This is a genomic window from Candidatus Poriferisocius sp., assembly GCF_965219775.1.
Classification (GTDB): domain Bacteria; phylum Actinomycetota; class Acidimicrobiia; order Acidimicrobiales; family Bin134; genus Poriferisocius.
The window spans coordinates 403,701-461,371 of record NZ_OZ244793.1 but is presented as its reverse complement, the minus strand read 5'-3'; the positions used below and the strand labels follow the sequence as shown (position 1 = coordinate 461,371).

The window sequence follows — 57,671 nt, the reverse complement described above, 5'->3', positions numbered from 1 at the left end:
TACACGGTGGCGTCCGACTCCCCCGCCAACGTGAGCGTGGCCGTGGCCCAGAGCCCGACCGCGGTGGCCATCACCGGGGTCACCACCGGCAAGGCCAACATCACCGTCACCGCCACCGACAACGAGGGCCTGTCACGCTCCGATGAGTTCGAGGTGTTGACGGCGCCGCAGTCGGAGTTCCCCACGGTGACCAACGCCATCGCCGACCAGGAGGTGGCCACCACCTTCAGTCTGAGCATTCCCCTGGAGGAATCCGGCAAGGCCGTGTTCAACGAGCCCAGCAACGGGGCGCTCACCTACACGCTGGACTTGTCCACCTCGACCCCGGCGTCGGTGACCATCGACACCGCCACCAAGGCCATTGCCATCACCGGGCTCATCCAGGGCAAGGTCGACATCACGGTGCGGGCCACCAACGCCTCCGGCTACTGGGTGGAAGACCAGTTCGCGCTCGACGTGACCCTGAAGGACTACGACACCGACGACGACGGCCTGCTGGAGATCGACGATCTGGTGCGGCTCGACGCCATCCGCTTCGACCTCGACGGCGACGGCGTGTCCACCGATCCGCTGTACGCCCAGGCCTTCCGGGCCGCCGAGCCCGGGCTGGGTTGCCCGTCGTTCGGCTGCAGCGGCTACGAGCTCATCGCCGATCTGGACTTCGACTCCGACGGCGACGGCGACGTGGACGCCAACGACCACGACGGCGACTACTGGAACGCCGGCCAGGGCTGGAAGCCGATCAGCGGCGGGTTCTCGGGCACCCTCAAGGGCAACGGCCACGTGATCCGCAACCTGTTCATCAGCGACGACAACAGCGCCGAGACGGCGTTGAAGAACACCACCGGCTACTACGGCCTGTTCTCGGAGATCGGCGGCGCCGGTTCGGTGGAGACGCTGGGCCTCGAGAACGCCTCGGTGACGGTCAAGAGCAGCACCGACGTGGGCGCCAACCGCATCTCCTCGGCGGTGGCCGGCACCCTCGCCGGTTGGAACAAGGGCACCGTGAACTCGGTGTACTCGTCGGGCAACGTGTCGGCCGGGGGTGATTCCGACATGGCCGGCGGCCTGGTGGGCTACAACACCGGCAACCTCGAGATCACCTACAGCACCGGCACGGTGTACGGCGAGGCCGAGGCCGGCGGTCTGGCCGGGCGCACCCGGACAAAGAAGATCACCAACAGCTACACCACCGCTACGGTGAACGGGGCCGGGGTGTACGGCGGCCTCACCGGTTGGCTGATCGACGCCGACCTCGAGGACACCTACGCCGCCGGGACGATCCTCGGCTCGGTGCAGAACAACGGGCTGATCTACGACCGGGACGCGGCCCGCCAGGCCACCGTCACCGACAGCTACTGGGACAAGGACGTCACCGGCCGCATCTACTCCACCAGCGTGAACGCCTCCAAGGCCAAGACCACCGCCGAGCTGCAGTCGCCCACGTCGGCCACCGGCATCTACGGCAACTGGGACGACCGGGTGTGGCACTTCGCGCCCGACGACCGCTACCCCGTGCTGGTCACCGACTTCAACGCCGACGGCACCGCCACCTGGTGGGAGTTCGGCGACCAGCGGGTGAACCGGGCGCCGGTCCGTCCACGCGGCGTGGGTCACATCGAACTGGGGTTCAACTCCTCCTGGCAGCGTGATTTCGACGAGGCGGGCAACGAGATCTTCATCGAGCCCGACGACGAGGCCCTCACCTACACGCTGGAGAACTCCGATCCGTCGGTGGCCACCGTCACCCTGTCGCAGTCCGACCTGGTGGTGCAGGCCAACACCCACGCCAAGCCGGGAACCACCTGGGTGACCGTCATCGTCACCGACGTGCAGGGCGCCCAGGCCGAGGTGGAGTTCACCGTGTCGTCGGGTACCGACTACGACACCGACAACGATCACTTGATCGAGGTGTCGAACCTGGCGCAGCTCAACGCCATCCGCTGGGATGTCAATGGCGACGGCTATGTGGCCGACGCCGATCAGGCCGCCTACTCCTCGGCGTTCCCCCAGCACTACCCGGCCATGGGCTGCAAGGACCGCAAGTGCCGGGGCTACGAGTTGACGGCGGACCTGGACTTCGACACCAACAGCAACGGTCGGGCCGATGCCGGCGACGCCTACTGGAACAACGGCCGGGGCTGGGATCCGATTCCCGGCGAGTTCTGGGCGACCTTCCGGGGCAACGACCACACCATCTCCAACCTGTACATCCGCGACGACCAGTCCCACTTGACCGCAGCCGGCAACACCACCAGCCGTTACGGCTTGTTCGAGAAGGTGATCGGCAAGTACCGCAATCCCAAGGACAGTCGCACGTGGGTGCAGGGGAAGGTCGAGCGACTGGGCGTGATCAACGCCGACATCCAGGTGGCCAGCAGCCGGGACAACGGCTCCGGGGCGGTGTCGCGCAGCTACGTCGGGATCATCGCCGGCGAGAACTACGCGGCGTACATCGACAATACCTGGGTGAGCGGGCGGGTGGCCGCCGACGGCGACTCCGACAGCGTCGGGGGCATCGTCGGGTACAACAACACCAGCGGCACGATCCACGGCAGCTTCGCCGAGGTGGTGGTCTCGGCCCAGGGGGCGGATTCCTACGCCGGTGGCATCACCGGTCGCCAAAACGGAGGCCTGCAACGCGTGTACGTGCGCGGCGTGGTCGATGGCGCCGGTGCCGCCGTCGGAGGGATCGCCGGCAGCAACCACAAGCCAATGGATTCGGGTATGTCGACGGCCCGGGTGATCGGCGGGGCCGACACCGCCGCCGGCGGCCTGTTCGGCACCAACTCCTACAACACCCGCTACGTGAGGGGTGTGTGGGACACCGAGACCAGCGGACAGCCCACCAGCGCCGCAGGCTCCGGCCACACCACCGCCGAGTTGCAGCAGCCGACCAACGCCAACAACAACCTGTACTCCGCTGTGAACTTCGAGACCTACATCTGGGACTTCGGCTCCAGCAACGAGTACCCGGTGTTCCGTGCCACCAAGTGGTTCACGCACCCGGTCGACACCGACGATCAGATCAGCCGGTCGCTGGTGTACGACACCGACAGCAACGGCCTGATCGAGATCTCCAGCTTGGCCCAGCTCAATGCCCTGCGTTGGGACCGGGACGGCAACGGCACGCCCGACGATCCTGACTGGGCCGACGAGTACGCCGCCGCTTACCCCGACGCCATGATCAACATGGGATGCCCGGCCTCGGGCTGCGTGGGCTACGAGCTGACCACCGACCTGGACTTCGACACCAACAACAACAACCAGGCCGATGACGGCGACCAGTACTGGAACAACGGTGGTGGGTGGGCCCCGATTTCCTCGTACCGGGGCGTGCTCGACGGGAAGGGTCACTCCATCTCGAACCTGTACATCCGCAGCGGTTCCCACACCAACGGCGACCGGGCCGGGTTGTTCCGCCGTCTCACCGACGGCGGGCACATCACCAACCTGGCCCTGCTCGACGTGGACATCTGGGCCCGAGCCACCGTGGGCTCCTTCGCCGGGCTCGTCACCCGGGCGACGATCAGCAACTCGTACGCCACCGGTGTGGTGGAACTCGACGGCTCCGGCGACGCCGCCGGCGGCCTCGTCGGCGAGGCCAGCGGCCACCCCAATGGCCGGGACACCCTCATCAACACCTACTCCCGGGTGACCGTGCGGGGGTTGACCTCATCGAGCAAGGTCGGCGGCCTCGTGGGCAGCCTGCACGTCAACCAGAGCCGCTACTCCCGAGTGACCAACAGCTACGCCGCCGGTCTGGTGCAATCCACCGGTGACTCCCCCGTGGGGGGCCTGGCCGCTCGGAACGGACACGGGCGAACGAGAATCAGCGACAGCTACTGGGACGTCAACGCCACCAACCAGTCGACCAGCGCCAACGACAACGACGGCCACGACGACGACGGCAAGGGCAAGTCCACGTCCGAACTGAAGTCCCCCACCGGCGCCAACGGGATCTACGCCAATTGGGACGCCAACGTGTGGGACTTCGGGTCGTCGGGTGAGTACCCGGTGCTCAAGTACGACACCGACAACAACGGCACCGCCACTTGGCAAGAGTTCGGGTCACAGTCCCGAAGCTGATCTCTCACTGACAGCCGGGCTGCCTCCAGCGCCACCACCGGAGGCAGCCCGGCCACCAGTGGTGGCGTGGCGAGAGCGGCGCCGCCACCGTGTGACCGGGGACGAACCCCCGGCACTCCGGCACTCGCCGGCCCACTATTGGTAGGGTTCCTTCACAAGCTGCTTGAAGCAGTTTGAAGCTGATTGAAGGGGTCGAACCATGTGGCTGCTTTCCGCTCACACCGCCGGTGATGAACCATCCGGAATCGGATCCAAAACCCGACGCCGCCCCCGGGCGGTCCGGGGCCTGGCCCACGGGGCGGCCATCACCCTGTTGGCCACCCTTTTGGCCGTGACCGCGCCCACCCCGTTGGGCGCGCAGGATCCGCTGGTCGATTACGACAGCGACAACGACGGGCTGATCGAGATCGACAACTTGGCCCAGCTCAACGCCGTGCGCTGGGACCTCAATGCCGACGGCACCCCCGACAATTCCAGTCACACCGCCAGCTACGCCGCCGCCTATCCCAACGCGGCCGACGACATGGGGTGTCCGAGTGACGGCTGCGACGGCTACGAGCTGGATGCCGACCTCGACTTCGACAGCGACAGCGACGGTGACGTGGACGCCGCCGATCACTCCGGCGCCTACTGGAACGCGGGCCGGGGCTGGGATCCCATCCACCTCGACGGCTTCACGTACCGCCGGAAGTTCCAGGGCAACGGCCACACCATCTCCAACCTGTACATCGACGAGCCCGACGGCGGGGACGACTCCTTCGGCCTGTTCGGCGAGCTCGCCGCCAACGCCCTGGTGAGCGGGCTGGTACTGGCCGACGTGGACATCACCGTGGTGGGCGACAAGCCCGACGTGGGCGCCCTGGTGGGCACCTCCCGGGCGCCGGTCGTGCGTGTGGGGGTGACCGGCACGGTGACGGGCACCGGCGACCAGGGCACCACCGGCGGCATCATTGGTACCTACAAGGGATCGGGCGATCACTTCATAGAGAACTACTCCGCGGCCTCGGTGACCGGAAACAACGACGTGGGCGGCCTGGTGGGGCGGGCCAAGAACCTCGATGTCAGCCGCAGCTACTCCACCGGGCCGGTGGCCAACCTCAACAACGACGCGCCCGGCCACCGGGTGGGCGGCCTGATCGGCTACGCCGAGGCGTCCACCGTGGAGTACTCGTACTCCACGTCGCCGGTGACCGCGCCGTGGCAGCCCAGCACCGACGTGGGCGGGCTGATCGGATCGATGAACGGGGGCACCATCAGTGAGAGCTACGCCACCGGCACCATCAAGTACGCCACCTTCACCGACTTCCAGGGCAACCTCGGCGGGCTGGTGGGCGCGGCCACCAACAGCGCCGTGGTGGACGCCGACGTCTACTGGGACGGGGTGAGCACCGGCGCCTCTTCCAGTTCCGGGGGCGGCACGCTCAAGACCACCTCGCAGATGCAGTCCGACACCGAGGCCGTCGTGAAGGCCTCCGGCTACACCGGCATCTACAGCACGTGGACGGACTCGCTGTGGCACTTCGGCAACGAGATCGAGTATCCCGCCCTGGTGGTGGACTTCAACATCGACCAGAGCTCCACGTGGACCGAGTTCGGAACCCAGCGCGACACCAGCGCGCCGTCGGCGGCCAATCCCATCGCCGACCAGACCATCGGGGTGACCGGCAAGGTGGTGATCGACGTCGAGCCCACCGGTGCGGAGGTGTTCGACGTGGGCACCCAGGGTGCGTTGACGTACACGGTGTCCACGTCGAATGCGACGGTGGCCACGGCGGCGTTGGACTCGACGGGCAAGGTGGTGACCGTGACCGGGGTGGCCGTCGGCACGGCCGATGTGAGCGTGGTGGCCACCGACTACTACGGCGACACCGGTACCGAGACGTTTACCGTGACCGTGCTGACAGCCCTGGACTACGACGCCGACGACGACGGGCTGATCGAGGTGCGCAGCCTGGCCCAGTTGAACGCCCTGCGCTGGGATCTGGACGGCGACGGCACGGTGGCCGACGACGATCACGCCGGGTACGCCGCCGCCTTCCCCACCGCGGCGTCGCACATGGGGTGCAACGACGACGAGACCGCCACCGAGGATCAGGTGTGTGGGGGGTACGAGCTGACCGCCGACCTGGACTTCGACTCCGACGGTGACGGCGACGTGGACGCCGACGATCATGGCGGTGCGTGGTGGAACGCCGGGAAGGGCTGGGCCCCGATCGGCACCCGGTACCGGGCGGTGTTCGACGGTGGCGGTCGCACCATCGCCAACCTGTTCATCAGCGAATCCGCCGGTGGTGACGCCTCCTACGGCTTGTTCGCCCAGACGTCTTCGTCGGCCAGCTTGCGCAATCTGGTGCTGTCCGAAGTGAGCATCTCCGTGACCGGCAACAAGGCCGACGTGGGTGCGCTGGTGGGCACCTCGCGGTCGCCCATCAGCCGGGTCGGGGTGTCCGGCACCGTGGTGGGCAACGCCCCGTCGGGGACCACCGGCGGCGTGGCGGGCACGTTCAAGGATTCCCAGGTGGAGATGTCCAACAGCTACTCGGAAGCAGCGGTGACCGGCACCAACGACGTGGGCGGCCTCATCGGGCGGGCCCTGAACGCCAAGGTGACCCGTTCGTACGCCGAGTCGACGGTGACGGTGAACGCCCCGTCGGGGACGGCCCATCTCGGGGGCGGGCTGATCGGGTTGGCCGAGAACACCACCGTGGAGTTCGCCTACGCCAACGGGTCGGTCACCGGCCCCGGCGGCAGCGGCTCCAGCGTGGGCGGGCTGATCGGGCGCATGAGCGGCGGCACCGTGCACGAGGGGTACGCCGCCGGACCGGTGTCGTCGGCGGTCAGTGTGGGCGGCCTGGTGGGTACCGCCGAGAACTCGGCCGCAGTCGACACCGACGCCTACTGGGACGCCACCAGCACCGATGCGGCTACCAGTGCGGGCGGGGGCACCAGCCAGACCACCTCGGGGTTGCAGTCCGACAGCGAATCCGTCGTGAGCGGCGCCTCCTACACCGGGATTTACTCGACGTGGAGCAACGCGGACTGGCACTTCGGCAACAACAAGGAGTACCCGGCGTTGGTGGTGGACTTCGACGGCAACGAGAACGCCTCGTGGCAGGAGTTCGGGCCGCAGCGGTCCAACGACTACGACATCGACGACGACGGGCTGATCGAGGTGTCCACCCCGGCCCAGCTCAACGCCATGCGCTGGGACCCCACCGGGAAGGCCAGCCCCGGCGCGGCCAACAGCGCCAAGTACTACGACGCCTTCGTCGGCGGGCAGTACGACGCCATGGGCTGCCCCGACGCCGGCTGTTCGGGGTACGAGCTGGTGGACGACGTGGACTTGGACACCAACGGCAACTTCCTCGCCGATCCCGGTGACCTGTTCTGGAACGGCGGCGACGGCTGGGATCCCATCCACCACTTCCAGGCCCACGTGGAGGGCAACGACCACGCGGTGCTCAATCTGTACATCGACCGGGACGAGGACTTCGTGGGCCTGTTCGGCGAACTCGGCTACCACGCGGCGGTGAACCGGTTGCACCTGGAGAACGTGGACGTCACCGGCGGCGACTACAACGTCGGCGCCCTGGTCGGGCTGAGCTACGGCGAGGTGTCGCATTCCTCGTCCTCCGGCCAGGTGAGCGGCGGCGGCTGGGTCGGAGGTCTGATCGGCGAGACCACCGCCAAGGTGAGCTACAGCTACAGCACCGCGGATGTCACCTCGACCGGGCGGGTCGCCGGCGGTCTGATCGGCTACACCAACAGCGCCGTCACCCACAGCTACGCCACCGGCCACATCGCCGGTGCCCGCCGGGTGGGCGGCCTCGTCGGACAGAACGGTGGCGGGCTGATCTCCGACAGCTACGCCGCCGGGCGGGTGACCGGCAAGAACCGGGTCGGCGGCCTCGTCGGGGTCAACGCCAGCCACGGCATCCACCACAGTTACTCGACGGCCACCGTCATCGGCAACAAGAACACCGGCGGGCTGGTCGGCATTGCCGACTCCAGTTCCGACACCATCTACAGCTACTGGGACGAGACCATCACTGGTATCACCACCAGCGCGGGCGGCGAGGCCAAGACCACCGCGGCCCTCACCGCCCCCACCAGTCGCACCGGGATCTACGCCCACTGGGACGATGCCTGGGACTTCGGCGCCAACACCGAGTACCCGCTCCTCAAAGCCGACACCGACGGCGACGGCACCGCCACCGTCGAAGAATTCGGCGAGCAGCGCCCCGGCACCTGACCCCCATCCCCCACGCCCCACCGGGGGCGATCCGAGAATTGACCGGGCGTTCACCGGTTTCCCCGCGCGCGCCTGGCCACTGATGGTAGGGTGCGAATGCGTCAAGTCTGAGGGGGTCAGACTATGTGGCTGCTTACCGGTTCCTACGCCGTTGACCAACGGGCGAGGGTTCTCCTCTTGCCCCGTCGTCGCTCCTGGGGGGTGCGAAGCGTTGGGAGGGTGGCGGCCCTGGCCCTGTTGGCGGCCCTGCTCGGCGTTGTCGCGCCCGCACCGTTGAGCGCTCAGACGCTGCTCACCGACTACGACACCGACGACGACGGCCTGATCGAGATTGCCAATCTGGCCCAACTCGACGCCCTGCGTTGGGATCTGGACGGCGACGGCACGGTGGCGGCCGCCGACCAATCCGCTTACGCCGCCGCCTTCCCCAACGCGGCGCTGACCATGGGGTGTGCCTCGACGTCCGTGACCCCGGCGTGTACCGGGTACGAGCTGAACGCCGATTTGGACTTTGACTCCGACAACGACGGCGACGTGGACGCCGCCGACCACGGCGGTGCCTACTGGAACAACGGCGCGGGGTGGTCACCCATCGGCGGCGAGTACACCGCCGTCTTGGAGGGGAATGGTCGCACCATTGCCAACTTGTTCATCCATGCTGCCGCCACGGCGCCCCAGAAGGAGATCGGCTTGTTCGCCAAGGTCGGCGCAGGTGGCGAGGTACGCCATCTCGGTCTGCCGGACGCTTCGGTCACCGCGAACGGAGCCAAAGTGTCGGTGGGAGCGCTGGCCGGGCACAACCGCGGCACGCTGCGCGCCGTCTCCTCCTCGGGGTCGGTGCAGGTGGACAACCCGGCGTCTCCATCCGGCAACAAGGTGTACGTGGGTGGTCTGGTGGGGTATCAAACGACCCCTGACGCCGCCACCACCGCGCTGACCGTCGACAGCTACTCCACCGCGTCGGTGACCGCCCACGTTTCCCAGGGATCCGTCTCCGCGGGCGGCCTCATGGGCGCATTGCGGAAGGCCGACGTGAAACGCAGTTACGCCAGCGGCACGGTGACCGAGTCCAACTGCCAGTCCTGTCGGGTGGGGGGTCTCGTCGGCGACGTGTACTTCAACGCCAAGGTGGGCCAGTCGTACGCCGCCGGGTCGATTTCGGTCACCCAGAGCAGCCATGGGCACGTGGGGGGCCTGGTGGGGCTGCTGACCGTTTCGGACATCGACGAGTCGTTCGCCATCGGCGAGGTGTCGGTCTGGCCAACCGGTGATGTCGGGGGCCTGCTCGGGCTGAAGGCCGACAACACCAGTGTGGTGAGCGCAGACTCCTATTGGGATTCCACGTCGACCGGTCAGTCCACCAGCGACGGGGGTACGGCCAAGACCACCTCCGAGTTGCAGGCCGATACCAACGCCACCGTGGCCGGTACCGGGTACACCGGGATCTACCGCACCTGGACGACCGCCGACTGGGACTTCGGTACCTCGTGCGTGTACCCCGCTCTGGTGGCCGATTTCAACAATGACGGCACCGCCACGTGGGCCGAGTTCGGCCAGCAACGCGCCGACACGCACGTCCGCAAGAACCGGGACGTCGGCGGTCAAGAGGTGTCGCTGGGCAGCACCACGTCGGTGGCCCTGGAGGGCAGCAATCCGGTGTTCGGCTACTGCACGGGCGACAAGCCCTCCTATACCGCCACGTCTTCCGACACGTCGGTGGCCACCGTGGCGGTGAACAGCTCCACCGACACCCTCACCGTCACCGGGGTGGCCAAGGGCACCGCCACCATTCGGGTGACGGCCACCGACTCGCACGGGAACGCCACGTCGGTGGAGTTCCCGGTGGCTTCGGGTCATCGCTTCCCGACGGTGGCTAACGCGGTGGCCACGCTGAACCTGCCGCGGTACGGGCAGGGTTCGATCCCCCTGGAGACCACCGGCAGTGAGGTGTTCTCCGATCCCGAAGGCACCGCGCTCACCTACTCGGTGGCGACGATGCACGAGTCGTATCATTCGGCGAGCGTTGACGCGGCCACGGCGACCGTGAAGGTGGTGGCTCATGCTTCGGGTGATCGTCCGCTGGTGATCACCGCCACCGACGCCGACGGGGCCGGCGTGAGCACCACGGTGACCGTGTCGGTGAGCACCAACGCCGACTACGACGGCGACGACGACGGTCTGCTCGAAATCCACAACCTGGCGCAATTGAACGCGGTGCGCTGGGATCTCGACGGCAACGGCACCGCGGATCAATCCGGCGATGCTGCTTCGTACCGGGCGGCGTTTGTGAGTCCGATTTCCGCCATGGGGTGCCCGAGTGATGGTTGCGACGGCTACGAGCTGGTGGCCGATTTGGACTTCGACGGCGACGGTGACGGTGACGTGGACGCCGCCGATCACGGCGGGGCCTACTGGAACAGCGGCAAGGGCTGGGATCCGATCGGCGACGACACCGACTCCTTTGACGTGGCGTTCCGGGGCAACGGCCACACCGTCGCCAACCTGTACATCGACGAGCCCGAGGGGGGTGACGACTCGTTCGGTTTGTTCGAGCACATCGCCGTTGGTGGCTCGGTGAGCGGGTTGGTGCTGGCCGACGTGGACATTGCCGTGGTCGGCACCAAGCCCGACGTGGGGGCCCTGGCCGGCACCGCCCGGGCGTCGATCAACCGGGTGGGGGTGACCGGCACGGTGTCGGGCATCGGCAACCAGGGCACCACCGGCGGCATCGTGGGATCGCTGAGGGGGCTCTCGGTGACCCTGGTGGACAGTTACTCGGCCGCCGCGGTGACCGGGGGCAACGATGTCGGTGGTTTGGTGGGGCGGGCGACCAGCGTGACCGTGACCCGCGGCTATTCCGCCGGGCCGGTGTCCAACACCAACGCCGGTACGGGCGGGCACCGGGTGGGCGGTCTGGTGGGGTACGCCAACGGGGCAACCGTGGAGTACGGGTACGCCACCTCGTCGGTGGACGCGCCGTCGAATTCCTCGACCGATGTGGGGGGATTGGTCGGATTGTTGGATGGCGGCCGGGTTCGTGAGGGCTTCGCCGCCGGTGCGATCAAGTACGGCACCGACCAGAGTTTTGCCGGCGACCTCGGGGGGCTGGTGGGCGCGGTCACCGGCGGGGCCTCCGTGGACTCCGACGCCTACTGGGATTCGGTGGCCACCACCGCGTCGTCCAGTGCCGGGGGCGGCACGGCCAAGACCACCTCGCAGTTGCAGGCCGACACCGACACCGTCGTGAGGGGCTCCGGCTACACCGGCATCTACAGCACCTGGGGGGATTCCTCGTGGCACTTCGGCAACGAGATCGAGTACCCGGCGCTGGTGGCCGACTTCGACGGGGACGGCACGTCCACGTGGGGTGAGTTCGGGTCCCAGCGCGACACCAGTGCGCCCTCGGTGGTCACCCCGATCGCCGATCAGACCATCGGGGTGACCGGGAAGTACGTGGTGGGTGTGGAACCGGCCGGTGCGGCGGTGTTCGACGTGGGTGTCCAGGGTGCCTTGACCTACTCGGTGTCCTCCTCGGATTCGACGGTGGCCACGGCGGTGTTGGACTCGACGGGCAAGGTGGTGACCGTGACCGGGGTGGCCGCCGGGACGGCCGACGTGAGCGTGGTGGCCACCGACTTCTACGGCGACACCGGCACCGACACATTCCGGGTGACGGTGGTCACGCTCTTGGATTACGACGTCGACGACGACGGGTTGATCGAGGTGGGCAGCCTGGCCCAGTTGAACGCCCTGCGCTGGGATCTGGACGGCGACGGCGCGGTGGCCGACGCCGACTACCCGGCGTATGCCGCCGCCTTCCCCACCGCGGCGTCGCACATGGGGTGCAACGACGACGAGACCGCCACCGAGGATCAGGTGTGTGTCGGCTACGAGTTGACCGCCGATCTGGACTTCGACTCCGACGGTGACGGTGACGTGGATGCCGCCGATCATGGCGGTGCGTGGTGGAACTCGGGTAAGGGCTGGGCCCCGATCGGCACCCGGTACCGGGCCGTGTTCGACGGTGGTGGCCACACCATCGCCAACCTGTTCATCAGCGAATCCGCCGGCGGGGACGCCTCCTACGGCTTGTTCGCCCAGACGTCGGGGTCGGCGCGGCTGCGCAATGTGGTGTTGGCCGACGTGAGCATTTCCGTGACCGGCAACAAGGCCGACGTGGGTGCGTTGGTGGGCACCGGGCGTTCTCCGATCAGCCGGGTGGGGGTGACCGGGAGCGTGGTGGGCAACGCCCCGTCGGGGACCACCGGCGGCGTGGCGGGCACGTTCAAGGATGCCCAGGTGGAGATGTCCGAGAGCTACTCCCATGCCTCGGTGACCGGGACCAACGACGTGGGCGGTCTCATCGGGCGGGCCCTGAACGCCAAGGTGACCCGTTCGTACACGGAGCCGACGGTGACGGTGAACGCCCCGTCGGGGACGGCCCATCTCGGGGGCGGGCTGATCGGGCTGGCCGAGAACACCACGGTGGAGTTCGCTTACGCCAGTGGGTCGGTGACCGGCCCCGGTGGCAGCGGGTCCAGCGTGGGCGGGCTGATCGGGCGGATGAGCGGCGGAACGGTCCACGAGGGGTACGCCGCCGGACCGGTGTCGTCGGCGGCCAGTGTGGGCGGCTTGGTGGGCACCGCCGAGGACTCGGCCGTGGTGGACACCGACGCCTACTGGGACGCCACCACCACTGGTGCGGCTACCAGTGCGGGCGGGGGCACCAGCCAGACCACCTCGGGGTTGCAGTCCGACAGCGAGTCCGCCGTCGGGGCGGCTGCTTACACCGGGATTTACGCCACCTGGAGCGACCCGGACTGGCACTTCGGCAACGCCAAGGAGTACCCGGTGTTGGTGGTGGACTTCAACGGTGACGGCAACGCCTCGTGGTTGGAGTTCGGGTCGCCGCGGCGCAACGACTACGACATGGACGACGACGGCCTGATCGAGATCGTCACCCCGGCCCAGCTCAACGCCCTGCGTTGGGATCCCACCGGCAAGGCCAAGCCGGGCGCGGCCAACAGCGCCAAGTACTACGACGCCTTCGTGGGCGGGCAGTACGACGCCATGGGCTGTCCCGACGCCGGCTGTTCGGGGTACGAGCTGGTGGCCAACGTGGATTTGGACACCAACGGCAACGGTTTCGCCGACTCGGGCGATCTGTTCTGGAACGGCGGCGACGGCTGGGATCCCATCCACCACTTCCAGGCCCGGGTGGAGGGCAACGGGCACGCGGTGCTCAATTTGTACATCGACCGGGACGAGGACTTCGTGGGCCTGTTCGGTGAACTCGGCTACCACGCGGCGGTGAACCGGTTGCACTTGGAGAACGTGGACGTCACCGGCGGCGACTACAACGTCGGGGCCCTGGTGGGGCTGAGTTATGCCGAGGTGTCGCATTCCTCGTCCTCTGGCCAGGTGAGCGGCGGCGGCTGGGTCGGAGGTCTGATCGGCGAGACCACCGCCAAGGTGTCCTACAGCTACAGCACCGCCGATGTCACGTCCACCGGGCGGGTGGCCGGCGGCCTGATCGGCTACACCAACGACACCGTCACCCACAGCTTCGCTACCGGCCACATCGCCGGTGCCCGCCGCGTGGGCGGCCTCGTCGGACAGAACAACGGCGGGCTGATCGCCGACAGCTACGCCGCCGGCCGGGTGACCGGGCAGAACCGGGTGGGCGGCCTCGTCGGGGTCAACAACAGCTACGGGATCAGCCACAGCTACTCCCGGGCGACCGTGATCGGCAACAAGAACACCGGCGGGCTCGTCGGCATCGCCAATTCCAGTTCCGATGCCATCTACAGCTACTGGGACGAGACCGTCACCGGCCTCACCACCAGCGCGGGCGGCCAGGCCAAGACCACCGCGGAACTCACCGCCCCCACCGGTCGCAGCGGCATCTACGCCCACTGGGGCCACGCCTGGGACTTCGGCACCGACACCGAGTACCCGGCCCTCAAGGCCGACACCAACGGCGACGGCCAAGCCACCGTCGAAGAATTCGGCGAACAACGCCCCGACAACTAACCCCCATCCCCCACCCTCGTGTTCAGCGTCCCACACGCCTAGGATTTCGAGGGTGAGAAGCAGTTCGAACACCGCCGGCTCCATCTACTCGGTCGGCTACGAGGGCCGTTCGATCGACGAGTTCGTTGACGCTCTCGTGGCCAACGGCGTCGAGCTGGTGGTCGACGTGCGCCTGAACGCGATCTCTCGCAAGAAGGGCTTCTCCAAGACCGCCCTGACCACCGCTCTCGCCGACGCCTCGATCGGCTACCACCACGAGCGCAGCCTCGGGAACCCCAAGGACAATCGAGACGACTTCCGCAGCGGGCTTCCCGCGGCCCGAGCCCGCTACCAGCGCCACCTGCGCAACGGGGCTTCCGACTGCCTACGAGCAGTCACTGAGTTGGCTCGAAGGCACACAGTCGCCCTCCTCTGCTTTGAACACGATCACTCCACCTGCCACCGCTCCTGCATCACCGACCACATGCAGGAATCATGGCCACACCTCAACGTCCTCCGAATCTGAACCATGGAACCCTCAACCAAGCGGGTGATGATCCTCGTGAAGGCCGCACCGGTCTTGACCTCCCAGCTTGAGGAGTCCATGTGTGTTGCCGCCGTCACCCTTGGCCAGGATCCCGAGTGGATTCGGCTTCATCCCGTCCCCTTCCGAGATCTCGCCGACGACACTCGCTTCCGCAAGTACCAAGAGGTCACGGTCGATGTAGTCCGACCTCGCAGCGACCGACGCCCTGAGTCGTGGATTCCACTGGAGGGAACACTGATACCCGGAGAAACGATCGGAACCGATCACTCATGGTCCACACGTCGGCAGCGCTTGGCCGGTCTCCCCCGTCCGACGATGTGCGAGCTGGTAAAACTGAACCGCGCCGGGTCCGGCCCATCGACACCCTCACTCGCAGTGATCAAGACCCTAGAGCCGCCCGAGTTCGAGGTCACGATGCGCGACCCTGAACAGCTCGCCAAGTGGCGACATCGTGCCGATGCTATCGCAGCCTGGCCGAGCCTCTTTGACGATCCCGACACCAAGAAGCCTGACTTTGAGGTTGTACCGTGGCGCTTCCGGTACAAGTACCGATGCCTTGCGCCCGGTTGCAACAGCCATTCCCAGACCATCATCGACTGGGAAGCGGTTGCCCTCTGGAGAAACGTGCGACATCGGAACGACTGGCAGGAACAGATGCGTTACAAGTTCGTTGACAAGCTATGGGCCGTCGACCGTGAGACCGAACTGTTCGTCGGCAACCAAGAACAGCATCCACATTCGTTTCTGGTACTCGGCGTTTTCTGGCCTCCGAAGGCCTCCCTCCAACAGTCACTCCAGTAGCTGTAGGTGTTCCCTGTCAGCGGCCAGAGGGAAGCCGCAACGTCACGACCCAGAGCTCGGTGAGCCCTCCACGCCTCGGTTTGCGATTCAACTCGTCAATCCATCGCCAAGGTCTGTCTTTCGAGGCGATCATAAGCAGGCAAGACACTGAGCACGGCTCGGGCCGCCGCCTGGCGGGCAACAGCGATGGCCTTGTCATCAAGCGGTTTGCCTTCCTTCTCAGCCTTACGGGTTTCCTGATCGAGCAGGAGGAGAGCAACGCCAGCCCCCACTGCATAACGATCTCGGGCTCTGTAAACGCTGTCATCGGTGCTGAGTTCGGCAGCACGGGCATGAACATATGACTTGAGCCGAGTGTATGTCCGGTTGAGAACAATTGTGGGGATCTCCGAGTCCACTTCAGCTAGGTTGGAGTATTCGGGACATACTTTAGCCAATTCCCTTCCTACAACCATCTCAATTTCCCCAACCGTTGCGGCAGTCCAATTGTCCGTGCCAGGATCGGACTCGCTCTTCCAGATGAGCGCAACGAGCCCACCACTGTCGGTTCCAGACTTTCCCTTGTCCGAACCTGGACTCCGACCGGAGGATTTCGGCTCTCTTTCCTCGACGACCTCCACTTTGGTCGTCCATTCGAAAGAGGGTCCAAGGCCACCTGACGTCTTGACCCACGGAAGGATCTCGACCGATAGCTTGCAGATACCGAGATCAGCATTCTCCGGTACTGCGACGGACACACGCACGCGCCCTGATTGGAGTTCACCGACAGTGATTTCGGAAACCCCAATGTCAGGGTGATCGCAGACAACTTCGAGTTCAGCGCGCTTGCTGATAAATCCGTCGACAGCATTGAGTTGGAAATGTATGCTTTTGACCTTGCCGAGCTGAGCTTCAACCGATTCTGGACCCTCAAAGTGATTGGGATCATCGTAAAGGTCATCCGGTGGAAGTGGATTGGGGGACTTCGAGCGACTGCCACCCCCACCCCCAGAACCCTCGCCCCCAAAGGAGTAGCCCTTAGCCTTGACAGCCCGGGCGATCTGCTCGGCGACTTTGACGGTTGGGCGGTCACTATTGTCGCCAGAGACCGCTTCTAAGATGAGTGCATTGTTGGCATGCTGTAGTGCCACCCACTCATCAAGAAAGGCAGCAATCTCTTTCTCCAAGCGGATGGCAAAGGAACTGCGGATAAGTTGGGACCGGTCAGCCGTGAACAACTCTGTTCGGTCTTCAATGGGAAGAGCATCGCTTTCGACGACGACTAGGACCCGGTTGTAAAGTTTGTTGAGCTTGGTGTACTGCTTGAACTCTTGCGGGGTCCAGTGGGAGTGGACTTGGCCGTTGGAAGTGAGGAGCAGGGCGTGACCATGGGCAATGAAATTGCGCCGTTCACCTGGATCTCCTGGCTTCGCAAACAATCGGTAACTGATTGGGAGCCGGTAGGTAGTATCCTTATAGTTGAACGGCAGTGTGTCTTGGCCTTCCGTGCCACTGACTCCCGGGTTGCCCTCGAGACGCTGATGGAGGCCGCGGAGGGTCTCGTCCCGATTGCTACGAGTGATGTTGTTGCGATACTTGATGGGCAGCACCGGACGATAGAGGCGAGTATCGAAGATGGAAGCGAATGATCTCTCATCACTAGAAATGCGTCCGAGCCCTGCGGTGTCGTACGCAATGAGCGCCAAGTGGGTCCCCGCGTCGAAGTCCGGGAAGTCGCTGGCCAGCACCGAGAAAGGAGTCGCACGCACCCACTCTGCAGGAACATCCTCATTCCAGGGGTGGGTCACCAGGTAGAAGGCATTCTTGGTGGTGCGTTCCCGTTCCCACTGGACGACGGCAATGGTGATCTTGTCCACCTCCTCACTCTTGAGGAGATCGGGATGGCGGCGGGTGACGAGCACCACTGCCTTTGCGTTCCGGAGGGGTGTGGCACCACCGAGTCCGAATGTTCCTTGCTGCCAGTCGACGCCATCTTTGTGCCCGTCTCCGATGAGAAAGATTCCCCGAGGCACCTCTTCGTCGGTGATCCCACATCCCCGATCACGCATCACGAGCGTGATACGCTTCTTGTTCCTACCGGGCTCTGCCCTATCAATCGTGACGGTGGCAAATTCCGCCTGTTGTTTCGGACCGAGCCCGGCAAGCAAATTAGCCGCGGCAGCATGAGGGGTAGGGAACTTCGCTTCATCACGGCTACCAAGCTTCTGGAGGACAAGAAGCTCGAGGACAGCGTCTTGCATATTTGTCACCGTCTCGAGGACCTTGTGGTCGTAGCTTGAACCGCTGCCGGTCAGAAACCCCTGGTTGTTCCACCTGTCGCCGAGCGGCCGCTTATGGGTGGCTCCAATCGTGTCAGCGATCAGCTTCTGTACTGCCTCAGCTTCCTCGACAGTACGAGCCGCTAGGGCTTGCTCGACGATCATTTTGTTCATGCTTCTCATGACATGCCTCCTGTTGCATATTCGTGTCCAAACGGGGTCAGGTTGTATTGGCCTTTGAACTGCTTGGGTTCGACGAGACCCCACTCACGGGCGCGGGCGATGTAGCCCGCCGAGTTCGTGGAGACCTCGTTACTGGTCCATTGAGGCCACGACTCCGTGAAGTGGTCGAGGACATCTTGGCGGGAGGCCCCTTCGGGGCCGATGGAAGCCACAACCTGCCTGAAGCCCTTCTCGTCAGAGGGGGCATGGTCGGCGAGGTGTGCCAGGAACTTGGCCGCCACTGGCTTGGGATGGGGATGCTCGACAGGGAGTCCAGTCACTGACTGGAGAACATCCCACCCAAGCTGGGTCACCCCGATGAGCGGCCCGGACTCTCCTCCTTCCACAAGCCCAGCGAGCCGCCATTCGAAGAGCGGCCCGCTTGTACGCCAGATGTCGTCGGTGAACCGGAAATCCCCGATGGCGAAGGAGCGGAACCGTGTCTCGGCGGACTTTCGCTTGTCCATGTTGGTGGGGAACAGAGCGGTGCACTTGATTCCGAGGTGCTTCTCGACGGCGACAAGCAGTGTCCCAAACCTCCACGCCTCGCGCAGAGCCTCGTCGTAGAAGGCCTCGGCTGGCATAGGGTCCTTCTCCGTGAGACTTGCAAGTTGTGCAAGAGCCCACAGCGACGGGTAGTCGCGGTTGTGCAGGCCAAAGAGAGGCAGTCCCTCCGGGCAGCTCAAGTCCGACTTGCAGTCGACTGTGGCACCCGATGAAGGAGCTTCGAGGGCAGTCTCGGACAATTTGACCATCTCCCCAGGCGCCGGAGCTGCCTCGTGCAGCCCGCGGGCCATGTCATCGGCGGTAGGCAGGAGGCCTTGTGGGGCCCCGGCGTCCTCCACCACATCGAACGAGAGTTCAAGTATCCGCTCCTGGATGGCATCGACGATGAACTCGGCGCGGGTCGTGTACCCGCCGAGGCCCTCCATGATGACTGCGTCCATTTCCCTGATCAGAGGGATGGGAATGGGAATGCGCATGATGCGCTGCTCCTTCGGACTCATCGGCTCACCTCCTAATAAGGGTACCTTAGCAGCCCTCAAGCCATTTGGCACTGAATAAGTGTAGCATAACACACCGACAAAACACATTACTCTTATCTAATGAGATCTTATCCCCGCCTCAGCCCGACATCTCAGGCCGGCGGCCCGCCGTCGGCGACAAGGCCTGTCGCCACTGTGGTATCATGGTATCTCGGTGCAGGACTCGCGTAGTGTGGGTCAATATCTCATCAAGCCCCAGGAGAACACTCATGACTGATGCCCAAAGAGCAATGACCTTGCGATTGCCAGCCGAACAAGCCGAGGCTCTCGAGTTCCTCGCCGAGGTTGACGGAGTCAGCGTGTCACAGGCCATCCGCGACGCAGTCGAGAGCCACATCGAGGCACGACGCGCCGACCATGACTTTCAGGAGCGACTCGCCGCGTCAGTGGAACGTCACAAGAGAATCCTCGATCGGCTGGCTGGCCACCAAGCGTGACCTACCTCAGGCTCGATGACATGGCCACAATCCCTGGGGGGCGTCAGCGAAATCCAGCCAGAGCTATCCCAATCGTAACCCGCTCTCCACAAGGGTCAGCCAGAGATGACTCGCTGTAAGGCGCTCTCGTTGATTCCAAATGAAGTGACCACGCTGGTACAACCTGAAATCAAGGGACTTCGCTGGAGGTGGTCATGGCCGACATTGTAATCCGAGATGTTCCCATCGAGGTTCTCGCTGTGATCGACGCCAAGGCAAGGCGGGTCGGGCTCTCCCGTTCCGAGTATCTCCGCCGGGTACTGAAGCGCGAAAGTCTCATTGGCATCTACCCGGTCAGCCTCGAACGACTCAGGCAGTTTGCTCAGCTCACTCAGGACCTGGATGACCCCGAGGTCATGTCCGATGCCTGGTCTTGACCACTTTGTGACGCGTGGTTTGCCATAGTATTCCTGAAATTTGCAAATGTTCCGGTAAATCAGGGGGGTAGTTGTCACCCTGGTTGGTACAATGAAAGGTATGGAGTTCAGCTCTACTACAAGTACATCTGAAGGGACTTCTGCCAAGGCTACTGCCTACGGAGTTAGCCCCACGTGTGATGCCACCAGGGAAATGGTGGCCGATTTCGAGTTGAAGGACTACTCGAAGTTGGGTACGTCGGATGTGATCAAGTTGGCTTTGCAGGCCGACACGGTCCGCCGCAAGGTGGAAGGGTACCTGGCCGGGCTGTTGGGCCGTTTGGGTGAATTGGAGGGCGAGGACGCCATGGTGGCGGTGTGCCAACAGTTCGGCCTCAAGGCTCGCAAGGCCCGCCGTCAAGCCAAGGTGGCGTCGGGACTGCGAGCCCTACCTGATGTGTTGGGGGCGGTTGAAGGCGGGTACATCACGATGGACCATGCCGAGATGATCACCGCCTCCCACGCCCGAGCACCCCTTGGCGACGGGGAACAACTGGACCTAGTGATCGAGGCCATGCGCCAGGACTGCGACCAGTTCAAGCGCACCTTGGCCACCCGGGAGGACCAACGGGCCTCGGTCGACGGGTTGTCCCGCACCGAACGCCAACGAGCCCGGCGCACCGCCAGCGTGTTCGACGGGGACGACGACATGGTCATCCTGCACGCCGAACTCGACGCCATCGCCGGTCAACGCGTCAAGACAGCTCTTTCGGCCATGAACACCCGCCTCCTGCACTATGACACCAAGGCCGGCGAAGAACGCACCTACCACCAACGCAACGCCGATGCCCTTGTGGCTCTGATGACCCAACAGCCCGCAGGCCAGGCTGGCGAAACGGATGGGTCAGCCAACGGATTGTCCCTGCCACCGGGTGCCGACGAATCAGACTCCGGCCCTGCCGGCCGACCCGCAGGTGGAGCCGATTGCGGGCCGGCCCCGCAGAAGACGGTGCTGGTGGTGACTGCCGAGTACGACCCCATCTACGGGGTGCTCCAGGATGCCGAACTGATCGACGGGACCCCCATCAAAATCGAAGAACTCCGCCGCCTGGCCTGTGACGCCGACATCATCCCGGCCATCTTCGGCTCAGACGGCCAGCCCCTCTATCTGGGTCGCACCCAACGAGCCCCGAACCAAGCCCAACGGATGGCGTTGTTCGCGAGGGACCAGGCCTGCGTCGACTGCGGCCTGGCTGCCCAGGCGTGCGACATCCACCACATCCTCCCCTGGGAACAAGGTGGACCCACCAACATCGACAACCTCGTCCTGCTATGCCCGAAGTGTCACCGCCGAGCCCACCGCGACGACCACCAACACAAGCGACGCCGCCACCGACCCCAACAACCAGCCTGACCCCCCATCCTCCGGCTCACTGCCAGTCCAAGTGCACCGAGGCTGCCGACTCTTGCCTAATGGCACCCGCACTGGAGAGCGACTACTGGTAATCGATGGGCCCGGGGTGCATCGGCTCCGTTTCACGGGCTAAACGCCACTGCCCGCTGCCGATCTCAACGGTATCCGGTTCGGCCCTGGCCGCGGGCGCCAGCCGGACTGCAACCCACGATCCCTTTGGTGGTATTGATAGTCCCAGTACCTGGGCGATGCGAGGGTGGTTGCCTTGGTGGCCGAGGATAACGATTCCCTCAGGCTGAAGTAGTTTGCGAGCGTCTCTCACCCGCTTGGGTCCGTCATCTTGCCGCGCCACGGTCAGGACAACCTCGCGGCGAACAAGGCGGTCTTGGACGAGGCGGAAGAGCTGATTGACACGCTCTTGCCCACTCAGTTCCTCGTCAAGGATCGCCGATCGAGTCTCCTTGCCCAGGTTCAGGAGCAGATTTTCGGGAAGCTGACCATTCCTTTCGAGCCAATGCATGGCCTTAAGGCCAAGAGCGTTTAGCCGCCTCTTCCGGTCTTGGTTGCCCTTGCTTCCCAGGTGGAGGTCGTCGGCCCGGATGATGCCGACGGAGAAGATCGATCTCTCATCATCGGCGGTCATGCAGAGACACAGCTCTCCGACCGCTTCCCTCGGGATCATCCAGGCACCTGACGTCATCGACCATTTGGCGTCTACTTCTTCCCCTGCGACGAGGTAATCCATACGGTGACCGCGCTGTAAGCCGAATTCGGCCTGGACGAGGATCTCGACCTTGGTCCCGATGTACGTTTTCTCCACCTTCGAGAGTTGCTTGAGCGAGTAGCGACCGGTGCGTTGGCCGTCAAACACCTCGTCGAAGCTCTGGCGTATGGCTCCAGCGAATCGCTGCACCATGTTGGGCTGGTCGCGGAACCAGTCAACGGCCCGAATGAGAGCAGCGTCGCCAGTCACTGTCCGAGCTAGTGGGCGAAGGCGTGGTGGTAGACGTGGTGGGCGATGGCGACGCCCAGGAGCGGGGGTACGGCGTTGCCGATTTGGCGGGCGATGTCGATCTTGGTGCCCTCGAACACGTACCAGTCGGGGAACGACTGCAGCCGGGCCGCTTCCCGGTGCGAGATCACCCGATCCTCGACCGGATGGAGATACCGGCCTTTCTCCGGCTTGAAGAACTCGGTGCGGATCGTGGCCGACGGTCGATCCCACCAGAGACGCCCCATCACGTCGGTCGTCCCGGTCGGCTTGGTCGCCCAGCACGCCGGGGTGATGTCGGGCCGCCTCTCCATCAGGTCGAAACGATTGCCGCCCGGCGGGATGGCCCGGTACCGCTCCAGGGACTTCCGGGTCGGGCGCCGACCGAAGTGCAGGTGCTGCCCGCCGCCATCATCGAAGTAGGGGTCGAAGCCCGTCGTAGCCGCGGGCAGATCACCGATGGCTTCCTCGACGGTCCGATACGGCCGCTTGCCTGGCGACTCCGGGCCTCGCAGTGGCGGCGGAGGCCACGGGAGTTCACCTTCGTGGCCCCGAATCGCTATCAGGATGCCGCGCAATCGCGTCTGGGGCACCCCGTAGTCGGCCGCGTTGAGCACCCCGTAGGCGGGGGTGTACGCCGAAAGCTCCGAGTCGGCCTCCAACAGGCGCAATAGCTCAGCGAACTGCGTAGAGCGATGAAACTCGCGCACATTCTCGATCACGAACGCCTTCGGACGGATCGTCCGGACCGCATCCAAGAAGTGCTTCCACAACCCGTTGAGCTGCGCCCGACTCACGTCGTCGCGATCCCGGCCCAACGGGCTGAACCCCTGGCACGGAGGCCCACCGATGATCACATCAGCCTGCGGATACTCCGGCCCCTCCTCGATGTCACCGGCGAACACCTCACACCCGAAATTTCGCTCGAACGTGGCCGCCGCCGCCGGATCATGCTCCACCCCGAACACCGGCAGAAAGCCCACCTCAGCCAAATGAAAGCCAAGACTCAATCCCCCCGCCCCCGCAAACAAGTCAATCGTCGTGATCGCCTCGCCTGTCTTCGCCGCCTCGGGCTTCGTCATCTCAATGTCACCAATTTGGGGCACTGCTATCCCTCCACTCGATCGCCAAGGACTGCCTGCAGAAGCGGCAGGAGGAATCGTATGAAGGAGGAGTGACAGTTGCGGAGGGGGCACTGGTGCCAACCCCCCACCCGTCCATCAAGGCCGACCTGAGGGGAAGGGATACCTGGAACGGTAACGAGGTCCACCAAGTCGCGACCCTAGACGGTGCTGGCTCCCCCTACGCGGATCCCCCCTGGAATCAAGAACCAGGCCGAGGGGTGCCGCCTGTGCCCCCTTGTTGCTGCAACTCGCTGATCACGGTCTCCGCCAACCGGTCCAGCACCGTCCCTGGCATCCCCGGATCAAAGGGCAGATAGACGGTGTGCTCCATGAGGTGGCGGGCGCCCAAGGGTGGTGGCCCATCGTCGAGATCGTCGTGCTCAACCACGGCAAACGCTCTTCCCAATGTGGCGTGGAACCCAGCCGACTCCAGTCGATGTACCAACGCCTGCGGCTCCGGAGCCAGAACCGGGACCAGCCAGAACGAGTGTGTCTCGGCCTGCGAGGTCGGAACGCTGACCTCATCCAGAGCCGCCATCAGCCGCCGGCCCGGCGCGATGCGGCGGTCCACCGGCTCGTCGCCTTCGTCGAGACGCCGACCGAGGGTTCGCACCAGCGGGGCCGATGGGCGGCGGCGGATGCGTGTCAACAAGTCCGGGCCCGGGAACCCGCGAGTCAGCCGCTGCAGGACGGCGTCGTGACCGGGACCAACGGCATCAAGCACACGCTTCACCGCCCCGAACGTCCGCGGGGATCCGAGGGCGTTCAGGAGACCGATCTTGGCCAGCCTCCGGAGTTGATCGACTCGACGCTGTACCGGTAGCGCCGCGGCGAGGCGCCGCATCTCCGATCGGACTTCCGGGTCACGGACCCGTGCCAGACCTCCACCGGCGGCGGTGGCGGTCTTGATCGGTCCGAAGCTGAACAGCGCCAGGTCGCTGTCGGGGTGCCCTCGCCACCGGGGACCGGCGTAGGCCTCGGCGCAATCCTCCACGAAGAGGGCACCGTTCGCATGAGCCGCTTCTCTCAACCCGTCGGTGTGGCCACGGGCGCCGAACAGATGGGCATACACCACCGCTCGGGTTCGCCCATCCATCATCCGGGCAAGAGCGTCGGCATCGGCCTCACCGGTGAGCGGGTCGATGTCGAGCGCGGTCACGTGAAGACCATGGGCCCGGGCGATGAACGGCATGTCGGCCACGGTCAAGGCCGAGAACACGATGCGGTCTCCGGGCTTCCAGTGCTGGGCCTGCAGCCACAGGTCGAACAGGGACCGCACCGAAAGCCCGACGACACCGGCCCCATCGTCACCCCAACGGCGCTCGATGGAAGCTCCGCCCCCTGGCAGCGGTGGTTGGACGCAGGCCAGTACCGCCCGGAGCCACGCCCTGGGCGGCATGTCAATTCGCTTGTTGGCCCAATGCACCATCACACCTCCCCCAGCTCCGACCTACCGGGCCTCCGGCCCAGGGGCCAAAGCCTCGCCGCCGTCCAGTTTGGTCTCTCCGCTGAGGGCGGCGGTCACGCGGTCGGTGGCCGATTGAGGGTCTTCGTGCTCCCAGATGCGGACCACCGTCCACCCGGCGTCGCCCAGGGCCTGGTTGGTGTCGGCGTCCCGCTCGACGTTGCGGGCCAACTTCTCCTCCCACCACTCCTGGTTGGCGGTGGGTGTGCTGGCGTGATCGGGGCAACCGTGCCAGAAGCAACCGTCCACGAACACGGCCACTTTGCGACGGGTGAACACGATGTCGGCCCGCCGGCGCAGCCCCGGAATCGGCGAGAAATCCACCCGGTACCGCAGACCAGCCGCATGCAGGCGGCGGCGTATGGCCATCTCGGGAGCGGTGTCGCGACTGGCCTGACGGCTCATCCTCCGACTCACCGCCGGACTGGACGCACGGGGGCGACCCACCCATCCACCATGGCACCCCAAACACGGACACCGCCATCCAAGTTTGAGGACCTCGGCGGAGCCTGGAGCCTGCGCCCACTTCCGGGCTCCTGGCGTCCAGCTCGGTGGCTTCAGCGACTGTCCCATAGCAGGCGTTGCGAGCCGCGCCCTCGTGGGTGACATCTGTCGGATTGCATTCGTGGAATTGGGCCGGGCCAGCCCACACGCTGGCCTTAGGATTGATCGGGTGAGTCAGGTGAGGGTCATCAACGTTCTCGAGCTTCCCGCTGAGATGGCCCACCCGCAGTGTCAGCCGGAGCGGTTCCGGCCAGTGGTGCAGTTCATCAAGGACTGGAACCACGAGCCGGAACAGCGACTCGACATGCTGTGCAAGGGCGAAGCCCCTCATGGTGAACCACGCGACCTTGCCATCATCGCCACGGTGGTTCATGGGCTGTGCGCCCGTGATGGGTTTGATACTCCTTCCTGGGTTGCCTCGCAACAACTGCCCGAGCCGATGACACTGTCCGGGCAGTCCCTCGACACCGACTGGGGCAGGTGGGTCGTGTCGCAGGCCCCCCCGGTGTGCTCGATGCACGGCGTGTACTTCGAGGCATCAACCCTCTCCTTGCGATGAGCCGTGACGAGGCGCGGGCGTTCAATGCGTCCGGCCTGAAGGAACTCTTGGACGAGGTAGACGGAGTCCTCGGTCCCGGGGAGCCCATCAGCGTCGTGGCCTGTGGCGGTGCGGTCATGCTGCTCAAGTACGACATACGGCGAACCAATGACGTCGACATCATCTCCGAACCCTTCCCGGAAGAGCTGCAGCAGGCAGCCCGCGAGGTCGCACAGCGCCATCGACTACGGGACGACTGGATCAATGATGCTGCGAAGATGTCCATTCCGAAGCTCGCACCCAGGTTCGAGACGCTCTACAGGGGCAGGAGGCTGCAGGTTCTCAGCCCTGGTGCCCACTTCATCTTGGCCATGAAGCTCGCCGCTGGTCGGGAAGTAGATTTCGAAGATGCCGTGCGGCTGGTGCGGGAGATCGGGTATGGGGACGTGGACCAGGTGTTGGACCTGGTGGACCAAGCATGGGGACACACCAGCCTCTCGATGTCCGTCGAGTACTTCACCCGGGCAGTGTTTGAAGAAGCCGTAGCGGACAGGGAGCCCTAGCCCCACGCCGAAGCCTCGCGGAGAGATGCCAGCCCCTTCGAGGTCCGATGCGGCCTGCTCGGTGGCTCTTGGGACGGCCCTAGGCATCGCAACCGCCGCACGACGCCCAAATGGGTGGGAGGATGATGCGATGCCACGAACTAGCCTCCCTGTTGTGACCATAGAGGGTTCAGGTGCCCGAGGGATCCTGCGCCGTGCTGCCGTAATCGTGTTGCTGGTGGCGTGCTTGCTGGGAGCAGGACTCGGATGTATTGGCAACGAAGGACCCTCCGATGCCTCCACGGTGCCATCCAGGCCATCCCCACCCTCCACCGGCAAGTACACCGCGGTCACAGCAGGCAGGAGCTTCGCATGTGCGATCGAGACCGACGGTACCCTTACCTGCTGGGGCTCAAACCGATACGGCCAGGCATCTGAGCCTGACGGAATCTTTACTGCCCTCTCGGCTGGCTTCTACCACATGTGCGGCATCAGAACTGACAACACAGTCGAGTGCTGGGGGAGAAGCAGTGCTGGACAGACAGATGCACCAGAGGGCAGCTTCGTTTCCATTGCGGCTGGCGAACACCATACCTGCGGGATCCGCATCGACAAGACGATCACATGCTGGGGCAAAATCTCAGGCCAACCTGCAACTGCACCCGACGGGAGCTTCAGTTCCATAGCGGCTGGAACCTCCCACACCTGCGCAATTGGCACCGACCAAGCTATCCAATGTTGGGGCTCGGAGTTTAGCTATGGCCTTACTATGCCAATGGGGGAATTCACTGACATGGCTTCTGGGCACAACTACTCTTGCGCCATAAGCACCAATCGCTTGGTGGAATGCTGGGGCACTAACAGCGACAATGAGAGCTACCTGGTAATGGAAGATGGTACCCGTTTTCCTTGCACCTTCACGTGCAAGGGCTATGATGCCCAAGAAGGTGCGCCTGAAGGTATATTCGTAGCAATTGCCGCTGGCGACACCCATGCATGTGGAATACGGACCGACCACACTATCGAGTGTTGGGGCAAAGGTCATTCCAGCCGATTGAACTCACCGCCGGGCACTTTTGTTGCTATAGCTGCTGGCTATTCTCACTCATGTGCCATTGCTACAGACCAATCTGTCCTATGCTGGGGTAGCGGATATGTGGGGCAGGCTGGTGCTCCTAAGGGCGAATTTTCGTCCATCAGTGCTAGCTATAACTTTACATGTGGTATCCGAGCAAACAATGCTATTAGATGCTGGGGAGAAAGCCAATGGGAAGAGTTCGATACTCTAGAAGCTAACCCTCTGGAAATAGCGACTGGGACTCCTAGGAACTTATGTATACTTAGAGATTCTGGGTCTGTGGAGTGCTGGAGCGAACCTGGACAGGCTTGGGAAACCACACCTAACGATGACTTTGTGGAAGTTGCCGCTGGCCTCGCATATGCTTGTGGCATAAGAACTGATAGCGCAATCGCATGCTGGACAAATTCTCACCGCCTTGACCTAGATGATTTGGGCTTGCAGCCACCCAACGGATCCTTCACTGCTCTCGCCGCAGGTGATCACCACGCGTGTGCCATCCGAGAAGACCAGTCCGTCGAGTGTTGGGGTTCTAACGAGATGGACCAGGCTGACGCCCCCAAAGGGACTTTCATTGCGGTCATAGCAGGTCACTCTCACTCCTGTGGCATCAAGACCGACAACACGCTCAAGTGCTGGGGAGACGATTGGTACGATCAGACTGATGCCCCCGAAGGAGAGTTCACCTCGCTCGCCGCCGGGTGGTATCACACATGTGCCATCAGTACCGATACGACCGTCGCATGTTGGGGGTCGACCGGCTCTGGGAAGGCTGACCCACCCGAAGGTTCGTTTATCGCAGTGGCCGCTGGCGAGGACCACTCGTGCGGAATCAGAACCGACCGCACGCTCGAGTGCTGGATGTGGGCGACCCGAATGCCCAAGGGGGTTCACTGGGTCTAGCCACCCAACCGCCGACAGCGGTGGAAGGCGATTCCGATCTGGCGGACCATCCTGATCCTCGCCACCGTGGGGGTCGGCACCCTAGCCAGGCCTCAACAGTTCACGTACTTGAACGGGGAGGCTTCTCCGCGCTTGAAGAGGTGGTCGACCCTCCGGTTGCGGTAGTGGGGTCGTTGATGGCGGGGGTTGAGGATGGGGGTGGGTCTCCGGTTGCGGTAGTGGGGTCGTTGGTGGCGGGGGTTGAGGATGGGGGTGGGTCTCCGGTGTCGGGCACGAGGCCGGCGGCGTGGATGCCGGCGACGGCGCACACGTCGTCTTCGTCGGAAGTGCCACCGCTGATTCCCACCGACCCCACCACGCCGGCCGAACTGTCGCGGATGAGGACCCCGCCGGCCACGGGCACCATCCCGTGGGGCAACAGGGCGCCGATGGCGGTGAAGAACTGTGGCACCGCCTCGGCCCGCCGGGCCAACTCCCGCCCCCCGAACCCCATGGCCAGGCAACCGTGGGCCTTGCCCATGGCAATCTCCACCCGACCGATAGCCGCTCGCTCATCCCGCTTGGCGACCAACACATGCCCACCGGCATCGAGCACCACCACCGCCATCGGCGGATAGCCTTGTTCGCGGGCCGCAACCAACGCCGCGTCGACGATCCGGTCGGCAACCTCCAGCGACAGCACCCCGCTCACTCCCCCACCTCCCCGCCCGTGCGGGTAATGCCGGTTGCGAGGTCACAGGCGCAGGCACAGGGGACGCAGCCCGGCGCACCCCGAACGCCACTCATCGTCATGGCAACCATCCCGAGGAGCTTACGACTGACAGCCATGGCCCAGGTGGCCTCGGCGTTCGTGGAGGGTGATTGAGTCGCGCCGCTAGGATGCCTGCGGTTGGCGGTGCGGAGACACGTGCCGAGCCGGCTTTGAGAGGCAGACGGAGGCGGACGATAGGGCAGTGAGCAGCGACCTGGACGCAATTGCTCGTGTCGTGGAGGCGTTCGAGCGCTCCGATTGGCAGGAAATCGACGTCCGGTCGGGCGATCTGCGGGTGCGTCTGTCGACGGGGGACGGCCGGCCCACCAGTCGGGAGCAATCCAGCCCGCCGGCCGCGACGGATGCGCCGACTACTGCAACCAGCTCGGCTGAGCAGCCCCCACCCGCCACCGACCACGCCCCTTCAACGGATGCGCCCGCGGTCCCGGCCGGGGCGCACGTCGTGACCTCGCCGTCGCCGGGCATCTTCTGGCGAGCCCCCGAACCCGGCGCCCCACCCTTTGTCGAGGTGGGCGACCGAGTCGATCCGGCTCACACGGTGTGCATCGTGGAGGTCATGAAGCTCATGAACCACATCAAGGCGGGAGTGAGCGGCCAAGTGCTCGCGGTCTACGCCGACAACGGCGTGGCGGTGGCCAAAGACCAGCCGCTGTTCGCCGTCGCCCCCGGGAGCCCGGCTTCTTGACCACCCGGCCAGCCCCGCCCCGGCGAACCCCGCCCCGGCCAGCCCCAATCCATAGGGCCCCGCTCCGCAGGGTGCTCGTGGCCAACCGCGGCGAGATTGCCGTGCGGATCGTGCGGGCCTGTCGGGACGAAGACATCGAGGCGGTGGTGGCCGTGAGCGACGCCGACGAGCAGTCGCTGGCCGCCCGACTGGCCCACGACGTGGTGAACATCGGCCCGCCCAGCCCTACCCAGAGTTACCTCCGGGTCGAGCAGGTGGTGGCGGGCGCCCTGTTGACCGGCTGCGATGCCGTCCACCCCGGCTACGGGTTCCTGGCCGAGCGCCCCGAGTTGGCCGACGCCTGCGTGGCCCACGGGCTCACCTTCATCGGGCCCCGCGCCACCACCATCGCCGACGGGGGCGACAAGATCGCCGCCCGCGCCCTGGCCCGAGCCGCGGGTGTGCCCACCGGTGCCGGGTCCACCACCCTGGCCGACGCCGAGGCCGCCCTGGCCTTCGCCGACGAAGCCGGCTTCCCGCTGCTGCTCAAGGCGGCCGCCGGGGGTGGGGGCCGAGGCATGGTCCGCATCGCCAACCGGGCCGAACTGCCCGACCGGTTCGCCACCGCATCGGAGGAGGCCCTGGCCGCCTTCGGCGACGGCCGGCTCTACGCCGAGCGCTGGGTGGAGGCCGCCCGCCACGTGGAGGTGCAGATCCTGGGCGACACCCACGGCAACGTCGTCCACCTCGGGGACCGTGATTGCTCGGTGCAGCGACGGTTCCAGAAGATCGTGGAGGAAGCCCCGGCCACCGTGCTGACCGACCGACTCCACCACGCCATTGCCACCGCGGCCATCTCCTTGGGCCGAGAGCTGGACTACACCGGCGCGGCCACCGTGGAGTTCCTGGTCGACCTCGACCGCGGCGACTTCTCCTTTCTGGAGATCAACACCCGAATCCAGGTGGAGCACCCGGTGACCGAGGTGGTGACCGGCATCGACATCGTGCGAGAGCAGCTCCGTATCGCGGGCGGCCACCCCATCTCCGTCGCCCAGGACGACGTGGCCGTCTCGGGCCACGCCATCGAGTGCCGAATCAACGCCGAATCCCCCGCCGACGGGTTCCTGCCCAGTCCCGGGGTCATCACCGGCTGGGACCCCCCGACCGGCGAGCAGGTGCGCCTCGACACCCACGTCTACTGCGGCTACGAGGTTCCCCCCTACTACGACTCGCTGATCGCCAAGCTCATCGTGTCGGGCACCGACCGCGACCTCGCCATCGACAACACCCTGGCCGCCCTGGGGGCCTTCACCGTCGACGGAGTGGACACCACGATCGACCTGCACCGTACGATCATCGGGCACCGGGACTTCCGCCGAAACGAGATCACCACCACCTGGCTGGAGCGGACCCTGCTCCCCCACACCCCGCCCCCCGCCCCGTGAAACGGAGCCGCCGTCATGGCTGAGATCGACATCATCGACCAGACCCTGAGAGACGGACAGCAGAGCCTGTGGGGGATGCGCATGAAGGTGGGCCACATCGCCGAGGTGGCCGAAGACATCGACCAGGCCGGCTACCGGGTGGTGGACCTCACCGGCAGCTCCATCTTCGAGTGCATGATGCGCTACAACCGGGAGGACCCGTGGGACGGCCTCGACCTCTGGCGCACATGGCTGCCCAACTCCCGGCTGCGGTCGGGGAGCCGCAGCAACTGCATCGCCAAGTTCGGCCTGACCCCGGATGCACTGATGGAGCTGTGGCTGCGCACCCTGGCCAAGCACGGCATCGACAGCTTCTGGATCTACGACTGCCTCTACAACATGGACGCCATGGAGCGGCTGTGTCGCATCGCCGCCGACGAAGGGTGTGAGGTGGCCCCGGCCATCATGTACGGCATCAGCCCCGTCCACACCGACCAGTGGTTCGCCGACCGGGTGGCCGAGTACGTGAGCTGGGGCGTCACCGACGCCATCTACTTCGAGGACGCGGCGGGCATCTTGACCCCGGATCGAGCCAAGACCCTGATGCCCGCGCTGGTGCGGGCCGCGGGCGACGTCCCCGTGGAGATGCAGTGCCACAACACCGTGGGGATCGCGGGCATGAACTACCTCATCGGCGTGGAGGCGGGGGTGCGGGTGCTGCACACCGCACCGGGCCCCATGGCCAACGGGCCGTCGCTGCCCTCCACCGAGCAGACCATCGAGAACCTCCGGTGGGAGGGCCACACCACCACCGTCGATCTGGAGAGGGTGCGTCGGGTGGGCGAGCACATGCGCCGGGTGGCCCTCGCCGAGGGGCACCCGATCGGCGTGCCCCGGGAGTACAACGTGTTCCCGTACCATCACCAACTCCCCGGCGGGATGACAGGCACGCTGAAGGCCCAGCTCGAGCAGTACGACATGTCGGACCGCTTCGAGGAGGTGCTGGAGGAGATCGTCCAGGTGCGCGAGGACCTGGGCCACCCCATCTCGGCCACGCCGTTCTCCCAGTTGATGGGCATCCAGTCGGTGTTGAACGTGGTGACCGGCGAACGCTACGGCACCGTGCCCGACGAGATCCTGGTCTACGTGCTCGGGCACCTGGGCGAGCCCCCCGCCCCGCTGAATCCCGACGTGGTCGACCGAATGCTCGCCAGCGATCGCGGCCGGGAGATGCAGGCGTGGGAGCCCCCGCAGCCGACCGTCGGCGAGATGAAGGAGCAGTACGGCGACCGCACCATGTCCGACGAGGAACTCCTCCGCCGCTACCTGGTACCCCTCCAGGACGTGGAGGCCACCCGGGCTGCCGGTCCACCCCCCCGAACGTTTCCGCTGACCGACGAGTCGGCCCCGGCCGAGTTGATCGAGCAACTCCTGGGCGCCTCTCGGGCCACCTACGCCCACGTGGAGACCGCCGGTGCCACCGTCACCCTTCGCCGCTGAGCGCGCTGAGCGCCCCAGCGGAGGCACCGGGCGGGGCTCCGGCGGGGCTCCAGCCGGCCTGCTGCGCCACCGGGCAGCAGCCGTTATCATCCGGGCGAACCCCGCCCCGGCCGGTCGGGACCAGGGGGACGACCGGGCACAATCCGGAAGAGAGGGGGAGACAACAGCGATGGGGGAATGCCCGTGACCGCCTACGAGTTCGACACCAGCCTCGACCCCGACTACCCCGTGCTCACGAGGGGCAACGCCGGGGAGATCATGCCCGACATCGTGTCACCGCTGTCGGCCACCGTGTTCTTCCCCCCGCTGGAGCGGGGCTGGCGCCGGTCGTTCACCGAGACCTGGGACGTGATGGCCTGGCCCGAGTGCCCCACCACCTTCGCCCCCATCGTCGGCGGCCGCTTCTACATCAACATCTCCGCCTTCCGCCGTCTGGCCGACCTCACGCCGGGCACGAGCCCCGAGGACATCGACCGCACCCTGTTCGCCGCCGGAGGCATCCAGTTGGACCCCTACGTGGCCCCCGACGAGGCGGGCTACGCCGAGCGGGGCGAGCGCATCGCGGCGGCCACCGCCGACTTTCTGGAGAACCCGCCGGTCGACCGGGTGGCCACCGAGCACCAGGCCGCCCAGGCCCGTCGAGCCGACGGACGGGCCCACCGGTCCGAACGCAGCACCTCCGAGTTGCTCGACCGGTTCAACTCCATGATCCCGTTCATGGAGAGCGACTTCGTGACCCTGTTCATCGGATCGTCGGTGAGCCCGGTGGCCCTGGGCTCGCTGCAGGCGGGCCTGGCCGAGGTGTACGGCGACGAGGGGTACGAGTTCGGACGCCAAACGGTGATGGGCATCGGCGGCATCGAGTCGGCCGACGCCGCCAAGGCGGTGGCCGCGCTGGCCGCCACCGACGGCCCCGAGTTCGAGGCCGCCTTCGAGCGGGTGTTGGAGCAGTACGGCTTTCGGGGGGTGAACGAATGGGAGATCGCCGCGCCGTCCTGGGAGATCCGCCCTGACGTGTTGCGCCGGGCCGTGGAGGCCGTGCGGGCGGGCGGCACCCAGCGGGATCCCGACGCCACCCGGGAGGCGGCGCTGGCCCGGTTCGAGACCGACAACGCCCGCGCCGGGTTTCCCGACCTCGACCTGTGGCTGGACCGCTGCCGAGTGTGGATGGGGATCCGGGAGCGGACCAAGGCCACCTGCGTGCTCACCATCAACGAGATGCGCCTCGACGCCCTGGAGATCGGACGACGCCTGGTCGCCGACGCCCACCTCGAGGCCGCCGACCAGGTCTACTTCCTGACCCACGAGGAACTGCAGGACGCGGTGGCGGGCGGCTCCGTGCCCCTGGCCGGCATTGAGGCCCGGCGCCAGGCACAAGCCGAGCTCGAGGAGTACCAGGAGCCGCTGATCGCCATTGCGGGTGAAGTGCCACCGGTCCACCAGTGGCCCCGCAAAGGGGCCGACGACATGGGCCCCACCGACGAGATCGCCGGGGCCGCGGGCAGCCCCGGTCGGGCCACGGGGCGGGCACGGGTGATCATGGACGCCTACGCGGACGAACCCACCCAGCCGGGAGAAGTCCTGGTGGCCCCCATCACCGACCCCGGCTGGATGCCCCTGTTCGTGGGCGCGGTGGCCGTGGTGGCCGAGATGGGCGGTGAACTCAGCCACACCATGATCGTGTCCCGGGACCTCGGCATCCCCGCGGTGGTCGGCGCGGTGGGAGCCACCACCGCCATCTCCACCGGTGACCTGATCGAAGTGGACGGATCGGCCGGCACCGTCCGTATCCTCGAACGGGCCTGAGCGCCCTGGCCGGCGGGGTATGGCAGGGAACATGCAGCAATCACGACACTCGGTGGTGAGCGGCTCGGCATCGGGCATCGGGCGAGCCGTCGCAGAGCGGCTGGCCGCCGAGGGCGATCGGGTGGTCGGCATCGACCGAGCCGGCGCCGACATCGGCTCGCACATCGCTACCAACTTTGCCGCCGACCTGGCCACCCCCGAGGGTCGGGCCGCGGCCATTGCTGAGGTGTTGGACCGGTGCGACGGGGCGGTCGACCGGGTGATCGCCGCGGCCGGGGTCAGCGGTTTGGGCACCGACGCGGCGACCACCGTGTCGGTCAACTACTTCGGCACCGTCGAGCTGTTCGACGGCCTGCGCCCGGCGATGGAAGGGCGGCCCAATCCGTGTGCGGTGGGCATCGTGTCGAACTCGGCGGTGATGGGCGTTGCTCCCGACGACCCGGCGGTGGTGGCCATGCTGGACGGCAACGAGGCCGAAGCCCGCCAACAGGCCATGGCGGGCCAACCGTTCATGGCCTATGCCCTGACCAAGCACGCCCTGGCCCGGGCGATCCGTCACCGGGCAGGGGTGTGGGGCCCGCTCGGGGTGCGCATCAACGCCATCGTCCCCGGCAAGACCGACACACCCCTGTACCGGGCGGTGGTGGACGATCCGGCCATGGGCAAGTTCGCCGACCGGATCCCCGTACCGCTCGGCCGGGTGGGAACGCCGGAGGAAATGGCCGGGATCGTGTCGTTCCTGGTGGGCGACGACGCTCGGTACGTCCACGGGATGATGCTGTGGGCCGACGGGGGCACCGACGCCGCCGTGCGGCCCGACGAGTTCTGAGCGCTGAGCACCGGCCACCAAGACCAGGCTCAGTCGTAGCGGCGGCGGCCCCAAGCCACTCAGCCTCAGTCGTAGCGGCGGCGGGCCTCCAGGATCGTCTCCACCAGGGGGACGGGGGCGTCGGGGGCCGGATCGCCGGGGGTGTAGGTCACCGCCGTCAGGTGGCCGGTGTAGGGGAAGGGGCCGTGGCGCTCGTAGATGTCCCACGACACCGGCGACCGGCGGTCGATGCCCACGTCGATGCCCTCCAGCGGGGCCATGAACCAGAAATGGAGAAGGTCCTCTCCCCCGCCGACCACCACGCCGTCCACCGCCAGTTCCACCCTCCAACGCCCGCCTTCGAGCGCGGTCACCCGGGCCTCGATCACCTCGGCCCCGTCGGCCATCTGGCCGCCGTCGACGAGCGTCATGGCCCCGTAGCCGTTGTGGGCCCACACCAGCCGACCATCCTCGATGTAGATGGCGTAGCCACCGCCCTGGTCGCCGTGGGCCACCAACATGCCCTGGTCGCCGGTGCGGTAGGCCAGCTCGATGCGGATGGTGAAATCCCGCATCTGGATGAGCTGGAGGCAGCGCCAGCGCTCCAGGGTGGGCGTGCCCGGAACGATCCGCACCGGCTGGTGGTAGGCGGCGGCCGACGGGGGGCGCACGAAGAACCTGCCGAAGCCGCCCTCGTCCAGGGGGTAGATCTGGTTGGCCCACGCCGCGTGGTCCCAGGCGTCCACCAGCTCGGCGACCCGGTCCGGATGCTCGGCGGCCAGATCGTCAGTCTCGGTCGGATCGGCGTGCAGGTCGTAGAGCTCCCAGTGGTCGTCGGCGAAATCGGCCATGGGTTCGTGGCGGGTGACCACCTCCCAGCCCTGGCGGTAGTAGCCCCGGTGCCCGGAGATCTCGTACACCTGCTCGGGGTGGCTGGACGGGGCCGTGTCGTCGGCGAAGGTGGGCCGAAACGACGCTCCGGCCAGGGGTTTGACCGGGTTCGGGGGCGCGTCGATGCCGATCACGTCGAGCAGGGTGGGGAGGATGTCGGTGACGTGCTGGTACTGGCGGCGAATCTCCCCGGTGGCGGGCACCGAGGGGCCCCTCAGGACGAGCGGCACCTGATGCCCGCCGGCGTGGGTGCTGGCCTTGTACAGCCGAAACGGCGTGTTGCAGGCGTACGCCCAGCCTCGCTGGTAGTGCGGCAGCGTCCGGGGACCGCCCAGCAACTCCAGGCGTTCCAGATCCTTGCGACGGATGTCGGGGTCGTACACCAGCGGGGCGAAGAACTGCGACGTGCCGTGGGTCTCCCCCTCACGGGCGGCGCCGTTGTCCGACAGGAACATCACCACCGTGTTGTCCCACACCCCGAGTTGCTCCAGGCTGCGGCGCAGGCGTCCCAGCGACTCGTCGATGGTCTCCACCATCGCCGCGTAGATCTCCATGAAGCGGGCGTAGAGCCGCCGTCGGTCGGCGTCGAGCTTCTCCCAAGGCACCACCGTCTGGCTCCGGGCCGACTCCTTGGGGGCCAACTCCGCGTGGTCGCCCAACAGGCCCAGCTCCTGCTGGCGTTGCCAGCGCCGTTCCCGAAGGGCGTCCCAACCGTCGTCGTAGCGGCCCCGCTGGCGTTCGATATCGGCCCGCTTGGCCTGCATGGGGGCGTGTACCGCCCCGTGGGCGAAGTAGAGGAAGAAGGGCTGGGCGGGGTTGGAGGCCTGCTGGTCGCGGACCATGGCGATGGCCCGGTCGGTGATGTCGTCGGTGAAGTAGTAGTCGTCGGGATACCGGTCGACCTCCACCACCGTGTTGTCCTGCACCAACCGATGGGGCTGGTGCAGGTTGGTGAAGGCATCCAGGAAGCCGTAGAACCGGTCGAAACCCCGCTGGCACGGCCACGACTCCTGGGAGCCCGCGGGCGAGAGGTCGGAGTCCTTGGCCAGGTGCCACTTGCCCACCATCATCGTGGCGTAGCCGTTGTCCCGCAGGATTTCGGCCAGGGTGACGGTGTCGTTGGCCAGCGCGGTGGCGTAGCCGGGAAAGCCGCAGTCGCTGTGGGCCACGTGGCCGACGCCGGCGAGGTGGGAGTTGAGCCCGGTGAGCAGCGACGCCCGCGTCGGCGAGCACATGGGCGTCACGTGGAAGTTGGTGTAGCGCAGCCCCTCGGCGGCCATCCGGTCGATCTCGTGGGTGGCGATCTCCGAGCCGTAGCACCCGAGGTCGGCAAACCCCAGGTCGTCGCAGAGCACCACCACCACGTTGGGCGCGCCCTTCGGGGCCACGGGCAGCGGCGGCCAGGAGGGCACCGAGGCGCCCATCGTCTCGCCGATCTCACCGTCGAAACCGGCGTAGGCTCCGGTGGCGCTCAGGTCGGGGCGTGTGGTCATGGTTGCCGATCCTCCTGCTGGCCCAACCGCTGAGGCTACTCCCGCCGCTCACTCGCCATCCTTGCCGCCCCACCAACAGGCTCGCTAGGTTCGGCCCCATGGAACCCGACGCAGTATTGGCTCTCGCTCGTGAGCACGCGGCGGCCGAGGCGCTCGGCGACGCCGATCGCACCCTGGCCACGTTGTGCCCCAACCCGGTCTTCGAGTTCTTCCCCAGCCGCCTCACCATCGGCGGGTGGGACAACATCGAGACCTTCTACCGGGAGCAGTACCCCCGATTCGCCACCAAGGTCACCGGCTACGAGGTGCTGGGTGAATGGACCAATGACCACACCGCCATCCAGGAGTACCAGGTGGAGATCGCCGGGGACGAGGGCCCCGAGACGTACCGGGTAATGTCAATGGCCCCGGTCTCCCCCGAGGGCAAGTTGGCCGGCGAGCGCCTCTACTGCGACGAGGGCTTCATCCGTCACCTCCTGGGGCCGCTGTTCGGTCTCTGCCAACCGCTCGATTGACCATGCAGTTCGCCTGGGGCTACCCGTTCATGACCTGCCCCCCGGTCGACGACTTCCTGTCGGCGGAGTCGATGACCGAGCTGGCCCGGGCCGCCGAGGCCAACGGCTTCGGGGCCGCCTACGTCACCGAGCACCCGGCCCCGGCGGAGAAGTGGCGCCAAACCGGTGGCCACGACGCCCTCGACCCGTTCGTGGCCTTGGCCTTCGCCGCGGCGGCCACCACCGAGCTGCGGCTGCTCACCAATCTGACGGTCGTGCCCTACCGCAACCCGTTCCTGTTGGCGAAGTCGGTGGCCACCCTGGATCGTCTGTCCGGCGGCCGGGTGATCCTCGGCCTGGGTACCGGCTACCTGAAGGGCGAGTACCACGCCCTCGGGGTCGACTTCGAGGAGCGCAATGCCCTGTTCGACGAGGCCGTCCACGTGATGAAGCTGGCGTGGTCGGGTGAGCCCGTGACCTACGAGGGGCTGCACTTCTCGGCCCGCGACATCACCTCACAGCCGACACCCGCCACCACGCCCCATCCCCCGATGTGGCTGGGGGGCAATTCCAAGCTCACCCGGCGCCGGATCGCCCAATGGGGCCAGGGTTGGCTGGCCCTGCCCAACCCCCGGGGGCTGGCCGCCCGGCGCCGGTCGCCGCCGCTGGAGACCACCGACGAGTTGCGCCAGATGCTGGCCGACATCCACGAGCAGGCGGCGGCCGCCGGTCGCACCGACCCCATCGACGTGATGTACATGAGCTTCGAGGGCGGCGCCCCCGGCAGCGGGGAGTGGAACCCGCAACAGCACCTGGAGTCGCTCCACGACCTGGCCGACGCCGGGGTCACCTGGGTGGCGGCCAACGCATCGGGCCGCACCCGAGCCGAAACGCTCGACAACATGGCCCGCTACCACCAGGACATCATCTCCCAGATCGCCCCGTGAACGGCCGGGGCGCCCCGGCTATCGCACCGCGGTCAAGACCCGGCCGATGCTGTCGTGGGGTCGACCGACGATCTCCTCGAAGGCACGAGGATCGGTGGCTCCTTCGGTAACGATGACAAGAGCCGTCTTGTCCGACATGTCGGGCAGCTCCTCCGCTGCGGCACTGTCGGCGAGAAGGGCTCGCAGCCCGGCCAGTGAAGCACCTCCGGTTTCGCCTGCGGGAACGGCCGCGTCGGCGAGATCCCGCATTGCGTCGCGCGCCGCATCGTCATCGACGGAGACGAACCAGTCCACACCGCTTTTGAGGCGAGGCCAGGCAATGAGGGACGGTCGGCCACAGTTCAGACCCACCATGATGGAGCGGTGGGGGCCCGGCACGTGGGCGATGTCCCCGGCCAATGCGGACGCCTGCACGCAGTTGGCGTCCAGCGGCTCGACCCCGGCGACAATTGGGCTCCAGCTCCCGCACCGGTAGTGCGTCACGGCTGCGGCCATGAACGCCCCGACGCCCATCGGCACCACCACCAGATCGGGGCGGTCGAGGCCGCTGGCATCGATGGCGTCGTCGACTTCGTTGAAGATCGTGGTGTACCCCTCGATGACCTGGGACGGGATTGTCTCGTAACCCGGCCACGATGTGTCCGAGACCACGAGGCACGAGCCACTGGACTCCTCGCTTGACCGGGCGACCGCGTCGTCGTAATCCCCATCCACTATGGACACGGTCGCGCCCTCCTTCTCCATGGCTTGAATCCGGGCCGGCGACATACCGGCCGGGACGAAGATGCGGGCTCTGAATCCGAGGAGCCGGGCCATGAACGACACCGCCCGCCCGTGGTTGCCATCGGTGGCGGTGGCGAGCGTGAAGGGTCGAAGGTGGGCAAGGTTGGCGGCCAGCTCGTTGATGTTGCCCCACGGCTCCGGCTCGTGGCCGATGTGAGCACGAAGGGCCTGGTAGGTGGCCCACGAGGCACCGAGGATTTTGAACGACGGCAAGCCCATTCGCCGGGTTTCCGCCTTCACGAGGATGCGGCCGACGCCGAGCTTGCGGGCCAGGTCGGGGGCATCAAGGAGCAGCGTCGGGGAAAACGCCGGCATGCGGCGGTGGAACTCGGCGATTTCGGGGGGTGGGGCCGGCCACTGGCGAGAATCCCGGAGTGGGTTCTTGACTACGTTGGCGGACATCGGACCTCCCTGGCCGGTCACCTGCACCGTCTACCCCTTTGACCTGTCCCTATGAGCGGACGTCTCGCCGCAACGATACCCGGTGGCCGGTGGGAACCCGGGCGCGGCACCTCATCGACCAAACCTGCGCCTGCGGTCAGCTCAGGGGTGGCAGCGTGACCGCTCCCTCACTCGGGTCGCTGGGGTAGCTTGGGGGTTGGCGATCAGCAGACGAACCCCAGTTTCGGAGGATTTTGATGACCACTGAGAGGATTGAAGGATCGTTCGTGGCGTTGATCACGCCGTTCAACCAGGACGGCTCGATCGACTACGGGGGCTTCGAGACGCTGCTCGAGTTCCAGCGCACCCACGGGACCAGCGCCGTGTTGATCATGGGATCGACCGGCGAGGTGTCGATGCTCTCGCCGCAAGAGCGCAAGGAAATCGTCACCCGAACCCTGCGGTTCCGCTCGGGCGACATGAAGATGTACTACGGCTGCACGGGCCAGCACACCGAGGGCACCATCGACTACGTGCGCCACGCCGCCGCCGAGGGGGCCGACGGGGCCATCATCGCCGCTCCGGCCTATGTGTGTGCGTCGACCTCCGCCATCGTGGACTACTGCCTGGACGTGGCCGACGCCAGCCCCATCCCCCTCGGCTTCTACAACAACCCTCCCCGGGTGGCCACCGACCTCGGCGTGGAGGACATCCTGCGGCTGGCCGAGCACCCCATGTTCACCATCCTCAAGGAATCCACCACCCGGGTGGCGCAAATCGCCCAGCTCTGCGCCGCCCAACCCGATCTGTCGCTGATGTGCTGTTGCGCCCCGAACCTCGGCCTCGTCGTGCCGTTGATGGCGCTCGGCGGGCACGGCACGGCCAACATGTCCGGCAACGTCCTGCCCGCGGAGATGGCCACCATCTCCACCCCGTGGCGCCACGACGGCGACGCCTTCGCCTGCCGCCAGGCGTGGCTGGAGAACCTCCCCATGCTGCACTTCCTCTATTCGGAGGTGAACCCGGTGGCCGTCAAGTCGCTGATGGGGGCGTTCGGCTTGCCCGCCGGTCCGCTCCGGCGACCGCTGCAGGGCCTCGACCGATCGGCCCTGACCACCGGCTTGGAGATCGCCCGCCAACTCGGCCTCGACGACAAGTACGGCTACGACCTGGGCCGACCCCTGGCCGCCGCCGTCTGAGGCCTCTGGACCAAGCCGATCGGCTCAGATTGCCTGGAGGTGGGCGACGAGTTGGTCGACCACAATGCCCCAGCCCTGGTGGAATCCCATCTCTTCGTGCTGGGCTCTCCCGGCCGAGTCCTGGTGGACGGCTATGGCCCGGTAGATGCAACCACCCGATCCGTTCGGGCGGAATTCGAGGATCCCGGTGAAGGGCATGGCGTCGGCTTGGGGTCGGAAGTCGGTGGTGAGGGCGCTGGTCCACACCAGCAGCTCGTTGGGCACGATGTGGAGGTAGCAACCGGTGCTGTCGGCGATCTGCTGACCGTCGGGATCGTTCATGACCGTGCGGAAGGCCCCACCCGGTCGCAGGTCGATCTCGCACACCGGCGTCGTGTAGGGGTGGGGGGTGAACCACTGGGTAAGCGATTCCGGATCGGTCCACGCCGAGAACACGGCTTCGGGCGTCACGGGGATGTCGCGCACAAGCTCCAAATCCAGTTCCGGGTCAATGACATGCGGAGCGAACGTCATGGGTCCCCCTGTCTCTTGCGGCCGCTTCGACCGCGATCCTATGCCGGTGTCCCAAATCCCAAGAAGGCCTGGCAGCCCCGACCCTGATGCCCGCCATGCCGCCATGACCTTGGCCCACGCCGGTCAACGTTGCGCGGCTGGCCTGGAGGTCGTCGATGTGGTCCACGGAATACCCTTGCCCTGGATGCACCGTTGGGTTTCGCCCGCGGCGGCTCCGGACACCATCAGCACCAGCCGAGAGGAAGGCCTCGACCATGACCGATACCAGCATTGATCCGTTCCAACTGCTCAAGATCCCGGATCGGGCTTCGGGCTCTGATCGTGAGCCGATCCCTGGCATGGAACTCACCGATGAGCACCGTCGGGAACTGGAGATCGATGAGCGGTACGTTCCGGGGCCGCCGGGCGAACCCGATGTGCGGGTTCTCTGCTACCGGCCCCGTGACGCCGACGGCACCGTCCCGCTGCTGCTCAGCATCCACGGCGGTGCGTTCATCATGATGTCGCCCGACACCTTCGCCGGGATGGACGCCAACTTCGCTACCAGCTTCGGCTGCCAGGTGGTGAGCATCGACTACCGGCTCGCCCCCGAACACCCGTTCCCGGCGGCCATCAACGACTGCTGGGCCGTACTGAATTGGGCGGCCACCACCGACGACCTCGACATCGACACCGACCGGATCGCCGTGTTCGGCGCCAGTGCGGGCGGGGCACTGGCCGCCGCCCTGTGTCAAATGGCCCGCGACCGACAAGGCCCGGCCGTTGTCTTCCAAGCCCTGTTTATCCCGGTGACCGACGACCGGTTGGAGACGGCCTCGATGCGACAGCGATTCGACGGCGGCCAACCCGAAGCGTTCAACAACCAGGGGGCCAAGGGGATGTGGATGCACTACCTCGGCCCCGACCACGACCCGGCGACAACCTCGCCCTACGCCGCACCCATGCGGGCCTCATCGTTTGGGGACCTCCCACCGGCCTGCGTACTCACCTACGGGTGCGACCCCCTCAGAGACGAGGGGATCCACTACGCCATGGCCCTCATGGCCGCCGGGATCGACGTGGAGTTGCACACCTGCCCCGGCGCAGAACACGGCGGCGACATCCGCAACCCCGAGGCCGCGGCCCGCTCCTTCCAGATACTCGACGGAGCCCTCGCCCAAGCCCTCAACCCCTGACCGAGCTAAGACGCCCCACAACCGCGGAAGAACGCCCCGACCCCTTGGGGGGTCCAATGGGTACCGGATGATTCGGCGCCGATGACCCGCCCGGAGGCATCCTGAACTGCTGCTGCTGCAATTCTCTACGATGGGGGCATGGCGCTGGGGGCTTCGGGGACCATGCCGGTGGGGTGGAACGAGGCGGTCCCGCCGAACGGCTTCCACAACCGGGACCGCCATAAGGCGTCCGAGTCCAACGACAACCCCCTGGGGCTGGCCACGCCGGTGGGCGACGTCGACATCGAGACGACCCCGGAGCACCGAAACCTGGTGGCAGGTGACCCCCGGTGCGCAACGTGGACCCGACGGTACGACGATCCCAACGTGGTCGCGCTGCGGGACCGACTCGCCGAGCGCAACGGCATCGCCGGCTTGGAGGTGGTGGACCCCGGCGACGTCGAACGGGCCACCGCCATCTTCCACCGTGACGGCTTCGTCGCGGTGGCCGACGCCCTGCAGACCGAACAACTCGAACAGCTCCGTCGTGGTGTCGACGAGGTCATCGCGGCTTTGGTGGCGGCCGACCCCGAGGGTGCCGTCGGCGGCGGCGCAGGCGGCCTCCCCCACCGCTACTCCTTCGGCGGCACCTCGGTGTCCCGACACATGTTTCACCGCCCCGAGTGGGCCCAGTTGATCGACTTGCCGACAACCACTCCGATCCTGACGTCCATCTTCGCCAGTCCCGACTACATCGTCTACGGATGCGGCGGCGACCTCGCCCTGCCGGGTGCCATCGAGTACCAGGGCCTGCACTCCGACACGGTCTGGAGCGAAATCCACGACCCCCAAGGGGGCCTCACCATGCGTGATCTGCCCACCCCGGTCATCGCCGTCAACTTCCCGACCATTGACCTCACGCCGATCAACGGACCGATCCGCATCATCCCCGGCACCCACCGCTCCAACGCCGCCATCCCCACCCTCGCCGATGAACCCGAATGGATGCGACTGAGCACCGTCTGCCCGCTTCAGGCCGGCTCCGCCATCATCCGCGACGCCCGCTGCTGGCACTCGGGCACACCCAACCTGTCGAGAGACGTGCGGGCGATGCCCGGTGTCGAATACATGGCCCCTTGGTTCCGCAGCGAAGCCCTCATCCGCTCGATGTCCTACGACACCTGGTCGAAACTCTCGCCCCATGCCCAGCGGATCAGCCGCTACATCGTCTGTGACAAAGGAGAAGCAGTGATCGGCGAAGGCATCAACCATCCCCGCCGTGTCGAACGAGAGCGCATCCACGCCCAACAACTGGCTGCCCTGTCACCCCAGGCCGCCACCGCCTACCAACGCCGCACCTGACCTCGCCCGCCTCCCCACCCACAGCTCCACCCCTCTACTGGCCGGCGGCCCGGTGCCTTTGCTCGTGGCATTCCGGAACTCTCGTGAGGGCATGTAGCACGAACGTGCTACATTGGTGGCCATGGCCACCACGACGGTCCGGCTCGACGACGAGGACGAAGCCCTTCTCGACATGCTGGCGTCCGAGCACGGCGGGCGTTCCGGCGCCATTCGCCAGGCCATTCGCAACCTTGCCGCCGAACGGAGACGCCAACAGGCCCTCCGCTCGTTCCTGGCCGAATGGGACGCAGAAGCAGGCCCGGTCGATGAGGACGAGGTCACCGCCATGGCCGAGCGCTACGGCCTGTGATCCTCGATGCCGGTTTCCTCATCTCCGTCGACCGAAGCGAACATGCCGCCCGAGTCTTCCTGACCGCAGCGGCGCGATCCGAAACGGCACTCCACACAACCCACCCGGTAGTGGCTCAGGTGTGGCGACAGGGATCACGCCAATCCCGACTGGCAGCGTGCCTCAAGACCATCACGATCCACCCCCTCGACGACGGTCGCGCGGTGGGGGAACTGTTGACCCGGACACGTACCGCCGACGTGGTCGACGCCCACCTGGTGATCACCGCCGCACGCCTCAATCACGACATCCTCACGGGCGACCCCCGCGACCTGGCGACCCTCGCCGAAGCACTGGGCCCCGCCTCCCCCACCATCCAAGTCTGGCCCTGACCCCGCGGCGAAGACCGCCGGGGGAACTCCCACCCCCCCGAGTTGTCGCCTGGTGCCGTGCGGCAGAGCGGGAGCCGGAACGCTGTGTTATGGTCCCGTCATCTAACGGAGTAGGGGCCGAGCCGTCGCTGGCGCGGCCCGAGGAGTTGCGCTATGTACAAGTCCAAGTTGGCATTTGTTGCGATCATTTTGGCTCTTGTCGCCTGGGTCGGGGCCGGTGCCGTTTCGGCACAGGATGACAACGGCGACGGCGAAGATGCCGCGTCGCCGGGCACCGTCGTTGAGGTCGCCATTGACTCGGGCAATTTCCCGACGCTGGTTGCCGCGGTGCAGGCTGCCGGTCTGGTGGACACGCTGAGCGGGGAAGGCCCGTTCACCGTGTTCGCACCCACCGAAGACGCATTCGCAGAGGCACTGGCCGCTCTCGGGTTGAGCGCAGAGGAGCTTCTGGCGGATACAGACCTGTTGACCTCGGTGCTGACCTATCACGTCTTGCCGATAGCCGCGCCCGCTGAGACAGTTCTGGGCCTCGACGGCCAAGGGGTTGCCACCGTGCAGGGCGCAGATGTGCAGATCACCATCGACGGCGACACCGTCATGGTCAACGACGCCACGGTCGTGACCGCCGACGTCGAAGCGTCCAACGGCGTCATCCACGTCATCGACAAGGTGCTGCTGCCGCCCGCCGATGATGCTGACGATGCCGACGACATGGCCGACGAAGACATGGGCGACGGCGACGCAACCGAAGACATGGGCGACGACATGGCGGATGATGACGCGGCCGACGATATGGGCGACGGCGACACGGCCGACGACATGGGTGACGGCGACATGGGCGATGACGCGGCCGATGACATGGGCGATGGCGACATGGGCGATGACGCGGCCGATGACATGTCCGACGAAATGGTCGACGATGACACGGCCGATGACGTGGCCGACGACGACATGGCCGAAGACACGCTGGTCGAGACCGGTGCGAACACGCCGCTGCTGGCCATCGTCGCTCTTGCGGTGGTGCTCGCCGGTGCCATGGTGCTCGGCCTCAGCCGCCGCCTGAGCACCCGATAGCACCCTTCCCAGTCGAAGAGGGCGCTCCCCGGGCTCCAGGGTCCGGGGAGGGTCCGCTCCCGGCGGCCCGGCCCATTGCACTGAGACGCTCAGACGTTGCGTAGGGGGCCGCGCAAAATGGAGCGCCCCGAGTGGGTGGGATCGCCGTCGCGGGGCTCGATGCTGATGTCCACGACGTAGTAGCTGTCGGGGTCGAACCCATCGGGCACATCGAGGCTGCCCGGTTCCTGGAATCCGACCACGCCCAGCGAGACCAAATCGGCGACTCCGCCGTCCGGGTCGGGTCGGATGAGCCAGACCTCCAGGTCGGCGTCGGTGCCCGGCGCCGGGAGCGAAGCGTCCACGATCTCGACGGAGTGGCGGTCTCCGTGGTCGACGAGGTTGGCGCCGGCTTGGGCCTGCGCCCCGAGGGGATCGAAACTGCCGGGGTCGTGGGCCAGGTCGGCCGTGGCGACAACCGGTGGGGAATCGCCCCGCAGGACGGCGACGGCTGTGGCCGTACCCGCCGCGATGAGCATCACCGCCGCCGCGGCCAAGGTCACCCGACGGACCCTTGTGCGCCGCGACCGAAGTTCCGTGACCACGCCATCCGTGACCACGCCAAGAGTGGGGGTGGGCTCGCCCACTGCCGCCTGGATGCCGTCCCACACTCTGCGGGGGGGTTCCAGCAACTCGGTTTCCTCAGCGCCGAAGTCCCTCAGCGCCGCCTCGATCTCAGAGTCTTCCCACATCCTGCGTTCTTCACTCATGTGCCGACTCCAGTTGACGTCTGACCTGAGCCAGCCCCCTGCGCAGGTCGCTCTTGACCGTGCCGAGCGGCAAGTTGAGCCGTTCGGCAATTTGATGGTGGGTGAGGTCGTCGAAGTATCGCAGGGCGATCACACAGCGAGCCCGCTCGGGCAGGCGTCGGAGCGCTTCGGCGATCATCAGCTTTTCGCCGGCCTGCTCGATCTGCGACTCCAGCGTGGCTTCGGTTTCCTCCTGGCCGACCCGCCGCAACGCATGGCGCTTCTCGGCGCGGAAATGGTCGACGATCAGGTTCTTGGCGATGCCGATCAGCCAGCCGGCGAGGGTGCCTCTTTCGGGTTTGAACTGATGGTGCTTCCGGTAAGCCCTGATGAACACCTCCTGAGTGATGTCCTCGGCCAGGGACTCCCCCACCGTCCGGCGGCAGAACGTGTAAACGAGGCCACCGTGCAAGGCGTAGGCGTCTTCCAGCGCCCGCTCGCCTCCCCCGGCGAAGCGTCCTTCCACGTCGTCAACAGGAAGGCTCGTAGAACGGCCCACGTCCCAACCGTACCAACGCGCCTCGTCGTCGCGGAGACTGAGCATCGACAGGACCTGCTCGGTGGAGGGGGTTGCGGCGGGCGGAGGCCGGGGGGGACGGCCGTCCGCCCGCCGAGAGCAAGGCCCCGCTAGGACGCGGGGGGCAGGAGAACGGTGTCGATGACGTGGATGATGCCGTTGGACGCCTCGATGTCGACGGTCACCACGGTGGCGTCGTTGACCATCACCGTGTCGCCGTCGACGGTGACCGTAACCTCTGCGCCTCCGACCGTGGCGACGCTCTGGCCGTCCAGCGTGACGACCACCTCAGCGGGCGCAGCCAGCGGCAACACGTGATACGTGAGCACCGCGGTCAAAAGCTCCGTGTCACCCAACAGCTCCTCCGCCGTCAGTCCCAACGCCGACAACGCGGCCGCGAACGCCTCCTCCGTGGGAGCGAACACGGTGAACGGGCCGGGCCCGCTCAACGTCTCCACCAAACCGGCCGCCTGCACCGCCGCCACCAGAGTCGGGAACGCACCCGACCCCACGGCAACCTCCACAACCGTCCCCGGGGCCTCAGGCTCCTCAGCCTCTTCGGCGGGCTCTGCAGCAGGTTCTTCAACGGGCTCCTCGGCAGGTTCCTCGGCGGGTGCCGGTTCGGACTGAGCAGCGTCAGGGCCGGTGTCGGCCGATTCGGCGTCGTCGTCATTGCTGCAGGCCGCCGCAACCAGCGACAGAGCCAGCAGGGCCGCCAGCAGCGACAGGAGTTTTCTGGACATGATGATCCTCCGATTGTTGGACTTCACTACCCATTACGGTTTGCACCCCGCATTTGGATGCACCCCACCCCAAACAACGGTTGCGGGCTCGGCTAGGGATGGTCGGCCTCCACCCCGTGGTCACCGGCGTTGGCGACTACCCGCCATCTACCACCGGCTCCCGGCGGCAGTATGGGGCTCACGCGCCCCCTGCAGCGGCCCGCCCTGGATCAGGGGCGAATCCGGGATTGGGTAGCGTAGTGTCGGGCAGGCGACCCGCCGTTTCCGCATCCCAGGGAGGACCAACGCACATGACACCCTTCACCCTCACCCCCATGCCGACCACGGTCGTGGGTGAGAACAGCGTCACCGGACTCGCCCAGCACGTCCGGGCCCACGCCAACCGGGCCTTCGTGGTCAGCGATCCCGGCCTCAGCGCCGCCGGCATTCTCGACACCGCCACCGCAGCCCTCACCGACGACGGCATCGAATGGACGGCCTTCACCGGCGTCGACCCCAACCCGAGCGACACCAACGTGGCCGCCGGGGTCGCGGCCATCCGGGACTTCGGCACCGACGACGTCGTGGTCGTGCTCGTCGGGGGCGGATCGGTCATGGACTGCGGCAAGTACATCGCCATGGCCGCCCCCTCCGGCATCGACGACGTGCGCCTCACGTCCATTCCCGAGCTCGACGCTGAGGACTACATCGATTTCGCCACCCTGGCGCCCGCCGCCCAGCCGACCGCGCCGTGCCTGTCGACCATCGCCGTTCCGACCACCTCGGGCACCGCATCGGAAACCAACGGCGGCGGGCTCATCACCCGCAGCGAGGACCACCGCAAGCTGATCTTCAGCCATCCCGACGTGCTGCCCCGCGTGGTGGTGCTCGACCCCACCTTGACCGTGGGGCTTCCGGTGCAGGCCACCGCGGCGTGCGGCATGGACGTTCTCACCCACGCCATCGAGGCGTACACATCCACCGCCTCGAACCCCTACGCCGACGGCCTCGCACTCCACGCCATCCGCCTCACTGGGCGGGCCCTGCCCCGAGTCATCGCCGACGGAACCGACCTCGAAGCGCGCTCCACCATGCAGATCGCCTCCCACCTGGCGGGCCGGGCCTTCTCGTCGGGGCCGCTCCTGGGCCTGTGCCACGCCACCGGCCACCCCATCTCGGGCACCTTCGGGGTCGCCCACGGGCAGACCCTGGCCACCATGCTCCCCCACGTGATGCGATTCAACATCGACGCCGTCCCCGACCGCTACGCCGACGTCGGCGCCGCCCTCGGTACCGCACCCGACCCGGCGGCGGCCATCGAGGCGGTCGAAGCGCTGTCGGCCACGGTCGGCACCAACCGCGGCCTCACAGACTTCGGCGTCACATCCGACGACCTCGACATCTTGACCACCGACGCCCTGCGTGACCTCATCATCTTGAGCACGCCCCGCTACCCCACCCGCGGCGAGGTCCGCGCCCTCTACGAACTGGCCATGTAACGGTGACTCGGCTTGCTGGCCAGGCGGCCGGGTAGCCGGTAGCGACTCACCCCTCAGCCATCGGTTCCGAGCACGACCGATGGGCCATGCCCCAACGTGATCAGAGGGCCGTGTTCAAGGGTGGTCAGACGGCGAGTTTGGCCGCCGCGGTCGGTACGTGTCGGCCGACGGTGCAGCGGTGGAGTTCGCGGCGGTGGGTGCCGAAGTCGTAGGGACCGCGGTGTACGGTCCGGTGCTCGTCCCAGATCACCAGGTCACCCTCGGTCCAGGAGTGCTCGAACTGGATGGCCGGGTCGCCGAACACGGCGAACAGCTCATCCAGCAGCCCGTCGCCCTCGGGGCGGCCGATGAGGTGGCGGGTGAAGCCCCAATTGACGAAGAGCACCTCGTCCTGCGTACGAGGATGCACGGCCAGGACCGGGTGGCGTTGACCGTCGCCGAATCGTTGGTCGAATCGGGCCACGGTCTCGGCGTCATAGCGTGCCCGGAGCGCCTCGAGCATCCCTTCTTCCACGTGGTGATAGGCGGTCATGCCCGCCAGTTGCGCCCGCATCGCCGGGTCGAGGCCGCGGGCGGCGGCCCGGGTGTCGGCCCACACGGTGTTGCCCCCGAAGGGCGGCGCGACCACCGACCGCAGGAGCGCAACGTCGGGGATCTCATGGTTGTAGGTGTAGTCGGTGTGGAACCCGAGTTCGCCGACTTCGGCCGCCGGGCGGTCCCCGTCGTTGACGATGACCCCGACCGCCTCGTCGCTGCCGAGCAGTTCGGTGATGGGATGCAGGTACGGGTCCCCCCAGATGCGGCCGACCCGAACCAGGTCGTCGTCCTCGAGGTGTTGGCCCGGAAACGCCAGCACGCCCCGGTCGTCGAGGGCGGCGCGGAGTTGGTCGGCGTCGGCGGTGGTGATCTCTTCTCGGAGGTCGATGTCGGTGACAACGGCCCCCAGGGTTGTGGCTGTCGGTTCAATGCGCACTGCAGTGCCTCCTTGTCAGAGAATGTGGGGGTTGACCATGGTTCCGCCGTCCACGTTGAGGGCGTGGCCGGTGATGAACGACGACCGGTCAGAGCACAGGTAGACGACGGCGTCGGCCACCTCCTCGGGTTGCCCGAACCGTCGCATGGCGTGGGTCTTGACGGTGTGCTCCTCCGCACCGGGAACTGTCTCGAGGTAGCCCTTGAGCGCCCGGGTCAAGATGCCGCCGGGGTTGATGGCGTTGATTCGCACACCCTGCTGCGCGTACTCGGCGGCGGCGGTCTTGGTGAGGGCCAGCACCCCGCCCTTGGCTGAGCTGTAGGGGGCCTGCAGGGCTTCGCCCTTCACCCCGGAGAGCGAGGCGATGTTGACGATCGCCCCTCCCCCGGTTTCAAGCATTGCGGGAATCTGGTACTTGAGTCCGAGCCACACACCCTTGAGCGTGACCCGATGGGTGAGCTCCCAGTTCTTCTCGTCCACCTCGTGCAGGTGGCGAAAGCCGCCGCCACCGGCGGCGTTGTTGCAGGCGCAGTCCAGACGGCCGAACGCCTCGATCGTGGCCTCGACCATCCGCTTCACCTCGTCCTCGCGTGAGACGTCGGCGCCGATGGCGACCGCTTCACCCCCGAAGGAGACAATCTCGGCGACGGTGTCCTCCACCTTGGAGAGGGTTCTTCCGGCGACGGCGACCTTGGCGCCCTCTCGGGCAAACATGATCGACGTGGCGCGACCGATGCCGTCACCACCCCCGGTGACGAGGCCGACCTTGCCCTCGAGCATCATGACAATTCCTCCGGAGACTCGGCGAGGGCGGTCGACCCGGCGCGATAGTCGGTCAGGTCGGCCAGGCTTCGCTGCAGGGATTCGAGCCGGTCAACGCCGATGACGGCCGCCCAATCGTCCCAAATGGCCAGGCTGGCCGCGGTGGATTCGTTCAGCAGCGCTCGACCGGCGTCGGTGTAGCGGATTCGCTTGGCTCGGCCGTCGTCGGGGTCGGGCTCTCGGACCACGAGGCCCTGGGCCTCCATGTCGTCGACCAGTTCGGCCATCGACTGGATCCGCACGCCGTTGAGCTTGGCCAGGTCGACCAGGCGGGTGCCGTAGTCCTGGTCGAGGTGGAACATGACCTTGCCGTAGCGGAAGCGGATGCGACCCGCGTTGGAAGCCGACATGTGCTGCTCGTGGCGTTGCTTGAAGTCCTCGACGAGCAGAATCAATTGGGCGCCGATGACGTCTCGTGCCGGTTGCGGTCCCGGATCCATGCTGAGCACCCCCGGTTGATTTACTCAGGCAACCTGAGCATAATGGCTCCCGCCAGTTCATGCAACAGCACCGTGGGGGTGACCCGATGAACGAGCCGACCGACCACACGGCGGGGCCGGACCTCGACGAGGTGGAGGCCACACAGCACGCCGCCATTCGGGCCTGGATTCGCGAACACCTCGGCGGTGAGGTGACCGACATGGAGCGGGAGCCGCGCTGGCGGCCGCAGTGGCAGGTGACCTACGAGCGTGACGGCGAGACCAACAAGGTCTTCGTTCGCGGCGATCGGCCCATCACCAACCCCCACATCCTCCACAACGAGATGCTGATCCTCCAGGCCTTGGAGCGCAACGGCATCCGGGTCCCGCACGTTTACGGTTGGATCGACGAACCCAAGGCGATCGTCATGGAGTGCGTCGACACCGACGCCCGCGACCTCGGCTACATCCACACCGCCATCGACAACCCCACCACCATGAGCGACGAGCGTTGGCAGGCGATGCTCAGCTACATGGACCATCTGGCGCAGATGCACGCCGTGCCGGTGAGCGAGTTCACCCACATTCGCGGCTTCCGAGAGCTGGTGTCGGCCGAGGAGGTCGCCCTCCGCGACACCGAGCGCTACTACCGCAGTGGCGAACAGACGAACGTGATCGACCCGCCGTTGGCGTTCATCCAGTCGTGGCTTCGCCGCAACGTCCCCCAGCACCGCACCGAGGCCAGCTTCATCACCGGTGATGCGGGGCAGTTCATGTCGGCCGGCCCCGAGGTGGCCGCCCTGACCGACTTCGAGATCGCATCAGTGGGTGACAACCACTGGGATCTGGCCTGCTTTCGGGGCCGCCACCCCTACGAGAACATGGGGGACATCCCTGCGCTGTATCGGCGCTACGAGGAGGCAAGCGGGGAGCCGGTCGACCCCCGGCTCGTCTGCTACCACACCGCGAACTTCCTGCAACTCTCCGCGATCGCGGGCAAGTGGTTCATGGACCCCGACACGCAGGGCGCCAATTGGATGGAGGGCCTGCTCGAGACCGCCAACATCACCCGCCGGGCCCTCGAGGCCGTCGCCGAATACGAGGGGGTGGCCCTCGACCACCATCTCCCCCTGCCGGCCGGATCGATCAGCCCCCTCGAGGAGTCCGGTCTGACCAAGCTGGTCAACGACATCGGGCGCCTCCCGACGTCCACGGCCTTCGCGGAGTGGGAACGGGATCTCCTCCAGGGCATCCCCTCGTTCCTGTTGAACCATGCCCGATACCGTGCCTGGTTCGAGCGCGAGACGGTGGCCGACATCGAGGCCATCACGGGCGAGACCCATGACGACCTGCCCTCGGCCGATGACGCCATCACCGGGGTGATCGAACGGAACGATGCGGCCCACGACGCTGAGCTGATCGGCGCCATGCACCGGCGATCACTGCGAATGTGCATGATCATCGCCGGTACCGAACCGGATGAGACCAACCCGCTCTTCCACCGACTCGAACCGATCCTGCAGTCGTAGCCGTTGCCATTTGATGGCACGGAGGACGACCCGGAAGACACCTGGACCCAAAGAGCCGCTGACCCCGCCGTCCACTCCTATCCCCCACCCCGAGCCTGCCCCTCGGCCCACGCATCGGTGGCGGGAAGTTCGCTCTCGTGGTGGCGTTACCGCTGGGTCATGGCTGCGGGGCTGCGGGGGTGCCGAACAGCTCGTCCACCGATCGGGCAATGGCCTCGGCGGCTTCGCGGGCGGGGAGCGTCATGATTTCGGTCCTGAACACTTCGATGGTGATCGGTGCCCTCACGCCGGCGGCCCAGAGCGCGTTCAGAACGGCCGGAGCGCGCCCGGCACCGTAGCCGGGGAGGCATCGACCCGCGCGTCGAAGTCCGCTTGGGGCAGGCTGCCGCAACACAGTCCGTTCTGGTCGCGTCGGAACACGACCGTCAGCCGGCGAAGCTGGCGGCGAACAGGTGGGCCATGCCGGTGGCCATGCCCTCGAGGGTTTCCTGACCCGCCGACGGCGAATCGGCCGTGGTGGAGGCGGAGCAGTCCCACGACACCCGGCACGAGGAGTCGTCAACGGCCTGGACCCCGCAACAGGCGACGTAGTCGGCCATGCCCATCATGAGGCCGTCCACGGCGTAGGTGAAGGTCATGGCGTCGTCGTCGCGTTCGACCAACCGCTCGCTGATCAACTCGTCGGAGCCCGCGACCCGCACGTCGCGGATGAGCGCCTCGTCGGTTTCGCGCAGTCGAACCTCGGCGATGGCGTCCCCGGCCCAGCCCAGATCGCCGAAGCGGCGGAGCTTCGCCCAGACCTCACCGGCAGGCCGGGCGATCTCGACAGCGGCGGTGGCCGCAATGGGTGTCGTCACGATGTGACCTCCTCCCCGTCCGTGGACCCTGCCAGGCTACGCCCATCCCCGCCACCCCCACGACCTGACAACCCTCGCCGAAGCACCGGGCCCCCCACCAGACCCACTTGGCCCCGACCGACGATTCCCGTTCCGTGAACGGCCTTTGCCGCCGCGTTTATCCGGGCCAAGTTGGTCGCTCCATGTGACACGCTCTTGGGGATGGATGCCGAGACCAACCACGGGGAGAGCCGCGGCAACAGCAGGCAATTGGTGAGCGGCCTCACCGAAGGCACAAATTCCGCTGACACGCAGAAGGGTCAACCGCTTGGCGAGCTGAGCACTCCGGGGCGGCGCCGCTTCGTGCGGGCCGAAGCAGCCATTGAGCACTTCCGAACCGCACCCCCCGTCGACTACGAGCGCCTGCGCCACGACCTCGCCGACATCATCACCGATTGACCAACCCTGAGCAGGAGTCAGTGTGGGGGGACCACCGTGAAAGCAGAGTTGCGACGCCAGGAGCTGCTCGAAGAGGCCGACCGATACCTCGCCGATTTGACCGACGAGGTCGGGACGCCATTGAGGGCTGATGTCGCCAAGGCAAAGAAGCTCGCCCCAAGCATCAAGAACAAACCCGAGTCGCCCACTGCGGATCAGTAGTCGTCGGCTGGCCGCCACTGCGCGAATCCCATAGACCGTAGGCAGCTTTCCCCACCATCCACCCCTGATCATGACCCAGGGCTCCCCCTTTGCAGCCGCAAGCCATGGGCAGTTCCTCTGCCGTCAATGCTAGGTGGACAAGTCGTGGACGAGAAGCTGGCCGGCCTCGGGAAAAGGGGAGGTGGAAGGCTGGAGACCGAGGCGAGCTCAGTCCTCGCCAACGAGCAATTCCACAGGCCCTCCCTCGGGATAGGTGACGAAAACGTGCATCTCCCCACCGGTGGCCTCCACAAACCGCTTGAGGGTGGAGAAAAGCAAGTCGCTGCGACGTTCCAGCCGAGAGACCTCGGACTGATCCATCTCGAGGAACTCGGCAACGGTCGATTGCGTCAACGAACGCGCTAGTCGAAGCCTACGCAAAGTGGCCTGGCGACCACTGATCTCAGCAAGCAACGCGTCGTAGCGAGCCTTTGCCTGCGGCTTGGCCTCAAGAAGGGACTTGAAGCGCTCGTGATCCGACACTGACTGCTCCCACTCATCATCGGTGATAGGAGAGCCAGCGGCCTTGGCCGTGTCCTCAGGAGTATTGGATGACTTCACCGAACACCTCCTCATGTTCTTCCACAAGCTCCTCAAGCCAGCGAGTGAACAGCGGGTGGTACCGGACCTCCATGGAGAATGCAGTCTAACACATATGAGGCTCAACACATAGTCGCTACCCCCCAGCAACAAAGAGCATGACGGATTCTTCGCAAGCCCCAGTACCCGCAGCCCTCTCGGAAGGGATGGTCGGTTGCTGGCATACGCCCGAGCTGACCATGCCCACGGAGATCTCCCTAGCGGCCCTCACGACCTGGCGACCTTCGCCTCCCCCGCCACCCACAACTGCCCCTAACCCCAAGCCCCCTTCTGCACCCGCAACCCCGGCGACCCATTCCGGCAGCACTTGATGGCTCTGAGTACCTCACTGAAGGTGAGGTACCTCACTCGGCGAGGCGGTCCAGGATTTCTTTGTCGCGTTCGGTCAGTTCTCGGAGGTGTTGCATGAAGTCGTCGTCTCGGCGGACCCGTTCGATCTCGGCTTCGAGCGCTTCAAGCATCAGGGCATTGACGCTGATGCCTCTGCCCCGAGCAACCACGTCGGCCCTCTCGGCCAGGCCCTCGGGCATTCGCACCGTGGTGGTTCGCCTACGCATGGTGTCATGCTATCGCGACATCACAATTGCCACTCTTCGAAACCTGGAGACGAGAGTCGATCGACGAGAATCTGCAGGGTTGTGCTTGCACTTGGCTCGATCTTGGCCGATAATGGTGTCGGCTGATGAGCTACCCGCGAGGGCCTCATCGGAAGTACGCCCCGGATTGGCTACGGATCGTAGTCCCGGGGCCGCTGCGATTTTGGGGCTCATCGGTCGAGCACCGAGTGCACGCGACGAATGCGGTGACAGAGCAGGGGATAGATTTCGTCATACACTTTGCACAGATGATCTGACCGGGCTCCGGCCACTACGTCGGCGAGCCACAGCAGCGGTTCGGTCTTGGTTTCGTGGCTGATCGACAACGTGTACGGCACTTCCTTCTTGTTTCGCAGGCGTTGCAGAACCCGGTGGTCCTGCTGATCGAGTTGAGTGAAACCCATCGACGGCTTGCCACGAGTCTCTAACACGAGGTGCTCTACACCCTCGTCCGCGCCCAGGGCAATGAACGCCGCAGCCATGGTGTGGTCTCGTAGGCGTCGCTCAGGATTGTGACGCGATGTGAGAGGCTGGGCCGTCTCGAACAGGTAACCGTCCCAGAAGGGGATTGCGTCAATGCGCTCCACGGCCTCGATACGGCGGTCTCGTCCGAGTTCGTTGTAGTGCAGATCCGCGCCCAGTACGTCGGCCAAGCCACGAAGCTCAGAGCGGGTTTCCTCGAGGTGACCCTGCAAGACCACCGCGGCAGCCACGACGTAGAAGTCCCCGGCTCCTGACTCCCGCCTCGTCCGCGGATCACGAACTGGCTTCTTGGACTCATCCAAGAAGCCGCAAAGTTGATCATCCATGGCCGTCACCCATCGGTCGAGCGAAGTCTGCGAGGAGTGTGAAGCGGCTATCGGTGGTGAAACCGAGAGGAGCTAGCGGAGCCTTCTTCTTGACACGGTGCCGCTCCAGCGCTCCCCGCCGTTCAAGTTCGGCGAAGCCTCGCTGAGCCGAGTCCGCGGACACTCCGTACCAGTCCGGGGCCTTCTCTACTGGAAGCACAAACCCCGGGCGTAGCGACAACCCGATCAGCAGCATCGCCTTCGCAGGCAGCGGCAACGT

General features: G+C 66.3%; 50 protein-coding genes (2 of these 50 cut by a window edge). 28 read left to right on the top strand and 22 right to left on the bottom strand.

Annotation, left to right across the window (positions count from 1 at the left end; genetic code table 11):
* From ACOQPQ_RS02105 to ACOQPQ_RS02085, 5 genes are all read left to right on the top strand, one after another.
* Positions 1-4,089, top strand: the final stretch of a protein-coding gene (locus ACOQPQ_RS02105) for a GLUG motif-containing protein (RefSeq protein ID WP_420637790.1). It extends 12,786 nt beyond the left edge of the window; 4,089 of the gene's 16,875 nt are visible here — the last part of the coding sequence; its start codon lies beyond the left edge, outside the window; its stop codon occupies positions 4,087-4,089.
* A 199-nt stretch (positions 4,090-4,288) separates the two neighbouring features.
* Complete coding sequence (locus ACOQPQ_RS02100; RefSeq protein WP_420637789.1) at positions 4,289-8,341, top strand: GLUG motif-containing protein; 4,053 nt, start codon at positions 4,289-4,291, stop codon at positions 8,339-8,341.
* Positions 8,342-8,560: 219 nt separating this feature from the next.
* Positions 8,561-14,374: a beta strand repeat-containing protein gene (locus ACOQPQ_RS02095; RefSeq protein WP_420637788.1), complete on the top strand. Its 5,814-nt coding sequence runs from the start codon at positions 8,561-8,563 to the stop codon at positions 14,372-14,374.
* A 52-nt stretch (positions 14,375-14,426) separates the two neighbouring features.
* Positions 14,427-14,879 (top strand): DUF488 family protein, encoded by a 453-nt coding sequence (locus ACOQPQ_RS02090; RefSeq protein ID WP_420637787.1) that lies wholly within the window; start codon positions 14,427-14,429, stop codon positions 14,877-14,879.
* Between the two features lie 3 nt (positions 14,880-14,882).
* Complete coding sequence (locus ACOQPQ_RS02085) at positions 14,883-15,701, top strand: hypothetical protein (RefSeq protein ID WP_420637786.1); 819 nt, start codon at positions 14,883-14,885, stop codon at positions 15,699-15,701.
* Between the two features lie 95 nt (positions 15,702-15,796).
* On the opposite strand, the gene ACOQPQ_RS02080 is transcribed toward ACOQPQ_RS02085, so the two are convergent.
* Together ACOQPQ_RS02080 and ACOQPQ_RS02075 are read right to left on the bottom strand one after the other, a co-directional pair.
* Positions 15,797-18,142 (bottom strand): hypothetical protein, encoded by a 2,346-nt coding sequence (locus ACOQPQ_RS02080; RefSeq protein ID WP_420637785.1) that lies wholly within the window; start codon positions 18,140-18,142, stop codon positions 15,797-15,799.
* Positions 18,139-19,188 (bottom strand): ribbon-helix-helix domain-containing protein, encoded by a 1,050-nt coding sequence (locus ACOQPQ_RS02075; RefSeq protein WP_420637784.1) that lies wholly within the window; start codon positions 19,186-19,188, stop codon positions 18,139-18,141. The genes ACOQPQ_RS02080 and ACOQPQ_RS02075 overlap by 4 nt, the downstream gene beginning before the upstream one ends.
* A 248-nt stretch (positions 19,189-19,436) precedes the next feature.
* Here ACOQPQ_RS02075 and ACOQPQ_RS02070 point away from each other — a divergent pair, with 248 nt between their 5' ends.
* From ACOQPQ_RS02070 to ACOQPQ_RS02060, 3 genes are all read left to right on the top strand, one after another.
* A complete protein-coding gene (locus ACOQPQ_RS02070) occupies positions 19,437-19,664 on the top strand; it encodes a ribbon-helix-helix protein, CopG family (protein WP_420637783.1) in 228 nt (75 codons plus the stop codon).
* Between the two features lie 194 nt (positions 19,665-19,858).
* A complete protein-coding gene (locus tag ACOQPQ_RS02065) occupies positions 19,859-20,080 on the top strand; it encodes an antitoxin (protein ID WP_420637782.1) in 222 nt (73 codons plus the stop codon).
* Between the two features lie 196 nt (positions 20,081-20,276).
* The gene (locus ACOQPQ_RS02060) at positions 20,277-21,473 is read left to right on the top strand and encodes a DUF222 domain-containing protein (RefSeq protein WP_420637781.1); all 1,197 of its coding nucleotides are present in this window, start codon (positions 20,277-20,279) and stop codon (positions 21,471-21,473) included.
* Positions 21,474-21,555: 82 nt separating this feature from the next.
* Here ACOQPQ_RS02060 and ACOQPQ_RS02055 read toward each other — a convergent pair whose 3' ends face one another.
* The 4 genes from ACOQPQ_RS02055 to ACOQPQ_RS02040 form a co-directional block, all read right to left on the bottom strand.
* Entirely contained in the window at positions 21,556-22,389 is an 834-nt protein-coding gene (locus ACOQPQ_RS02055; protein WP_420637780.1) for a NaeI family type II restriction endonuclease, read from the bottom strand.
* A 65-nt stretch (positions 22,390-22,454) separates the two neighbouring features.
* A complete protein-coding gene (locus ACOQPQ_RS02050) occupies positions 22,455-23,546 on the bottom strand; it encodes a DNA cytosine methyltransferase (protein WP_420637779.1) in 1,092 nt (363 codons plus the stop codon).
* A gap of 241 nt (positions 23,547-23,787) precedes the next feature.
* Positions 23,788-24,987 carry a DegT/DnrJ/EryC1/StrS family aminotransferase gene (locus ACOQPQ_RS02045; protein ID WP_420637778.1) on the bottom strand — a complete coding sequence of 400 codons (1,200 nt, stop codon included), beginning with the start codon at positions 24,985-24,987 and terminating at the stop codon, positions 23,788-23,790.
* Positions 24,988-25,038: 51 nt separating this feature from the next.
* Complete coding sequence (locus ACOQPQ_RS02040) at positions 25,039-25,458, bottom strand: very short patch repair endonuclease (protein ID WP_420637777.1); 420 nt, start codon at positions 25,456-25,458, stop codon at positions 25,039-25,041.
* A 268-nt stretch (positions 25,459-25,726) separates the two neighbouring features.
* Here ACOQPQ_RS02040 and ACOQPQ_RS02035 point away from each other — a divergent pair, with 268 nt between their 5' ends.
* The 3 genes from ACOQPQ_RS02035 to ACOQPQ_RS02025 are packed head-to-tail and all read left to right on the top strand — an operon-like array spanning position 25,727 to position 28,618.
* On the top strand, positions 25,727-26,116 hold the full coding sequence (locus tag ACOQPQ_RS02035; RefSeq protein WP_420637776.1) for a hypothetical protein: 390 nt from the start codon (positions 25,727-25,729) through the stop codon (positions 26,114-26,116).
* Positions 26,113-26,658, top strand: a complete 546-nt coding sequence (locus ACOQPQ_RS02030) for a DUF6036 family nucleotidyltransferase (RefSeq protein ID WP_420637775.1) — start codon at positions 26,113-26,115, stop codon at positions 26,656-26,658. The genes ACOQPQ_RS02035 and ACOQPQ_RS02030 overlap by 4 nt, the downstream gene beginning before the upstream one ends.
* A gap of 25 nt (positions 26,659-26,683) precedes the next feature.
* Positions 26,684-28,618 (top strand): RCC1 domain-containing protein, encoded by a 1,935-nt coding sequence (locus tag ACOQPQ_RS02025; protein WP_420637774.1) that lies wholly within the window; start codon positions 26,684-26,686, stop codon positions 28,616-28,618.
* 100 nt (positions 28,619-28,718) lie between these two features.
* Here ACOQPQ_RS02025 and ACOQPQ_RS02020 read toward each other — a convergent pair whose 3' ends face one another.
* On the bottom strand, positions 28,719-29,309 hold the full coding sequence (locus ACOQPQ_RS02020) for a GlcG/HbpS family heme-binding protein (RefSeq protein WP_420637773.1): 591 nt from the start codon (positions 29,307-29,309) through the stop codon (positions 28,719-28,721).
* A 262-nt stretch (positions 29,310-29,571) separates the two neighbouring features.
* On the opposite strand from ACOQPQ_RS02020, the gene ACOQPQ_RS02015 reads away from it, so the two are divergent.
* The 5 genes from ACOQPQ_RS02015 (at position 29,572) to ACOQPQ_RS01995 (ending at position 35,613) form a co-directional block, all read left to right on the top strand.
* Positions 29,572-30,075 (top strand): acetyl-CoA carboxylase biotin carboxyl carrier protein, encoded by a 504-nt coding sequence (locus tag ACOQPQ_RS02015; RefSeq protein ID WP_420637772.1) that lies wholly within the window; start codon positions 29,572-29,574, stop codon positions 30,073-30,075.
* 71 nt (positions 30,076-30,146) lie between these two features.
* Positions 30,147-31,499 (top strand): acetyl-CoA carboxylase biotin carboxylase subunit, encoded by a 1,353-nt coding sequence (locus tag ACOQPQ_RS02010; RefSeq protein WP_420637771.1) that lies wholly within the window; start codon positions 30,147-30,149, stop codon positions 31,497-31,499.
* Between the two features lie 15 nt (positions 31,500-31,514).
* The gene (locus ACOQPQ_RS02005) at positions 31,515-32,978 is read left to right on the top strand and encodes a carboxyltransferase (protein ID WP_420637770.1); all 1,464 of its coding nucleotides are present in this window, start codon (positions 31,515-31,517) and stop codon (positions 32,976-32,978) included.
* A 177-nt stretch (positions 32,979-33,155) separates the two neighbouring features.
* On the top strand, positions 33,156-34,784 hold the full coding sequence (locus tag ACOQPQ_RS02000; protein WP_420637769.1) for a PEP-utilizing enzyme: 1,629 nt from the start codon (positions 33,156-33,158) through the stop codon (positions 34,782-34,784).
* A gap of 31 nt (positions 34,785-34,815) precedes the next feature.
* Complete coding sequence (locus tag ACOQPQ_RS01995; RefSeq protein ID WP_420637768.1) at positions 34,816-35,613, top strand: SDR family oxidoreductase; 798 nt, start codon at positions 34,816-34,818, stop codon at positions 35,611-35,613.
* A gap of 65 nt (positions 35,614-35,678) precedes the next feature.
* Here the strand turns inward: ACOQPQ_RS01995 and ACOQPQ_RS01990 are convergent, their stop codons facing one another.
* The gene (locus ACOQPQ_RS01990; protein WP_420637767.1) at positions 35,679-37,976 is read right to left on the bottom strand and encodes an arylsulfatase; all 2,298 of its coding nucleotides are present in this window, start codon (positions 37,974-37,976) and stop codon (positions 35,679-35,681) included.
* A 98-nt stretch (positions 37,977-38,074) separates the two neighbouring features.
* On the opposite strand from ACOQPQ_RS01990, the gene ACOQPQ_RS01985 reads away from it, so the two are divergent.
* Together ACOQPQ_RS01985 and ACOQPQ_RS01980 are read left to right on the top strand one after the other, a co-directional pair.
* Complete coding sequence (locus ACOQPQ_RS01985; protein WP_420637766.1) at positions 38,075-38,491, top strand: hypothetical protein; 417 nt, start codon at positions 38,075-38,077, stop codon at positions 38,489-38,491.
* A 2-nt stretch (positions 38,492-38,493) separates the two neighbouring features.
* Positions 38,494-39,417: an LLM class F420-dependent oxidoreductase gene (locus tag ACOQPQ_RS01980; RefSeq protein ID WP_420637765.1), complete on the top strand. Its 924-nt coding sequence runs from the start codon at positions 38,494-38,496 to the stop codon at positions 39,415-39,417.
* 18 nt (positions 39,418-39,435) lie between these two features.
* Here ACOQPQ_RS01980 and ACOQPQ_RS01975 read toward each other — a convergent pair whose 3' ends face one another.
* Positions 39,436-40,602 (bottom strand): diaminopropionate ammonia-lyase, encoded by a 1,167-nt coding sequence (locus ACOQPQ_RS01975; RefSeq protein WP_420637764.1) that lies wholly within the window; start codon positions 40,600-40,602, stop codon positions 39,436-39,438.
* Positions 40,603-40,838: 236 nt separating this feature from the next.
* Here ACOQPQ_RS01975 and ACOQPQ_RS01970 point away from each other — a divergent pair, with 236 nt between their 5' ends.
* The gene (locus tag ACOQPQ_RS01970; protein ID WP_420637763.1) at positions 40,839-41,780 is read left to right on the top strand and encodes a dihydrodipicolinate synthase family protein; all 942 of its coding nucleotides are present in this window, start codon (positions 40,839-40,841) and stop codon (positions 41,778-41,780) included.
* A 24-nt stretch (positions 41,781-41,804) separates the two neighbouring features.
* Here the strand turns inward: ACOQPQ_RS01970 and ACOQPQ_RS01965 are convergent, their stop codons facing one another.
* Positions 41,805-42,293 carry an SRPBCC family protein gene (locus tag ACOQPQ_RS01965; protein ID WP_420637762.1) on the bottom strand — a complete coding sequence of 163 codons (489 nt, stop codon included), beginning with the start codon at positions 42,291-42,293 and terminating at the stop codon, positions 41,805-41,807.
* A 254-nt stretch (positions 42,294-42,547) separates the two neighbouring features.
* Between ACOQPQ_RS01965 and ACOQPQ_RS01960 the strand changes: the two genes are divergently transcribed.
* The 5 genes from ACOQPQ_RS01960 (at position 42,548) to ACOQPQ_RS01940 (ending at position 46,603) form a co-directional block, all read left to right on the top strand.
* Positions 42,548-43,468: an alpha/beta hydrolase gene (locus ACOQPQ_RS01960; protein WP_420637761.1), complete on the top strand. Its 921-nt coding sequence runs from the start codon at positions 42,548-42,550 to the stop codon at positions 43,466-43,468.
* 138 nt (positions 43,469-43,606) lie between these two features.
* A complete protein-coding gene (locus tag ACOQPQ_RS01955; RefSeq protein ID WP_420637760.1) occupies positions 43,607-44,809 on the top strand; it encodes a phytanoyl-CoA dioxygenase family protein in 1,203 nt (400 codons plus the stop codon).
* Positions 44,810-44,930: 121 nt separating this feature from the next.
* Positions 44,931-45,158, top strand: coding sequence for a hypothetical protein (locus tag ACOQPQ_RS01950; RefSeq protein ID WP_420637759.1), 228 nt, complete (start codon positions 44,931-44,933; stop codon positions 45,156-45,158).
* A gap of 203 nt (positions 45,159-45,361) precedes the next feature.
* Positions 45,362-45,529 (top strand): hypothetical protein, encoded by a 168-nt coding sequence (locus ACOQPQ_RS01945; protein ID WP_420637758.1) that lies wholly within the window; start codon positions 45,362-45,364, stop codon positions 45,527-45,529.
* Positions 45,530-45,682: 153 nt separating this feature from the next.
* Complete coding sequence (locus ACOQPQ_RS01940; RefSeq protein ID WP_420637757.1) at positions 45,683-46,603, top strand: fasciclin domain-containing protein; 921 nt, start codon at positions 45,683-45,685, stop codon at positions 46,601-46,603.
* A gap of 89 nt (positions 46,604-46,692) precedes the next feature.
* Here the strand turns inward: ACOQPQ_RS01940 and ACOQPQ_RS01935 are convergent, their stop codons facing one another.
* The 3 genes from ACOQPQ_RS01935 to ACOQPQ_RS01925 form a co-directional block, all read right to left on the bottom strand.
* Positions 46,693-47,334 (bottom strand): anti-sigma factor, encoded by a 642-nt coding sequence (locus ACOQPQ_RS01935; RefSeq protein WP_420637756.1) that lies wholly within the window; start codon positions 47,332-47,334, stop codon positions 46,693-46,695.
* Between the two features lie 10 nt (positions 47,335-47,344).
* Positions 47,345-47,857: an RNA polymerase sigma factor gene (locus ACOQPQ_RS01930; protein WP_420637755.1), complete on the bottom strand. Its 513-nt coding sequence runs from the start codon at positions 47,855-47,857 to the stop codon at positions 47,345-47,347.
* A gap of 161 nt (positions 47,858-48,018) precedes the next feature.
* A complete protein-coding gene (locus tag ACOQPQ_RS01925; RefSeq protein WP_420637754.1) occupies positions 48,019-48,651 on the bottom strand; it encodes a fasciclin domain-containing protein in 633 nt (210 codons plus the stop codon).
* A gap of 314 nt (positions 48,652-48,965) precedes the next feature.
* Here ACOQPQ_RS01925 and ACOQPQ_RS01920 point away from each other — a divergent pair, with 314 nt between their 5' ends.
* Complete coding sequence (locus ACOQPQ_RS01920) at positions 48,966-50,129, top strand: iron-containing alcohol dehydrogenase family protein (RefSeq protein ID WP_420637753.1); 1,164 nt, start codon at positions 48,966-48,968, stop codon at positions 50,127-50,129.
* 124 nt (positions 50,130-50,253) lie between these two features.
* On the opposite strand, the gene ACOQPQ_RS01915 is transcribed toward ACOQPQ_RS01920, so the two are convergent.
* The 3 genes from ACOQPQ_RS01915 to ACOQPQ_RS01905 are packed head-to-tail and all read right to left on the bottom strand — an operon-like array spanning position 50,254 to position 52,364.
* Positions 50,254-51,102, bottom strand: a complete 849-nt coding sequence (locus ACOQPQ_RS01915; RefSeq protein ID WP_420637752.1) for a TauD/TfdA dioxygenase family protein — start codon at positions 51,100-51,102, stop codon at positions 50,254-50,256.
* Between the two features lie 15 nt (positions 51,103-51,117).
* Positions 51,118-51,885, bottom strand: a complete 768-nt coding sequence (locus ACOQPQ_RS01910) for an SDR family NAD(P)-dependent oxidoreductase (protein ID WP_420637751.1) — start codon at positions 51,883-51,885, stop codon at positions 51,118-51,120.
* Positions 51,882-52,364, bottom strand: coding sequence for a MarR family winged helix-turn-helix transcriptional regulator (locus ACOQPQ_RS01905; protein WP_420637750.1), 483 nt, complete (start codon positions 52,362-52,364; stop codon positions 51,882-51,884). The genes ACOQPQ_RS01910 and ACOQPQ_RS01905 overlap by 4 nt, the downstream gene beginning before the upstream one ends.
* A gap of 86 nt (positions 52,365-52,450) precedes the next feature.
* Here ACOQPQ_RS01905 and ACOQPQ_RS01900 point away from each other — a divergent pair, with 86 nt between their 5' ends.
* A complete protein-coding gene (locus ACOQPQ_RS01900) occupies positions 52,451-53,872 on the top strand; it encodes a phosphotransferase (RefSeq protein WP_420637749.1) in 1,422 nt (473 codons plus the stop codon).
* Positions 53,873-54,029: 157 nt separating this feature from the next.
* Here the strand turns inward: ACOQPQ_RS01900 and ACOQPQ_RS01895 are convergent, their stop codons facing one another.
* Together ACOQPQ_RS01895 and ACOQPQ_RS01890 are read right to left on the bottom strand one after the other, a co-directional pair.
* Positions 54,030-54,158: a hypothetical protein gene (locus tag ACOQPQ_RS01895; RefSeq protein ID WP_420637748.1), complete on the bottom strand. Its 129-nt coding sequence runs from the start codon at positions 54,156-54,158 to the stop codon at positions 54,030-54,032.
* 139 nt (positions 54,159-54,297) lie between these two features.
* A complete protein-coding gene (locus ACOQPQ_RS01890; RefSeq protein ID WP_420637747.1) occupies positions 54,298-54,729 on the bottom strand; it encodes an SRPBCC family protein in 432 nt (143 codons plus the stop codon).
* A gap of 201 nt (positions 54,730-54,930) precedes the next feature.
* On the opposite strand from ACOQPQ_RS01890, the gene ACOQPQ_RS01885 reads away from it, so the two are divergent.
* On the top strand, positions 54,931-55,167 hold the full coding sequence (locus ACOQPQ_RS01885) for a hypothetical protein (protein ID WP_420637746.1): 237 nt from the start codon (positions 54,931-54,933) through the stop codon (positions 55,165-55,167).
* A gap of 36 nt (positions 55,168-55,203) precedes the next feature.
* Positions 55,204-55,368, top strand: a complete 165-nt coding sequence (locus ACOQPQ_RS01880; RefSeq protein WP_420637745.1) for a hypothetical protein — start codon at positions 55,204-55,206, stop codon at positions 55,366-55,368.
* Positions 55,369-55,575: 207 nt separating this feature from the next.
* Here the strand turns inward: ACOQPQ_RS01880 and ACOQPQ_RS01875 are convergent, their stop codons facing one another.
* The 4 genes from ACOQPQ_RS01875 to ACOQPQ_RS01860 all read right to left on the bottom strand — a co-directional run.
* Positions 55,576-55,968, bottom strand: coding sequence for a helix-turn-helix domain-containing protein (locus tag ACOQPQ_RS01875; RefSeq protein WP_420637744.1), 393 nt, complete (start codon positions 55,966-55,968; stop codon positions 55,576-55,578).
* A gap of 383 nt (positions 55,969-56,351) precedes the next feature.
* Positions 56,352-56,564: a hypothetical protein gene (locus ACOQPQ_RS01870; RefSeq protein WP_420637743.1), complete on the bottom strand. Its 213-nt coding sequence runs from the start codon at positions 56,562-56,564 to the stop codon at positions 56,352-56,354.
* A 209-nt stretch (positions 56,565-56,773) separates the two neighbouring features.
* Positions 56,774-57,412 carry a hypothetical protein gene (locus tag ACOQPQ_RS01865; RefSeq protein ID WP_420637742.1) on the bottom strand — a complete coding sequence of 213 codons (639 nt, stop codon included), beginning with the start codon at positions 57,410-57,412 and terminating at the stop codon, positions 56,774-56,776.
* A protein-coding gene (locus ACOQPQ_RS01860; protein WP_420637741.1) for a hypothetical protein crosses the window boundary here: on the bottom strand, positions 57,405-57,671 show its 3' portion. It continues 162 nt past the right edge of the window; the window shows 267 of its 429 coding nt (coding positions 163-429); its start codon lies beyond the right edge, outside the window; its stop codon occupies positions 57,405-57,407. Before ACOQPQ_RS01860 ends, ACOQPQ_RS01865 begins: the two co-directional genes overlap by 8 nt.

Bases quoted from the DNA above. Each gene is read 5' to 3' on its own strand.
- ACOQPQ_RS02100 (WP_420637789.1), top strand. From the start codon at position 4,289: ATGTGGCTGCTTTCCGCTCACACCGCCGGTGATGAACCATCCGGAATC.
- ACOQPQ_RS01995 (WP_420637768.1), top strand. From the start codon at position 34,816: ATGCAGCAATCACGACACTCGGTGGTGAGCGGCTCGGCATCGGGCATC.
- ACOQPQ_RS01990 (WP_420637767.1), bottom strand. From the start codon at position 37,976: ATGACCACACGCCCCGACCTGAGCGCCACCGGAGCCTACGCCGGTTTC.
- ACOQPQ_RS01960 (WP_420637761.1), top strand. From the start codon at position 42,548: ATGACCGATACCAGCATTGATCCGTTCCAACTGCTCAAGATCCCGGAT.
- ACOQPQ_RS02075 (WP_420637784.1), bottom strand. From the start codon at position 19,188: ATGAGTCCGAAGGAGCAGCGCATCATGCGCATTCCCATTCCCATCCCT.
- ACOQPQ_RS01865 (WP_420637742.1), bottom strand. From the start codon at position 57,412: ATGGATGATCAACTTTGCGGCTTCTTGGATGAGTCCAAGAAGCCAGTT.
- ACOQPQ_RS01970 (WP_420637763.1), top strand. From the start codon at position 40,839: ATGACCACTGAGAGGATTGAAGGATCGTTCGTGGCGTTGATCACGCCG.
- ACOQPQ_RS01985 (WP_420637766.1), top strand. From the start codon at position 38,075: ATGGAACCCGACGCAGTATTGGCTCTCGCTCGTGAGCACGCGGCGGCC.
- ACOQPQ_RS01870 (WP_420637743.1), bottom strand. From the start codon at position 56,564: ATGCGTAGGCGAACCACCACGGTGCGAATGCCCGAGGGCCTGGCCGAG.
- ACOQPQ_RS01885 (WP_420637746.1), top strand. From the start codon at position 54,931: ATGGATGCCGAGACCAACCACGGGGAGAGCCGCGGCAACAGCAGGCAA.
- ACOQPQ_RS02070 (WP_420637783.1), top strand. From the start codon at position 19,437: ATGACTGATGCCCAAAGAGCAATGACCTTGCGATTGCCAGCCGAACAA.
- ACOQPQ_RS02080 (WP_420637785.1), bottom strand. From the start codon at position 18,142: ATGAGAAGCATGAACAAAATGATCGTCGAGCAAGCCCTAGCGGCTCGT.
- ACOQPQ_RS01955 (WP_420637760.1), top strand. From the start codon at position 43,607: ATGGCGCTGGGGGCTTCGGGGACCATGCCGGTGGGGTGGAACGAGGCG.
- ACOQPQ_RS01900 (WP_420637749.1), top strand. From the start codon at position 52,451: ATGAACGAGCCGACCGACCACACGGCGGGGCCGGACCTCGACGAGGTG.
- ACOQPQ_RS02065 (WP_420637782.1), top strand. From the start codon at position 19,859: ATGGCCGACATTGTAATCCGAGATGTTCCCATCGAGGTTCTCGCTGTG.
- ACOQPQ_RS02005 (WP_420637770.1), top strand. From the start codon at position 31,515: ATGGCTGAGATCGACATCATCGACCAGACCCTGAGAGACGGACAGCAG.
- ACOQPQ_RS02030 (WP_420637775.1), top strand. From the start codon at position 26,113: ATGAGCCGTGACGAGGCGCGGGCGTTCAATGCGTCCGGCCTGAAGGAA.
- ACOQPQ_RS01935 (WP_420637756.1), bottom strand. From the start codon at position 47,334: ATGTGGGAAGACTCTGAGATCGAGGCGGCGCTGAGGGACTTCGGCGCT.
- ACOQPQ_RS01910 (WP_420637751.1), bottom strand. From the start codon at position 51,885: ATGATGCTCGAGGGCAAGGTCGGCCTCGTCACCGGGGGTGGTGACGGC.
- ACOQPQ_RS02000 (WP_420637769.1), top strand. From the start codon at position 33,156: ATGCCCGTGACCGCCTACGAGTTCGACACCAGCCTCGACCCCGACTAC.
- ACOQPQ_RS01975 (WP_420637764.1), bottom strand. From the start codon at position 40,602: ATGTCCGCCAACGTAGTCAAGAACCCACTCCGGGATTCTCGCCAGTGG.
- ACOQPQ_RS01950 (WP_420637759.1), top strand. From the start codon at position 44,931: ATGGCCACCACGACGGTCCGGCTCGACGACGAGGACGAAGCCCTTCTC.
- ACOQPQ_RS01920 (WP_420637753.1), top strand. From the start codon at position 48,966: ATGCCGACCACGGTCGTGGGTGAGAACAGCGTCACCGGACTCGCCCAG.
- ACOQPQ_RS02085 (WP_420637786.1), top strand. From the start codon at position 14,883: ATGGAACCCTCAACCAAGCGGGTGATGATCCTCGTGAAGGCCGCACCG.
- ACOQPQ_RS01925 (WP_420637754.1), bottom strand. From the start codon at position 48,651: ATGTCCAGAAAACTCCTGTCGCTGCTGGCGGCCCTGCTGGCTCTGTCG.
- ACOQPQ_RS02055 (WP_420637780.1), bottom strand. From the start codon at position 22,389: ATGGTGCAGCGATTCGCTGGAGCCATACGCCAGAGCTTCGACGAGGTG.
- ACOQPQ_RS02040 (WP_420637777.1), bottom strand. From the start codon at position 25,458: ATGAGCCGTCAGGCCAGTCGCGACACCGCTCCCGAGATGGCCATACGC.
- ACOQPQ_RS01940 (WP_420637757.1), top strand. From the start codon at position 45,683: ATGTACAAGTCCAAGTTGGCATTTGTTGCGATCATTTTGGCTCTTGTC.
- ACOQPQ_RS02045 (WP_420637778.1), bottom strand. From the start codon at position 24,987: ATGCCGCCCAGGGCGTGGCTCCGGGCGGTACTGGCCTGCGTCCAACCA.
- ACOQPQ_RS01980 (WP_420637765.1), top strand. From the start codon at position 38,494: ATGCAGTTCGCCTGGGGCTACCCGTTCATGACCTGCCCCCCGGTCGAC.
- ACOQPQ_RS02025 (WP_420637774.1), top strand. From the start codon at position 26,684: ATGCCAGCCCCTTCGAGGTCCGATGCGGCCTGCTCGGTGGCTCTTGGG.
- ACOQPQ_RS01905 (WP_420637750.1), bottom strand. From the start codon at position 52,364: ATGGATCCGGGACCGCAACCGGCACGAGACGTCATCGGCGCCCAATTG.
- ACOQPQ_RS02050 (WP_420637779.1), bottom strand. From the start codon at position 23,546: ATGACGAAGCCCGAGGCGGCGAAGACAGGCGAGGCGATCACGACGATT.
- ACOQPQ_RS01965 (WP_420637762.1), bottom strand. From the start codon at position 42,293: ATGACGTTCGCTCCGCATGTCATTGACCCGGAACTGGATTTGGAGCTT.